Consider the following 41582-nt stretch of genomic DNA (forward strand, 5'->3'; position numbering starts at 1 on the left):
AGATTCATCACCGTGCTGTCGGCCAGGGTGGTGACGTCGCCGATGCTGCGGTTCTCCGCCACGTCGCGCAGCAGCCGCCGCATGATCTTGCCGGAGCGGGTCTTGGGCAGCTCGGGCACCACCAGGATCTGGCGGGGCTTCGCGATCGGGCCCAGTGTCCTGGACACGTGGGCACGGAGTTCGGCGGCGATGTCCGCCCCCTCCTCGGCGTTGCCGCGCAGGATCACGAACGAAACGATGGCCTGCCCGGTCACCGGGTCGGTAGCCCCGACCACGGCCGCCTCCGCGACCTTCGGGTGGGAGACCAGCGCCGACTCGACCTCGGTGGTGGAGATGTTGTGCCCGGAGACGAGCATGACGTCGTCCACCCTGCCGAGCAGCCAGATGTCGCCGTCCTGGTCCCTCTTGGCGCCGTCGCCCGCGAAGTACATGCCCTCGAAGCGGGACCAGTAGGTGTCGATGTAGCGCTGGTCGTCGCCCCAGATCGTGCGGAGCATCGACGGCCACGGGTCACGGATCGCGAGGTAGCCGCCACCGCCGTTGCCGACGCTTCGGCCCTGGTCGTCGACCACGTCGGCGGTGATGCCCGGCAGCGGGCGCATGGCCGCGCCGGGCTTGCCCTCGGTGACGCCGGGCAGCGGGCTGATCATGATGGCGCCGGTCTCGGTCTGCCACCAGGTGTCGACGACCGGGGTGCGGTTGCCGCCGATGTGCTCGCGGTACCAGACGTACGCCTCGGGGTTGATCGGCTCGCCGACGCTGCCCAGGATCCGCAGAGAAGACATGTCGTACTTGGCGGGGATGTCGTCGCCCCACTTCATGAACGTGCGGATGGCCGTCGGGGCGGTGTAGAGCAGGGTGACCCCGTACTTCTGCACGATCTCCCAGAACCGGCCGCGGTGCGGGGTGTCCGGGGTGCCCTCGTAGATGACGCTGGTCGCGCCGTTGGCCAGCGGGCCGTACACGATGTAGGAGTGACCGGTCACCCAGCCGATGTCGGCGGTGCACCAGTAGACGTCGGTGTCGGGCTTGAGGTCGAAGACCGCGTCGTGGGTGTACGCGGCCTGGGTGAGGTAGCCGCCGGTGGTGTGCAGGATGCCCTTGGGCCTACCGGTCGTGCCGCTGGTGTAGAGGATGTAGAGCGGGTCCTCGGCGTCGTTCGGCAGCGCCTCGTGGACGTCGGACTGCCGGTCCACCACATCGTGCCACCAGACGTCCTTGTCGGTCTGGTCGACCTCCTGGCCGGTCCGCCGCACGACCAGGACGTGCTCGATGCCGGGGCACTCCGCGACCGCCTCGTCCACGGTCGGCTTGAGCGCGCTGGGCGCGCCGCGGCGGTAGCCGCCGTCGGCGGTGACCACGATCCTGGCGTCCGCGTCCTTGATCCGGCCGCTGAGCGCGCTGGCGGAGAACCCGCCGAACACGACCGAGTGGATCGCTCCGATCCGGGCACAGGCCAGCATCGTGATCGGCAGTTCGGGAATCATCGGCATGTAGATCGCGACCCGGTCCCCCTTGCCGACACCCAGCTCGGCGAGCGCGTTGGCGGCCTTGGAGACCTCGCGCCGCAGGTCGGCGTAGGTGAGCGTGCGGCTGTCGCCCTCGGGCTCGCCCTCCCAGTGATAGGCGACCTTGTCACCGCGACCGGCCTCCACATGGCGGTCGACGCAGTTGTAGGCGATGTTGAGCTCGCCGCCGACGAACCACTTGGCGAAGGGCGGGTTCCACTCAAGGGTGCTGTCCCAGCGCTTTGACCAGGTCAGGCGGTCGGCCTGCTTCTCCCAGAAGGCGAGGCGGTCCTGCTCGGCCTCCGCGTAGGCGTCGGCGGTCACGTTCGCGGCCGCGGCCAGGCCTGCGGGAGGTGCGAACCGCCGGGTCTCGTTCAGCAGGTTCGACAGCGTCTCCTGGGTCTCACGAGACTCGGAACCAGGGGTCTCCGGGGCCACTGCGCACTCCTCACGTACTGCTATCGACTGGTCGTGTCCCACTTCACCAGGCCACCGGTGCTCGCCACAAGAGGTCTAGACAGGTCTGTACCAATCGGTGATAAGGCCTCATAGGCCTTCAAAACGCCTTGATTTTGCGGGAACGACCACTCTGGAAATGTTGTGTTTTCGACACCGTAGGAATGTAGACGGCGTTATTCAACGCGTATTGACACGGCGCTGCGCCGGACGGTGGCATGCGCTCGGCGAACGGTCCCGCGGCTGTTTTCCCGAGCCGCCGGAGGTCACCCCGCAGCCTGGTCGAGGCCTCGCCGGGCGGCCCCGATAGGGTCGGGCAGCGTGAGCGACCCATTGGCTGTCATCGCAGGAATGCCCGGAGTGTCGGAGGCGGTCACCGACGCGCGCAAGGCCGTCGACCGGCTTTACGGGCACCGCGTACTGCGGCGTAAGAGCCCGGAGGTGTCGGCCAGGTCCGCCCTGCGCGGCGCTCGTGCGTCAGCCGCACTGGAGGGCGTGGACATCCCGCTCGATGTCATCCCCGAGGCCACCGACCCGGTGGTACAGGGCGCGCTGCGCGTCTCGGCCGAGCTGGGGCGGCTCGGCTCGACCTGGCGTACGGCGCCCCGCCAGGTGCTGGCCAGGCTGCACACGCTCGCCGCCTCCGGGCTCACCAAGGACCTCGGCCGCCCCAGGGCCACGGCCGAGGCGTCCGATCCGCTCGGTCTTGGCGCCGCGCCCGAACCGCAGGAGGCGGTGGCGCGGGTGGACGGTCTCGTCCAACTGGTGACGGCCTCCTCGAAGGCGCCGGCGCTGGTGCTCGCCGCCGTCGTGCACGCGGAGCTGGCGGTGCTGCGCCCGTTCGGGTCGGCGGACGGCCTGGTCGCGCGGGCGGCGGAGCGGCTGACGCTGGTGGAGTTCGGCCTGGACCCGAAATCGCTGGTGGCCGTCGAGGTGGGTCACCTCGAACTCGGCCCGGCCTACGGGGAGGGACTGCGGTCGTACCTGAGCGGCACCCCCGAGGGTGTCGCGGCGTGGGTGCGACACTGCGCGACGGCGGTCACCCTGGGCGTGCGCGAGGCCACGGCGATCTGCGAGGCCATGCAGCGGGGCTGATCCCGATCGGATGCCGCCCGCGCGCGTACGATCACTCGTGGTGATCGATTACGGACATCCCCGGCACCTGCCCACACGAGCCGACGGCGCCCCTGGTAGGAGGCGCCGTCGTCGGCACGTTCCTACCGGGTTACCAAGCGTGCACCTGATAATCGTTGAAACGGGACAAGCCCGCTTCAACGCGCCTCCCGCGGCTGACGGCGCGTGGGTACCCAGCGGTCGTGCCCGGACACATGGTCCGTGCAACCTTTGTACGTCCGATCCGCGCTGATGGGAACCCCTAGGGGCAAAACCTTTGCGGATCGAGGGACATTAATCAGCAAACCCACTCGTATGCCATCTTGCGTCGCGTGAGGCCGGCCGATGCCGTTCGCGCGGGCGGGGCCGGGCTCCGGTGATGATCACTTAACGTAGTCGCGGTTCGCCCGTGCGAGGAGTGCGCCCGGATCGGGCGGTATCCGGAGACTGGATCGTTACATTAAAAAAACTAGTGGAAATTGAGGATTACTCCTCGACGAAACTTGAGTTGATCGGGCAGCATGAGTTGGTATCTCCCCAAACCGGAGTAACTGCGCACAGGTTGCACCGCAATCCTTTGCCATGCTCTGGTTGGCCGTTGAAGCTTTCTTCTGAAACGGGACCGGCTCTACCCCCCCAGAGCCGGACCGGTCGGCGACCCCCGTCCTCCCCCCGGCGGGGGTCGCCTCTTTTCCCAGCGGTCACTCCCGCCCCGGTTTCTCGGGGTGACGTGCCCACGCACCCGAACGTGCGAGGCCGGCCCGCTGAGGTGTTCGGTGTCTTCCGCGCTCGTACGGCTTCTTCTGGGCGCTGGTTTTCCACAGGCCGGGTCACCTCGGAGCCGGTCGTCCACAGTATGGCGTTCGGTACCTCGCGGACGGGGAGCCGTCGCGGAGGGTGGGGTCCCCGCATCCCAGGAGGCATCAGTGGACCGCCCGCTGGTCATCACCGAAGACCATGATCTGCTCGATGATCTGCTCCGCATCGCCGCCGCGGCCGGAGCCGAGCTTGACGTCGCCCACGCGCCCGCACACGCCCGGCCCTACTGGAACCGTGCTCCGCTGGTCGTCGTCGGTGACGACATGGCAGACGCGCTGGCCTCGACCGGACCGCCACCTCGCCCCCGTGTCCTCCTGGTCACCCGAACCTGCGACGACCCCGACACATGGCGCAGGTGCGTCGCGGTCGGCGCCCAGGCCGTGCTGGAGCTGCCCGCCGCGGAGCGTCGGCTGGTCGACGAGTTCGCAGACGTCGTCGAGCCACCCGCCAAGCCGGGACTCGTGGTCTGCGTCGCGGGCGGGCGCGGCGGAGCCGGGGCCAGCGTGCTGGCGGGCTCGCTGGCGCTGGCCGCGTCCCGCCGACGCATCCGCACCCTTCTGATCGACGCCGACCCGCTCGGCGGAGGACTGGATCTCCTTCTTGGCCAGGAGGAGTCCGACGGAGCGCGCTGGTCGGATCTGGTCGCCCGCGAGGGCAGGGTCAGCTGCACGGCGCTCCAGGCGGCCCTGCCGACCTTCGCGGGACTGACGCTGCTCTCCTTCAGCCGGGGCGAGGTCGAGCCGATCCCGGCCGAGGCGATGCGCTCGGTCCTCGAAGCGGGGCGCAGGGGCTTCGAGCTGGTGGTCGTCGACCTGCCGCGCCACCTCGACCAGGCCGCGGTGGAGGCGCTCGGCCGAGCCGGCACCACCCTCCTGGTCGTCACCGCCGACGTGCGCGGCGTGCTCGCTGCGGCACAGGTGCTGGCCTCCTTGCGCGAGCACACCGGTGAGGTGCGGGCGGTTGTGCGCAGCGGGGTCCTGAACGACGACGTGGTGACGGGCTCGCTCGGCGTTCCGCACGGCGGTAGCCTCCCCGACCAGCCTCGCCTCGCCGCCGCGCTTGATCGGGGGGACGTTCCCCCACTCGGCCGTCGCACCTCTCTCGGACGGTTCTGCGCCGCTTTCCTGCACGAGCGGCTCGGGGCGGACAGGTGAAACGGGCCGAGCGCGCGCCAGCGGTTTCGCCGGAGCTGGTGGAGGCGGTCCGGGTGCGGCTGGCCAGGACGGGAGTCGAGCCCAGTGCCGCGCACGTCGCGGTAGCGCTGCGGGCCGAACGGGCGATGCTCGGCGACGCGGAGATCCTGGCGGTGGCCCGGGTCCTGTGCGCCGATCTCATCGGAGCGGGTCCACTGGAGCCGTTGCTGGCCGAGGCCCAGGTCACCGATGTGCTGGTGAACGGCCCGCGCGAGGTGTGGGTCGACGACGGGAACGGGCTGCGCCTGACCTCGGTCGTCTTCCCCGACGAGGACGCGCTCCGGCGGCTCGCGCAGCGGCTCGCCTCCGCCGCGGGCAGACGTCTCGACGACGCCTGTCCCTATGTCGACGCCCGCCTGGCGGGAGGTGTCCGGCTGCACGCCGTCCTGCCGCCCGTGGCGCCCAACGGCACCTGCCTGTCCTTGCGACTCCCGCCTCGGCGCACCCTCACCCTGCACGATCTGGTCGAGGCGGGCGCGATCGGGGCGGAAAGCGTCGCCGTTCTCACCGCGGTGATCGAGTCGAGGATCGCCTTCCTGGTCACCGGGGGTACGGGGACCGGCAAGACGACCATGCTGTCGGCCCTGCTCTCCCTGGCGGATCCCGGGGAGAGGCTGCTGCTGGTCGAGGACTCCGCCGAGCTGAGACCGCTACATCCCCATGTCGTCCGCCTGGAGGCACGCCCGGCCAACCTTGAGGGCGCCGGTGGTGTCGGCCTGCGTGACCTCGTCCGTCAGGCCCTGCGGATGCGCCCCGACCGTCTCGTCGTCGGCGAGGTGAGGGGGGCGGAAGTGGTTGATCTTCTAAATGCTTTGAACACCGGTCACGAGGGAGGCTGCGGCACCCTGCACGCCAACACCGCGACCGACGTGCCACCCCGCCTGGAAGCGCTGGCATGCGCGGCGGGTCTCAGCAGGGAGGCGGTCCACAGCCAGATCGCCGCGGCCCTGGACGTCGTCATCCACCTCGTTCGCGACCACGCCGACGGGCGCCGCCGGGTCGCCGAGATCTGCATGATGATCCGCCGCCCCTCGGGACTGGTGGAGGCCGAACCGGCCCTCACCTTCGCTCCGGACGGCCGGTTGAGCCCCGGCCCCGGCCTACCGGCCCTCGCAGCCCGAGCGCCCGGTATCCCCGCCTCGCCGGCTCCCCGCCGCAGGCCCTACCTGTCCCCCCGCCCGCCAGGGTCGTACGGGCCGTCCGAGGCCCCACCGGTCGCCTCCCACCGGGACACCGTGGCCTTCGAGGCTCTCGGCGGCCCGTGTCCGGACGCCCGGGGTCCCGCGCGTCCACGAGAGGTCTCTTCCGACGCCTCGGGGTCCGGTGTCCCCTCACCCCCGTCTCGCCGGAAGACACGCCCGGACGTTCCCGGCTGCCCGAGTCCCGGCGAGCCGACGTCATGACGGCGGCCGCCCTGGTTCTCGTCACCCTGGCGGCCTGGTTGTGGACGGGTGCGGATTCCGGCACCGCCCGCCTGGGCCGCCTGCGCCGTCGCGGCCCGGTCGCCTCGCCCTCTTTGCGGGAGAGGTTCGCCGCTCACTCGCGGCCCTCCCGGCGCGTGGCGGCCTGGCGGGTCGCGTCGATCGAGCTCTGTCAGGGCCTCGCCGCCGAACTGGCGGCGGGACGGACGGCCGGTGACGCGCTGGCGCGGGCCGTGCGGGCAGCGGGGTTTCCCGATCCCGAGGCTCTGCGCCCACTGGTCGCGGCCGCGAGGGACGGGGGTGACGTACCCGCCGCTTTACTGGCCGTGGCGCCGGAGCAGGGCGGCGAGGCCTTCCGGGCACTGGCCGCCTGCTGGAAGGTGAGCGTGACAGCGGGGGCGGGCCTGGCTGTCCTTGTCGATCGTGTCGCCGCCTCCCTGAGAGAGGCTCAGAGCCATCGCCAGGACGTCGCCGCCCAACTCGCCGGCCCTCGCGCCACAGCCCGCCTGCTGGCAGGTCTGCCCGTCCTCGGTCTGCTGATGGCGGCCGGCCTCGGCATGCGCCCGCTGCACTTCCTGTTCGGCGGTCCGGCGGGCGTCGGCTGTCTGGTCGTCGGTCTCGCACTCGACGCCGGTGGCCTGTGGTGGACCCATCGCCTGGTCGCCCGGGCCCAGCGGGGCTGACACCCCCTGGCCCGGATCGCGAAAGGAGAAAGAATGATCATTCTGCTTGCCGTGGTGCTCGCCGGAATCGCCGTCCGGCTGTGGATCGCCCGGTGCGAACCCGCCGACCGGCTCCGCCGCGTATGGCGCTCAGCACACCTGGCCGGGTTTCCGAAAGTACGGCCAGAGGCCGAAGCACCCACGTTTTTCTCGGCCACGGGGATGGTCCGAGACCCGTTCGCGAGACCGGTTCGGGACCTGCCTGTGAGGACGGCTCGGAACCCGTTTGCGCGGACAGGCCGAGGTCTGTCCACGGGGACGGCCCGGGATCCGGTCGCGCGAACGGCCCGCGGCCCGTTCGCCGGGATGGTTCGTGATCCGGAGGTAAGGCGGCGGCCGAGCCGGGGTGAGATCGCGGCGGCCCTCGCCGTGGGGCCGGCGGCGTTCCTGGCCGTGGGAGGTCTGCCGGGAGCGGTCGTCGGGGCGGCGGGTTCCGGGATCGCGCTGGCGGTGCTGCGGAGGCGAGAGTCACCCGAAGTGCGCGAGGAACACAGACGGTTGACGGCGGATCTGCCGCTGGCGGCCGATCTCATGGTCGCCTGCCTGCGCGCGGGCCAGCCGATCACCGGAGCCGTCGACGTCACGGCGGAGGCGATCGCGGGACCACTGGGCGAGAGACTGGCCTGGGTGAGTGGCCAACTGAGACTGGGAGCCGCACCGGAGAGCGCCTGGCAGGCCCTGGCCGCCGAGCGCTCGCTCGCCCCGCTGGCCCGTGCCATGAGCCGGGCCGCAGCCAGCGGCGCACCGGTGGCCGACGTCCTCACCAGGCTCTCCGACGACTTCCGCCGTGCCGTCCGCGCCGCGTCGTCGGCGGCCGCCCAACGGGTCGGCGTCCAGGTGGTCGCTCCCCTGGGGCTCTGTTTCCTGCCCGCGTTCGTCTTCCTGGGCATCATCCCCGTCGTGGCCGGCCTCGCCGGCGAGGTGCTCCTTCCCTGACGACCGTCACCGCTGGGAAACCGTTATTTCGATCGGGGGCCGTGTCCGTGGGATGAGAGTGGTGTGCGGCCGTCTCTGGCCCCGCGGACGGTCCCTGGCTCGCGCACCACCGCCTGCGGGGAGTTAGGGATGCGATGGCACGGGAGGTGGGAGCGCCGTGTCGCGGCGTGGTTCAGGGCGAGTCCACCGGTTCGGCGTAGTGCTTCCCGAGTCGTCCGGCGAGGCGGCGCGCGACCTGCGGTAGGTCCTCTGTCGGCGCCTGGTCGGCGGGCTCTTCGAGGAAGCAGGTGCCCCAGCAGAAGACCGTGCCCGCGCGGTCGGCCCACACGCTCAGCTCGGCACTGATCACGAGGCGAGGCTGCCCTCGGTCGTAGGAGATCGTCGGGTAGATCCGGTGGGCGTGAAGCTCGGTACGCAGGTGCTTGAGGGCGGCGATGGCACCGGGATGCCACTTGGTCACGTTCAGTCGGTCGCCTTCCGGGGTGTCGTAGGGCGGGATCACGATCGGCTCCTTTCCTACGACGAGGGACATGGCCCCGGAGTTCGTTCGAGGCGGTCCGGTGGCAGAGCGCGAGGGCGGGGAACGGGCTCGGGGGCCACCGGGAGTGGCAAACCCGGACGGTTGGCCGCACTGGGTGTAGGCGGCTGGTGAGGTCCGCCGGGGGTCGGCTTCTGCCTGCTCCATGAGGCCCCACAGCTCAGCGGCGCTGGTCGCGTGGACGATGTGGCAGCGCGCCGGGTCGGTGCACTGCCAAGCCTCGAAGCGCCTGTGGCGCAGGCTCCACATGACGAACCAGGTGGGGGCATGTTTGTTGTACCTGCTGGGCGGCTCGGGCCGCGTCGCTGTCAGCGCGGGTCGACATGCTCGGCCAGGATCACGTCGGCCAGTAGCGGCAGCCCACCGCGCAGCAGGTCTGCAGCGTCCTTGTCACGCAAGACGGCGTGGTGCTCGGCGAGCTGTCTGGCAGCCGCGAGTAGTGTCAACTCGGAGCTGAGCAGCGGGCTGCCTGCGTGGTTGAGTTCGGGGCCGGTCCACCAGAACCGCTCACCGTCGGTGTAGGCCAGCAGCCCGTAATGGACGGAGACGATGGCGTTGCCGGAGGCGAGTTCGTGGACGTCCGCGCGGATGTGGTGAATCTCGGCCAGTATGGCGGCCAGGTCCTGGGCGTACTCCAGGGCGGTTGGTGGTGGGGCGGTGATCGGAGAGGCGGGTCCGCATCCGCTCAGGAGTCCCTTCCTGATCAAGGGGCCCGTACGGCGTGTCAGCGCCTGCGGGCTTCGCCCTTTGCGCGGGCAAGACGTATTGTCACCGTCCGCCCATGCTTCGATTCGAACGGTCACCATGGTGCTTCGTTGGCTCTTGGGGAAGTGACACAGCCTGTGTCACCCCGAAGTCAGACCAAGCCGACCCATTCGGCGAAACCCACCAGGCTTTCGCTACTGGCCCGGTGCAGGCGCGGCATCCTCGCGGACCCATGGGTGTTCACGCGTGTGCTGTGGCGCGATCCGGCGTGCGGTCAGCAGCGATTCGAAGGCCGCGTCTTTCTGACCGGCCCACAACTGTGCTCTGGCCAGATCAATGAAGAAGCCGCTGCGGCGCCCGGCGGGCATATCCAGCGGCGGCGACCAGTCGTCGGCCAGGCTGAGGGCGAGCCGAAGGCCTCCCAGGCCGATGGCCACCGACGCCTCGTGGGCGCGCACTGAGCAGGGGCCGAACGCGGTCCCGTAGTAGATGTCCTCGGGGACCTGGTCACCGAGTTGCCGCGCCTGCCTCAGATGAGCCATGGCGGTGTCGGTGTGGGCTGCTCGCGCGGCGATGACGGCCACCCGCATGTGCAGTGATCCCAAGACGCCGAGGCACAGCGGCCCGGGTTTTCGCGGCAGCTGGTCTATCGCGGATTCGAGTGCGCGTAAGCCCGCCTGGTAGGTGTGTGTGGCGAAGAAGACCTCGGTCCGCACATACGCCGTGGACGCACTGAGCAGAGGATCCTCGGCGACGGTCGAGGTCTGGCGCATCAGCTCGATCAGCCGGGCCGACAAATCCAGGTACCCGTATTTGTAGGCAACCGCATCGGCCGCACGGTAGGTGGCCACCAGCAATGCCGAGATGCCTGCGGGATCACCCGGCTCGTGCACTCCACGGATGAGTTCGCCGAGCAGTTCGGGCAGGATCTGCGACAGCCGCACATACTGCGCGCCCAGGCGTTTTTGGACCGCGCCGGTGACGGATGCTCGAAGCGCGGGCATGGAGCGCACCGGACCTTCGTCAGGGATGTCGTAGGTGGTGACCTCGCGAAGTGCGGGCATCGCGTCATGCACGCGGCCGTCGAGGCGGCCAGAGTTGCCCAGGAGCCGGGAGGGGGCAATGCTCAACGCCGCGGCGATGGCGTCTAGGACGGGGTCGCTGGCGACGCATGTACCCTGCTCGATCTTCCGGAGCAGGCTGAGGGAGATATGGGCGGCCAGGGCGAGGTCTTCCTGGGTCATGCGGCGTGCGCTGCGGATCGCGGCTATGCGACCTCCTGGGCCTTCGCCAGTGGCTTTGCGGGGCATCTCGGCTCCATTCATCCAGACAGGGCAGATGGCAGTTCCGTGATGCTGTCGATCTGCCAATCCGCTGCACTCAGTACAGCCGCGTCGGTGCTCCACAGGTGTCCCCAGGGGCCACGCCGGATCATGCACGTGCGCAGACCGAGAGCTTTCGCGGGGATGATGTCGTTCGCGGGGTGGTCACCCACGTAGACCGTTTCGTGGACAGGAGCCCTGGCGAGCCGAACGACCTGGTCGAAGAATCCAGGATCGGGTTTCGCGACGCCCCATTCCTCTGATGTGGCGATCACGTCGGCGGGGATCAACAGCCCTCGCAATAGGTCACCGGCCCTGGTCGTCTGATTTCCGGCGACGCAGACGCGAAATCCCGCATCGCGCAGGGCCTGCAACCCGGGCCGTACATCGGGGTACAGGTCGCTCTCGTCGAGGAACTCGCCCCGGCCGGCCTCCTCGCGAGCCCGGCGCACCGCATGCAAGTCGATGCCCGGACGCAGGAGGCGGACCGCTTCGGCGTTGTCCATGCCCAGTGCTGTCACCGCACCGACCAGGGCGGACAGGGTGTGGTGGGGAGCGTTCAACCAATCCGCTAAAGATCCCCAATACCGGTCATCGCGAACCAGCGTCTCGCCTATGTCGAATACCACAGTCATGACCACACTTCGGAGGGTAGGCCAGCTCGCTGTCGGCGCATTGCATAGCGCGGCGATCACCTGGGAGACGCGACTGCTGCCGCGCTTGTTCGCACTGTACGCAAGGGGTACTGCCCCTGGCCGCAACCGGGCGGGGGCTGGCCGTATGGCCGCTGTGGGTGCTGCTGGGGATAGCCGATGGGCGGGTGCTGTGGCTGCCATAGGGCTGCGTGTGCTGTTGGCGTGGGTACGGATTCGTCGTCGTGGCTCCTGGGGCTGGGGATGTGTAAGAGACGTCCCGAGCGTTCGCCTGGATGACATGGCCTGCGAGGCTTCGCCTGTCTGCGAATGCCGCCAGGTCGAGGGGTCATGTCGGCTGCCGTTTTCTTGAGTTGTCCACAGGTTTTTCGTCAAATCCCCGGGTTATCCACAGAATCGTGTTCGGGTCGACGGGGGCGTGGGCGTATGGAGAACCCTGGCGTGACCGACGCCGGGTGGTGGGCCCGGCAGGGATCTCCAGGAGGAGCAGATGGTTCGAACGAGCACGGTTCGTGAGCGACATGATCGGCTGCGGTGGTCGCGTGCCCGGTGGGCGCTGCTGACCACCGGTGCGTGCCGTGACCGTGGCATGTCCACCGCCGAGTACGCGGTCGGAACGATCGCGGCCTGCGCCTTCGCCGCCCTCCTTTTCAAAGTGGTGACGAGTCCCGACGTCCAACAGATGATCACAACTCTGATCAACCGAGCGTTGACCGTGGCGGGATGACTCTCCCCGTGGCGGCGCGTCGGACCAGGGGGTCGGTGACCGCGGAGACGGCCGCGGTGTTGCCCGCCCTCCTGGTCGTGCTGGGAGCCGGACTGTGGGCGGTGTCGGCGGTCGAGGCGCAGCTGGAGTGCGTGGACGCGGCCCGGGCCGGGGCTCGGGCCGCCTCGCGCGGCGAGTCGCTGGAGCGGGTCCGCGGCAGCGCCCTGTCCGTGGCTCCCGCGGGTGCGACCGTCGTGGTGACCCGAAGCGCGGAAGTGGCACGGGTGGAGGTGTCGGTGAACGTCAGGCCGCGCTGGGGCGCCTCGCTTCCGGGCGTCACCGTTCACGCGAGTGCCGCCTCCGTCGCCGAGCCCGGAGTGGAGTGGTAGATCCGTGACCCCTCCACTTCCTGGGGAGAGCGGCTTGCCGTCAAGCCGCTCCCGCAGCCCCGCGATGGGCCGGTCCTGCCCGCAGGATGTGGATGACGGCGGGGCTGAGCGAGGGTCGGCCACCATCTGGACGGTCGGGCTCATGGCCTTGCTCTTCGCGGTCGCGGCGGTGGTCATGGTCGCGGGCACGGCTCGGGTCGCGCGCCACCGAGCGCAGAGTGCCGCCGACCTGAGCGCGCTCACCGCCGCTCGGCTGGCCTTCGCGGACCCGGACCGGAGTTGTGCGCGGGCCTCCCTGCTCGCTGCGGACAACGGGGTCAGGGTCACTCGCTGTTCGGTGGGAAATGACGGCATCGCGGAGATCGAGGTGACCATGGATGTCTCACTCCCCTTGAAGGGGGAGGTGTCGATCGGCGCCAGGGCACGTGCCGGCCCTGTCCACATCGCTGATTCAGGCCGGTGACGGGGGGATGAAAGCACATCAACAATCCGATGGGAACCGACCGGAAAGCGATCAAGTACGGCTTCGAAGGGGTGAGAACAGGCGGCCGTGCCGGGCGCGCACCGATGAAATGGGATTCCCGCCAAGAAGAACGCCGCGACGGCAACGCGGCAGATCACTGCTCCGCACGGACGAACACTGAGAATCGGCGGACGGAGGTCTTCGGGAAACCGGATGCGCGAAGCTCCGGGAAACAAGGTCGCAATCAAATCACGACTTCTTGGACGGCGTGTCCAAGAGTCCGAAAGCTCACGTAAGGTGCCGCTTACCGGTGATCCGTGTTGTTTCCCGATCGGCCTGGGGAGGGCGAAATGCGAATCACCAGGTCACACGACATCATCGGGCAGCCTCGCGATCGCGGGGGCGGAGGGCGGGACCGGTGCGAGCCGGTCGGGAGGAGGGAACGGGCCGGCCGCCGGGTGACCGTACGGACGGCGAATGGCCGGATGACGCGCGGTTCTCGACGAGGGGAAACGTCGTGACAACAGTTCGCAGACTTGTCGCCATGGCGATGATCGCGTCGATCGTGTCCGTCTCCTTTGTGCTCACCGCCGCGAATCCGGCGCAGGCCGTGGCGCGGCTGAACGTCCCGTCCCGGGTGACCTCCAACAGCACAGTGGTCATTTCCGGCAGAGTCGATCTTCTGTTCGACGCGGTCCTTTTCGTCAATGGCAGGCAGGTGGCGAAAGGAGATCAAAAGGTCTCCTACGCCTGGAATCCCCGCCATCACCGGAACGGCAGGTACCGGATCAGGCTTGAACAGCGGGGCAAGGTGCTCGGAGCCGAGTGGCACCAGACCGGCAAGACCCTGGTCCAGGCCGTTCCTCCGGCGACGCCGAGCGGGGTGAGCGCCCGGCTGTACGGCAAGCGGGTGGTCGTCAGATGGAGCAGGGGCGCCGAGCCCGACCTGCAGGGTTATGTGATCTCCACGAGCCGGACCGGCAGGGTCGGGTCCGTGCGGGTGGGCAGTGCGTGTTCCGGCGGTTCGTGTAGGGCGACCCTGGCCGTTCCGGCGAAGGCGGCCGGACAGCGGATCGGGTTCACGGTGCGGGCCCTGCGCGGCAACGGCGGTGGCGGCACGCTCTCCTCAGGCAACTCGGCGGGTGCCTCGGTGAAGGTGCCGGCGGCCACGGTGGCGAAGAGCGGCAGGAAAACCGGTGGCCAGGAGAGTTCCGGCACCCGGAGCGGATCGAACCAGAGCGACACGGGCAGCCGGCGGAACACCGAGAAAAGCGGAAAGAAGAGCGAGAACAAGCAGGCCGGAGTCCACGACCTTCCGCAGTTGCCCGCGAAGAAGCCCACGGGGGCCTCGAATCGGCCGTCGGGAACAGCGGTCGCGCCAACGGAGAAGCCCGGGGTTTCGGAAAAGGCGGAGAACGGCGGCGACGCCACCTCCTCGATCGCCGAGCCGGCCGAGAAGACGAATGAGGGGGCCGGCGGTGATCGGGAGAAGAAGGAAGGCGCGGGCAGTGCCCCCGACCCCGGAGCGACCGGCGCGGACTCCGCCCCGAATACGAACAGCACGGCGGGGTCATCTGACGTACCGGCCGGCGGTATGAGTCAGTACGGCTTTTTCATCGCGGGTGCTCTCGTCCTGCTGCTTCTCGGCGCGCACGGTGGTGCCTGGATCCGTCGCAGGCTGCTGGCCGCGGCGGACGGTTCCGCCGGCGGGGACAGGCACCGTGCTGGAGGAGGCGACGGGCAGACCGTGCCCCTCGCCTCCGAGCCGCTCGGTGGGCGGGACGCGAAGGGGGACGCCAAGACGACAGGCCGTGGCGGCACGGCGGACAGGAACGGCACGACCGGCACCGGTGGCAGGGGCGGTGTGGCGGGCAAGGGCGGCACCGCTGTCACCGTCGACCCACGGCGTCCCGCGGTCATCCTCGCCGTGGTCAAGACCGGCCTGGCCCCGGGGAGTCCATCGCCCGATTCCCGTGCTTCGGGCCGCCCGCACCCTCCCCGGCAGTCCCCGGATCGGCCCGCCTCGGATCGGCCCGCCTCGGATCGGCCCGTGCCGGATCGGCCCGCCTCGGATCGGCCCGTGCCGGATCGGCACGTCTCGGCCGAGCCGGCTCCGGCCCGGCGCGTTCCAGCTCAGCGCATCTCGATCAGGGATGCCCCGGTTCAGCCGATCTCCGTTCTGCCGGCTTCGGTTCGGCTGGCCTCTGTTCGGAAAGTCACTGACCGTGAGACGGAGGCGCAGCAGGCGAGGCCCCGTCAGGCAGAGGCCGAGCACGCAGAGACCGAGCACGCAGAGACCGAGCATGCGGGGTTTGAGCGCGCGGAGGCCGAGCACACAGAGACCGGGTACGCGGAGACCAGGTACGCGGAGACCGGGCAGGCAGGTCACGCTGGACGGCCGGGCGCGGATCCCGCTCCCGGCGCGACTCCGCTCTCCGAGGCCGGTGATGCCGAACAGGCCGCGGCCCGGACGGCTGACCGGTGGGACGACTACCTTCCGCCCGCGCCTCGTTCCCTGGAGGACAGCGGGTTCTGGGCACGCCCGCAGCCCGGCGCGACCGATTTCTGGGCCGAGGACCGCAACGACGAGGACCGTAGCGACGAGGACCGGGACGGGCGACGAGAGCGCGATGGCCTCTCGTCCTCGGGGCATCGCTTCATCCCCGGTATGAGCTGATCAGTCTCCGACGGGCCGTCGTCCCGGCCCGCCGCCGGGACGACGGCCCTCACATCCGCGACTCGTCACAGGAGAGCAGGACGGCCAGCAGGCGGAGGGCTCCGGCCTTGTCGAGGGGTTCGTTGCCGTTGCCGCACTTGGGGGACTGGATGCACGAGGGGCAGCCGCGTTCGCACTCGCACGAGGCGATGGCCTCACGGGTGGCCGTGAGCCAGTCGCGCGCGCGGGCGTAACCGCGTTCGGCGAAACCGGCGCCGCCCTCGTGCCCGTCGTAGACGAAGACGGTGAGCAGTCCCGTGTCGGCGTGGAGTTCGGTGGAGACGCCTCCGATGTCCCAGCGGTCACAGGTCGCGAAGAGCGGCAGCAGGCCGATGGAGGCGTGTTCGGCCGCGTGCGCGGCGCCGCCGAGGTCCAGGCCGTCCTCGACCAGGGGGATGATCGCCGAGGTGGGCAGCGTCCACCAGACGGCGCGGGTCCGCAGCGTGCGCGGGGGCAGGTCGAGGGGTTCGTCGCCCATGAGCTCGCCGCTCTGGGCCCGGCGCTTGAGGTAGGCCACGACCTGGCTGGTCACCTCCACCGAGCCGAAGTGGAGCTCTCCAGGACCGAGGGGGTGCGAGTCGAGGGACTCGATGACCGAGATATCGGTGACATCCCTGGCGAAGGTCGTGTAGTCGGGCGCCCCGGCCTCGACCAGCGCGACCCCCGCCTCCAGGTCGAGTTCGGCCACCAGGAACGTCTCTCCCTGGTGCACGTAGACGGCTCCGGCGTGCACGGTGGAGTGAGCCGAGGGCTCGTCCACGGTGCCGAGCAGCCGTCCGGTGGACATCTCGACGACCTGGACCGGCGCGGCGCCCGACCCGCGGATGTCGGCGAGGTCGGTGGCGCGTCCCCTGCTGGTCCAGAACCAGCCCGCGGCGCGTTCCCTGAGCAGGCCGTCACCGACCAGGTCCGCGAGCACCTCCTTGCTGGTGGGGCCGAAGACGTCCAGGTCGTCGTGGGTCAGCGGGATCTCGGCGGCCGCCGCGCACAGGTGGGGGCCCAGTACGTACGGGTTGCCGGGATCGAGCACGATCGTCTCCACCGGCCTGCCGAACAGGGCTTCGGGATGGTGGACGAGATAGGTGTCCAGAGGGTCGTCCCTGGCGATCAGCACCGCCAGCGCGTCCTGCCCGTCCCTTCCGGCCCGTCCGGCCTGCTGCCAGAGCGAGGCGCGGGTTCCCGGCCACCCCGCGATGAGCACGGCGTCCAGCCCGGAGACGTCGACGCCGAGTTCCAGGGCGTTGGTCGTCGCCAGGCCGAGCAGCTCCCCCGAACGCAGTGCCTTCTCCAGTCCCCTGCGGTCCTCGGCCAGGTAGCCCGCCCGGTAGGCCGCCACCTTGTCGGGCAGGTCCGCGGGCGCGCTCCCGTCGGCGACGAGGTCGCCGAGCCTGGCCCGCGTGGTGAGGGCCACGGACTCGGCGGCCCGCCGGGAGCGGACGAAGGCCAGGGTCCGCACGTCGGAGGCGACGAGGTCGGCCAGCAGGTCCGCGCTCTCGGCGGTCGCGGGGCGACGGACGGGTGCCCCGCCCTCGCCCCGCAGATCGGTCAGGGGTGGCTCCCACAGTGCGAAGGTGGTCGAGCCTCGGGGCGAGGCGTCCGTGGTCACCTCGGCCATCTGGAGGCCCGTCAGACGGTTCGCGAAGGCCCCGGGCTCGCTGGCCGTCGCCGAGGAGAGCAGGAAGGTCGGGCGTGAGCCGTAGCGCACGCAGATCCGGCGCAGGCGGCGCAGGATCTGGGCGACGTGGGAGCCGAACACGCCTCGGTAGCCGTGGCATTCGTCCACGACGACCATCCGGAGCCGCCGCCAGAAGGCCGACCACTGGGTGTGACGGGGCAGCAGGCCGCGATGGAGCATGTCCGGGTTGGTGAGGACGTAGTTGGCGTGCCTGCGTACCCAGGTCCGCTCCTCGAAGGAGGTGTCGCCGTCGTAGGTGGCGGCACGGAGCTCGGGCGGGTCGAGCTCGCGCAGCGCGCGGAGCTGGTCGGCGGCCAGCGCCTTGCTGGGTGACAGGTAGAGGATCGTGCCGCCGTCGAGCGTCGCGGAAAGCGCCGGGACCAGGTAGGAGAGGGACTTGCCCGAGGCGGTCCCGGTGGAGATGATCACGTTTTGGCCACGGTGGGCCAGCTCGGCGGCCTCGGCCTGATGCGGCCACAGGCCGGAAACACCGTGGTTCGCCCAGCGCGTAACCAATCGCTGGTCAACCCAGTCCGGCCACCGGGTCTTACCGGCCTGACGTGCGGGAACGTGCTCCACATGGGTGACACGCTCGCGACGTGCGGGAACATCGAGCAGGCGATTGAGGGCGTTACCCGCTCGGAGGGGCGAGGATGAGGGCGGGGTCACTGGTTTCAGTCTCACATCTGTGGGCAGAGTCGCCGGGAATCGTGATTTCGTATAGACACTGAGCGTACGCATGGTTGAATGCCGCGCGTCGGGGCTTGTCGTCCGGGGGTCATCCGGTCCCGGGAGGGCAAGCTCGAATCGGTACTTTCGCAGGCAAGGCGCTGAAGGATCTGTGGATCTGAAGTTGGACCACCATTCCGAGGACCGTCTCACCATCGTTGAGGTCGAGGGTGAGATTGATGTCTACACCGCGCCCAGATTGCGTGAGCTCCTGATCGACCTGGTCAACAAGGGGAATTTCCACCTGCTCGTCAACATGGAGAAGGTCGACTTCCTTGACTCCACGGGCCTTGGTGTCCTGGTCGGCGGGCTCAAGCGAGTTAGGGCGCACGATGGCTCACTGGAGCTTGTCTGCACTCAGGAGCGCATCCTGAAGATTTTCCGGATCACCGGGCTGACGAAGGTCTTCGGTATCTACGCCTCGGTCGACGAGGCCAAGGAAGCTCACGGTCGAGACAAGTAGTCGTGGCTACCGTCGAACTGACGTTCAGCGCTCTCCCCGCGCATGTGCGTACGGCACGTCTGGTCGCCACGGCGATCGCCAGACGCACCGGCGTGCAGGAGTCACTGCTGGACGAGGTACGGCTCGCTGTCGGTGAGGCGTGCTCGCGGGCCGTGGAGGCACACCGCCTCCACTGTCCGGGAGAGCCGATCCGCATCGAGCTACGTGATGACTCAGGGCGCTTCGAGGTGACCGTCACCGACTCCGCCCCCAGTGACGAACTGGAGCACGATCGCGGCCTCCTGGGGTTCGACGATCCGTTCGGGCAACTTCCCGACGACCTGATGGCCGGTTTCGGCATCGCGGTCATCGCGGGACTGGCCGACGACGTTCAGGTCTACCCGAGCCAGAAGGGCATGTGCATCCGCATGAGCTGGCCCGCGGCGACGAACGGCCTGTCTCCGGCCTGACAGAGGACTTCGGCAGCCGGGCGTGTCCAGATGGACACGCCCGGCTGTTCGTCGTGCGGCACCTAATTTTGGACAAAACATAACCATGATATTTCACACCCGAAATTGAGTGGAAACAGAGGCTGGCGGGGTAGGTGTGACAGGCGAAATGCCGTTATAAGCAGGCCGGTAGGTAAAAGGTGCTGGACTCGGCGTCAATTGTCCGTGGGCAGAGGCTTCATATCCGCGTCCTCGCTGCGTAGACTCCCGGGACCGGCCAAGGTTTATCCTTCGGAGCGGCCCGCACGCGAGCCGTCCTCCGTGGGGGTCTGCAACTGGAAGCGGCACTGCCAACCATCCCGGATGTGCGCCGCTCCGCTCGTCTAACCACTTCGGCAGCGCACTCCGGGCAGGACGTGTTCCCGTCTTGCCAAGGAGAGTCGGATGTCTGTGCTCCATCTCGCCGCTGTCGAAGAGCCAGCGGTATCCCTGAGTGGTTACCACTTCAACATCGTGATCGTGGTCGCCGTCGTGGCCCTGCTCGCACTCGCCGTCGCCGGCACACTGGTGCGGGAAGTGCTGGCCGCCGGCCAAGGCACCGAGCGTATGCAAAACATCGCGCGAGCCGTCCAGGAAGGGGCTTCCGCGTATCTTACCCGGCAGTTCCGGACGCTCGCGCTGTTCGTCATCCTGATCCCGTTCCTGCTGTATCTCCTCCCGGCGGAGACGACCGGCGTGCGGATCGGCAGATCGGCTTTCTTCGTCGTCGGCGCGCTGTTCTCCGCGCTGACCGGATTCATCGGCATGTGGCTGGCGGTCCGCGGCAACGTCCGCGTCGCCGCCGCCGCCCGCGAGTCGGGTGAGAAGCTCGCGATGCGGATCGCCTTCCGCACCGGCGGCGTGGCCGGAATGATCACCGTCGGCCTCGGCCTTCTCGGCGCGGCCGTGGTGGTGATCACCTACGGGGGCAACGCCCCGGCCGTGCTGGAGGGCTTCGGCTTCGGCGCCGCGCTGCTCGCGATGTTCATGCGAGTCGGTGGCGGCATCTTCACCAAGGCCGCCGACGTCGGCGCCGACCTGGTCGGCAAGGTCGAGCAGGGCATTCCCGAGGACGATCCGCGCAACGCCGCCACCATCGCCGACAACGTGGGCGACAACGTGGGCGACTGCGCGGGCATGGCCGCCGACCTGTTCGAGTCCTACGCGGTCATGCTCGTCGCCAGCCTGATCCTGGGCAAGGTGGCCTTCGGCGTCGAGGGACTGGTCTTCCCGATGATCGTGCCGATGATCGGTGTGATCACGGCGATCATCGGCATCTTCGTCACCGCCCCGCGCGCGGGCGACCGCAACGCGATGGCCGCGATCAACCGGGGCTTCTTCATCTCGGCGGCCATCTCGGCCATCCTCGTCGCGGTCGCGGCCTACCTCTACCTGCCGGCCAGCTTCTCCGGGCTGACCGGGGTGAGCCCGGAGATCGCCGCGATCACCTCCGACCCGCGCCTGATCGCGATCGGGGCGGTGCTCATCGGCCTGGTGCTGGCAAGTGCCATCCAGATCCTCACCGGCTACTTCACCGAGACGAACCGCCGTCCGGTGCGGGACATCGGCGAGAGCTCCCGCACCGGTCCCGCCACGGTCATCCTGTCCGGCATCAGCGTCGGCCTGGAGTCGGCCGTCTACTCCGCGCTGGTCATCGGAGCCGCCGTCTACGGCGCGTTCCTGCTGGGCTTCGGCAACGTCACGGTCGCGCTGTTCGCCGTGGCGCTGGCGGGAACGGGCCTGCTGACCACGGTCGGCGTGATCGTGTCGATGGACACCTTCGGTCCCGTCTCCGACAACGCCCAGGGCATCGCCGAGATGTCCGGCGACGTCGAGGGCGAGGGTGCCCAGGTCCTCACCTCGCTGGACGCCGTCGGAAACACCACCAAGGCGATCACCAAGGGCATCGCGATCGCCACGGCCGTGCTCGCCGCGACCGCGCTGTTCGGCGCGTTCCGTACGGCGGTCGAGAACGAGCTGGTCAGGGCGGGCGCCTCCGTCAAGGAGGCGCTGGGCTCCTTCAGCACGTTCAGCCTGAGCATCGACTCACCGAACGTGCTGGTCGGCCTGATCATCGGCGCCGCGGTGGTGTTCATGTTCTCCGGCCTCGCGATCATGGCGGTCGGCCGCGCGGCCGGCCGGGTGGTCTTCGAGGTACGCGAGCAGTTCCGTACCAAGCCGGGGATCATGGCCGGCACGGAGTTGCCCGACTACGGCAGGGTCGTGGACATCTGCACCCGCGACTCGCTGCGGGAGCTGGCCACGCCCGGTCTGCTGGCCGTGCTGACCCCGATCGCCGTCGGTTTCGCCCTCGGCTACGCGCCGCTCGGCGCGTTCCTGGCCGGTGCCATCGCGTGCGGCACGCTGATGGCGGTGTTCCTGGCCAACTCCGGCGGAGCCTGGGACAACGCCAAGAAGCTCGTCGAGGACGGTCACCACGGCGGCAAGGGTTCGCCGGCCCACGAGGCCACCATCATCGGTGACACCGTCGGTGACCCGTTCAAGGACACCGCCGGACCGGCGATCAACCCGCTCCTCAAGGTGATGAACCTGGTGGCGCTACTGATCGCCCCGGCCGTGGTGGCCTACGCGGACAGCCCGGCGCTGCGCATCGGCATCACGGTGCTCGCGGTGGGCATCGTCATCGCCGCGGTGGTCATCTCCAAGCGTCGTTCGGCGGGCATCGCCCCGACGGAGGAGAACAACAGCGACCGCCAGCCGGAGCAGGTCTCCAGCTGAGCAATGTTTGACGAAGGGGTGCACGGGCCGCGTGCACCCCTTCCGCATGTGCGGACCGTCTCGATGGGAAACTGGCCGATATGGAACAGCAGCCCTCCGGAGGCAGAACACTCATCCTCATCCTGCTGGCGATGGCCGCGGTGTTCGCGGTGATCGTGGGCCTTGCCATGTGGGCCTCGAGATGACGGCGCGCACGCTCGTCGTGCTGCGTCACGCCAAGGCGGCCAACCCCTCCGGCCTCGCCGATCGCGAACGTCCCCTGAGCGCCGACGGCGAGCACGACGCCCGCAGGGTCGGTGAGGCCCTCGCCGCGCAGGGCCTCCGCCCCGACCTGGTGCTCTGCTCGCCGTCGGTGCGCACCCGGCAGACCGCGAACCTGGCCCTTCCCGGGGCGGACGTCCTCTTCGAGCCGGCCATCTACGAGGCCTACCCCGACGAGCTGCTGACGCTGATCCGGCGGACTGATCCGCGGGTGCGCACGCTGGTCCTGGTCGGTCACAACCCCGGCGTCCACGAGCTGGTCAGGCAGCTCACCGAGGACGAGGACGACGGCGACGCCGGGTTCCCGCCGGGGGCGTTCGCCGTCATCGAGGTGGACGGCGAGTGGACGGAGCTCGACGTCGGCCGCGGGATCGCCAGCTGGAGCCCCAAGAAGCCCTGAGGGTCGGGGCAAGGCGTAACGAGGGGAGCCGCGCCCACCGCTCCCTCGGATCGGGGGTGGCATGCGCGGGCTCGTCGACATGCTGCGTGTCGACTTCCGGCTCTCCGGGCCTCCCGCCTGGACGTACGGCCTGCTGTGCATGCTGGTCGTCTGCTTCCCGCTGCTGCTCGGCGTTCTCCTCGGCCGTCTGGAGGAGGGCGCCTCGGTGGCCCTGGGCGGCTATCTGACGCTCTTCGGCGACGCCCCCGGACAGCTGTACGGCGACCGGGTCAGAAGGTTGCTCACCACCACGGCCACCGTCACGCTCGGCTCCGGACTCGGCGCGCTCATCCACCCCCACCCGTGGCCGATCGCCGCCGTGGTGGTCGGCCTGGTCGCGGCGGCGGGCATCTACTGGCGGGCGCTGGGCATACCCGCGGTCCTCTCCGTGACCTTGACCTACTTCGCCCCTTCCGGCATGGGCGTTCTGCTCCACATGGGGACCTCGGCCTGCGGTGGCCTGCTGGCCGTGCTGGCGGTCATGGCGATCTGGCCGTTACGCCGCCGCCGGCCGCTTCGCAGGACCGTGGAGGAGGCGGGTACGGCGCTCGCCGACCTTCTGGCCGGCGGGGGGCGGGCACCGCTCGCGGACGAGAGCTGGGAGTCGCTGCGCCACCGGGCCGCCACCGCGCTCAAGGACCTGGAGGCGGCGCTCTCCCTCTACCGGGTCGCCGGGGAGGAGGACGGGTCGCCGGAGCGGCTCCCGGCCACGCTGACCCGCATCTTCCAGCAGACGATCGCGTTGCGCGTGTTGCGCGCGGCGGCGGTGGAGACGGTGGAGGCGAGGGCCGGGACGGAGTGGACCCGGGAGCTGGACGAGGCGATCGGGGCGCTGGCCCGCGCGCTGCGAGAGGCGGCACTGCTCGGCGGCTCGGCCGAGATGCCCGGGGCGCTTGCCGCCGTCGGGCGGTTCGCCGACAGCGTGGAGGAGATCCGCAGAACCGCTCGTGCGGGGGACACGCCGCTGCCCGCGGCCGCGCTGCTGGGGCAGGTGACCCTGTGTGTGGACCGGATCGCGATGGCCGTGCGCTCGGTTGAGCAGCAGGCGGCGGAGAGTGTCGAGATGGGGCCGCGCCTGCCGAAGTTCGTACGGTCGAGAAAACCGGTGATCACGACCGGCTACCACCCGATCAGAGTGGGCCTGGGTGCAGCTACGGATACTGGATGATGCTCGCCACCCCGCTCTCGCTGATGCTGGCCGACTTCGCCCTGTCGCTCGACTGGGGCGCGGCCGCGGCCAGGGTGGTGCTCACGATCACGGGTGGCGTGCTGGCGTTGCTCTTCGCCCGGCTGCTGTGGTCCAGGGGGTACCGGGCCACGTTGACCGCCGCCATCGCGGAGGTGCTCGATCGGCACGCCGCGCTGGTGCGGTCACTGATCGACCAGGACCCCAGGGAGGTGAACGCCCGGATCTCCTCGGCGACCGACGCCGCCGGGCGGCTCGCCGACTCGCTCGACGGGCTGGACAAGGAGCCGGGCGGTGGTGCGCCGCGGCGCCTGCGGGATGCGGTGACGGTGGCCGGGCGGCTGCGGGACAACGCGCTCGCGCTGTTCGCGATACCGCCACCCGGGAACGAGTCCGACCCCACGGGGGCGGTCCTCGACCTCGTCGCCGACCGGTTGGAGAAGGCCGCCGAGGGGGTCAGGACGGACCGGCCGGGAACGCCGCCCGACGATCTGGACCGGGCCCTCGACGAACTCGGCGCTTACGTGGACGAGTTGGCCGCCCGCCGCCTGGACGAGCTGGCCGAGGGGGCGGGTGACAGGATGACGGGTCTGCGGCGCAGCATCAGGCACGCCGCCGCCGCGCGGCCCGCCCTGCGGGGTCTCAGCGCCGAAGCCGTACGGTTGGCCTCCCTGACCGCCCCGAGGAGCTGTTAGCCGCGGTCGTCCGCGGGGCGGGGGTGTTCAGCGGTTGTCGGCGATGACGCCGTCCTCGGCGTCGGCGTCCTCCACCTCGGCACGGGGGATGCCGAGCAGATAGAGGATCGAGTCGAGGTAGGGCACGTTGACCGCGGTGTCCGCGGCGCGGCGGACCACCGGCTTGGCGTTGAACGCGATGCCGAGGCCGGCCGCCGCGATCATGTCCAGGTCGTTGGCGCCGTCGCCGATGGCGACGGTCTGGCTGATCGGGATGCCCGCCTCGCGGGCGAAGCGTTCCAGCGCCCGCGCCTTGCCGGGCCGGTCGACGATCTCCCCGACGACCCGCCCGGTGAGCACGCCGTCGACGACCTCCAGGGTGTTGGCCGCGGAGTAGTCGATCCCGAGGTCCTCCACGAGGGCGTCGGTGAGCTGTGTGAACCCGCCGCTGACGATCGCGAACCGGTAGTCGAGCCGCTTGAGCGTCCGTACCAGCGTGCGAGCGCCGGGGGTCAGCACGAGTTCCTCGCGCACCTTCTCGAAGACCTCCGTGGAGAGGCCTTCCAGCAGTGCGACCCGGCGGCGCAGCGACTCGGCGAAGTCGAGCTCGCCGCGCATCGCCTCCTCGGTGACCCTGGCGACCTCCTCCAGGCAGCCGGCGTGCGCCGCCAGCAGTTCGATCACCTCGGCCTGGATGAGCGTCGAGTCGACGTCCATCACGATCAGCCGCTTGGCCCTGCGGTGCAGGCCGGTCCGCTGCACGGCGACGTCCACCTGCTGGGCGTGCGCCTCGACGGCCAGCTCGGCCCGCAGGGTGTCGGGGTCGGCGCCGGACAGGGAGAGCTCGATGCAGGTCACCGGGTAGCTGGACAGGCGCTCGATCCGGTCGATATTGGCGCCGGCCGCGGCGATCCGCCCGGAGATGCCCGCCATGGCGGCGGGCTGCAGCGGCGCGCCGAGCACGGTGACGTTGAGCCGTCCCCTGCGCCGCTTCTCCTTCGGGTCGGAGCCGGTGGACATCTCCACGTGCAGACCGAGATCCTCGGCGGTCCGCTCGACGGTGGTCCAGAGGGCACCGAGGGTGCCGCCGGTGCCGGTCGGTGTGTCGCCCGCGTAGGAGACGAGGACGCCGAGAGTGAGCCGGCCGCGGATGACGACCTGCTCCACGTCGGCGACGACGACGGGGAATCCGGCCAGGACAGAGAAGAGGCGTGAGGTCACGCCTGGGCGGTCCGGACCGGTCAACGTGATCAGAAGCGTGCGCTGGTTCATCGGGTCCTACGCTACTTGGCTCCGGTTTCGACCGTGAATGCGGTTCGTCATCCGGACACCTGGAGTTCACGGAACGTCAGTGACCAGGGGAGTTCTGTTCCCTGCCCAGCTCGGCCGTCACCTCGGCCGCGGTCTGCCGCAGGGCCTCGGCGAGCGGGGAGTGGGTGCCCGCGGGAACCGAGGAGGTCGTGCCGACGATGGCCATCGCGGCCAGCAGGACCGGGCCGCGGAACACCGGGGAGGCGATACTGCGCACGCCGTTGACGGAGGGGGTGTTGGCCGAGATGTTGTCCTCGCGGATCTTCACGAGCTCCTGGCGCAGCTCGGGGGAGGCGGCCAGCTGTGCTTTGAGGCCGGGAACGTCCTCCGAGGGAAGGAAGGCGCAGAAGACCCGGCCCTGGGCGGATTCGGTCCGCGAGAGGCGGGAGCCCATCCGGACGCTGACCCTTATGGTGCGATCGGTGTTGTCGTCGACGCGGACGACGACGGCGGTGTCGCCGTCCCAGACGCTCAGCACGACGGTCTCGTCGATCTCCCTGACGAGCCGCTGCATGTACGGCCCGGCGATGCCGATCACGGGCATGCCGACGCGGGCGGCGGCGGAGAGGGTGAGGATCTGCGGTCCCAGGGAGTACAGCGCCTCGCGCTCGTCGTAGCGGAGCAGGTTGCTCTCGCGCAGGGCCTTGGTGTACCGGTGCGCGGTAGCCTTGCTGGTGCCCAGGCTGGCGGTGAGCTGGTTGAGCGTCAGGTGCGGGCGGCTTACCGTGAACGCGCTGAGGATCATCGCGGCCCGCTGGACGGTCTGGATCGCCGGGGTTCTGTTCTCGCCGGCGACTCCCTTCAGGCTAGGCACTGGGTCGTCACCCATATTGGTTCCCTCGCGTTATGTGTGGAAGCTTGGCGCCGAGCGTATGTTCTGCATTGCGAGACAGCATCCTGCCATCCAGAACATTCAATGTCGATGGCCCTGTCCCTCGACATCGCCGAGCGCGTGCCTGACGGCGATCCCGGCGTACAGGCGCGCGAAGCGCACCAGCGTCCGCGGATCGAAGACGTCCCGCCGGGGGTCGGCCGGGTCGGATCCGGGCGCGGGGCCGACCCTGGCGGTCGGGACCCCGTGGCCGCGCAGCACCACTCCGTCCGTCGAGCCCTTCCAGCCGGAGATGGCGGGCGGGGGTTCGCCGTGCTCGTCGTGCCAGGCGGCGATCGCGTGGCGGATCACCGGGGCGTCGGGTGAGGTCACCCCGGCGGGATGGACCAGCCGCGCGTCCACATCCACCCGGCAGCCGTCCAGCGGCCCGCCGGGGATTCCGGCCCGCATCCTGGCGAGTACGGTCCGGGCGATCTCGTCGGGGTCGTCGCCGGGGACGGTGACCAGGTAGAGGTGGAACTCCACGACGCCCGGCAGCAGGTCGGGCTTCTCCAGGAGCCCTCCCCGTACCGCGCCGATGCCGGCCTCGGCGGCGAGCTGGCGGCCGGCGCCCGCCCTGGCCGCCACGTGCTCGATGCGCCACGACTCCAGGATCGCGGTGGCGGTGCCGAGGTTGGCGAGGAGCCCGCCGCCCGCGTCCCTGGCCAGCACCGGCCGGTAGGGGCCGCCCAGCCGTACGCGCAGGAAGATCGCTCCGGGCTCCTCGTGGAGGACGCCGCGCGGGCCGCACTTGGCGACCACCGCGGCCGAGGGCAGCGGGTGCGACCGAAGATGCTCGTCGATGCCCGAGGGCCCGGCGGGGGCGAACGGCGACGAGTGTGTGCCGCCCGAGGCCAGGAGCAGGGAGAGGCGGTGCGGCAGGCCGTCGCGTCGCAGGGCCGTGGCCGCGGCCGCGTATCCCGCCAGCGCCGCGGCGGCGGGTGCGCGGGCGACGCCGAGGCCGAAACCCGCCAGCAGGCCGGACGCCGGATCCACGGAGAGCGGCGCGGGCTCCTCGTCGATCCCGGTGGCCCAACGGTCGTGTTCGACGTCACCGGACAGGGAGGTGTCCAGGTGGGAGTAGAGGAGCAGTTCGGGCCCCGAGCCGCCGGCGGTGGACGTCAGGTTCGCCCCCTCGTCGCCGACTGCTTCGAGGTTCCAGGGCAGCTCGGGCCAGCGGCTCCGGGCCCACGCCGCCAGCCGGGTCGCGGTCGCGCGCTCCCGGCCCCGGGGGCTGGGGCCGGCGGCCATCACCCGGATCGCCTCGATGATCGGCTCGCTGGAGATCGCCGCGTCCGTGGCGTGTCGCAGCTGTCGCAGGGCATCGCTCTTCATGCTCACATATTAACTCTATGCAAGATGGCATCTCGCATATTGACAACGCTTGCGGTCGAATCCTACTGTTCCCCCACGTTGCCGACGAGGGAGGACTGATGGTCTACGTCGTGACCGACGCGTGTGTGGACGTGCAGGACAGATCGTGCGTGGAGGAGTGCCCGGTCGACTGCATCTATGAGGGCGACCGGATGATGTACATCCATCCGGATGAGTGCGTCGACTGTGGCCGGTGCGAACCCGCCTGCCCGGTGATGTCGATCTTCCATGAGGAGGACCTCCCGGCGGAGGCGACCAGGTTCGCCGAGATCAACGCCGAGTTCTTCGCCGATCTGGGCTCTCCCGGCGGGGCCAGGAAGGTCGGCCGCACCGGCAGCGACCATCCCGCCGCGGTGCCTCCCGGCGGTGGGTCGTGACGGTGCACGACGTCGATCTGGTGATCGTCGGCGCGGGCCCCTCGGGGCTGTACGGCGCCTACTACGCGGGCTTTCGCGGCATGTCCGTCGCCGTGATCGACTCGCTGCCCGAGCCCGGTGGCCAGATCTCGGCGCTCTACCCGGAGAAGGACATCTTCGACGTCGCGGGGTTTCCCGCGGTGAAGGGGCAGCGGCTGGTCGACGAGCTGGTGGCGCAGGCGGCGCAGGCCGATCCGCTCTTCCTGCTCGGGGAGAGCGCCTGCGAACTGCTGCACGACGAGGAGGGGGTGGAGGTCGTCACCGACGCGGGCACCCGGGTGCGTGCCAAGGCCATGCTCCTCACCGGCGGCATCGGCACCTTCACCCCTCGGGAGCTGCCCGTGGGCGAGGAGTACCTGGGACGGGGACTGCGCTACTTCGTCCGCAGGCTGGACGAGGTGGCCGGCCACGACGTCGTGGTGGTCGGCGGCGGAGACTCCGCGGTGGACTGGGCACTCGCCCTGGAGCCGCTGGCGCGCTCGGTGACGCTCGTGCACCGCAGGCCCCTCTTCCGTGCGCACGAGCGCAGCGTGGCGACGCTGCACGCGTCGTCGGTACGGGTGCTGACGCCGTACGAGGTCGCCGAGATCGGTGGCGACCCCCTTGTCGGTGAGGTCGTCGTCGAGAAGGTCAAGGAGGGCGACCGCGTCACGCTGCCGGCCCAGACCGTGGTGGCGGCGCTCGGTTTCATAGCCGACCTCGGGCCTGTCCAGAAGTGGGGCCTTGAACTGCGTAAACGGCACGTCCTCGTCGACCGGTCGATGAGGACGAACCTGCCCAGGGTGTTCGCGGCCGGGGACATCAGCGACTACGACGGCAAGGTCAGGCTGATCTCCGTCGGGTTCGGCGAGGCCGCCGCGGCGGTCAACAACCTGGCGCCGCTGGTGAATCCCGCCCTCGGTACCACGCCCGGCCATTCTTCCGATGCGGCCTGAGTTCGACAGTCGGTAGAGTCCGGTCCAACGGATGGTCTGTGCGGAGGAGTCGGCATGGCGGATCAGGCGCACCCCGGCGACGTCGATGTGGCCGACGAGGTGCCCGCCATCCAGACGGTGCGGCGCGCCGCGCTGATCCTGAGTGGTTTCACCATCGAGCGTCCCTGGCTGAGCCTCAATGAGATCACCGCGCGCCTGGGGGTCAGCAAGCCCACCGCCCACCGGTACGCCAGGGCGTTGCGGGCGGCCAACCTGCTCCGCTACGACCCGCGTAGCGCGCTGTACTCGCTCGGCCCCCAGTTGCTCGGGCTGGAGGCCGCCGCGCGGGCCGGGCTGCCCATCGCCGCGGCCGCCGCTCCCCACCTCGAACTGCTCATGCGCGAGATCAACCAGACGGTCGTGCTCAGCGTCTGGAACGGCGAGTGCCCGGTGGTGGTCAGCTGCGTGGACAACACCCTCGGCGACGTCCGGCTGAGCGTCCGTACCGGCTCGCAGCTCGATGTCACCCGCTCGGCCCAGGGCCGGATCTTCTGCGCCTACCTGCCCGCCGGAGAGGTGCCCGGGCTCGCGCGGCGGCTGCGGGCCTCCGCGGAGCTGCGCGAACTTCTCAAGGAGGTCCGGCGGACCGGGCTCGCGATCAACTCTCCGGTGGACCACGGGGTACGCGTGCTCGCGGCACCGATCTTCGAGGGTGATCAGGTGGTCGCCTCGATGGCGATCCTCGGCACGGTGGCCTCCCTCGCGGGCGACCTGGAGACGCAGGCCGCCGCCGTGCTGCTCGGGGTGGCGCGCGAACTGTCGCGTGAGCTGGGCGGCACCACGCCCGTCTGAGCACGGGCCGGCGGGCTCGGAAGCGGAGATCACGGCGCGGCGGCGTGTCCCACCGGCGTGCGTTCCCGCTGATCAGACATTCTTTCCACAAACCACAGGTGGTCCCCCATGGCGCTCAGGCATGCCTATGGTGTGACGCAATGCGAGATGTAATTCCGCATCTTGACACGCGCCAAGCGTTCCTCGTACGTTCATGAAGCCCGGTTGACCTGGCACGGCGATGGGGAATCCCGCCCCTGGCGCGACCGCCCGCCGATGCCCCAAGAAAAACCACCCCCCTGAACCCTCGCCGTCCCCCCCAGAGCGGCGGCGAGAGGAGTAGGAGCAAGCATGGGTATGCGACGCGCAGGGGCCGTCATGGCTTTCGCGACAGTCCTCCTCGCCACCGCCTGCGGCGGCGAGGATTCGTCCGCTACCGGAACAGCTTCGACCGACGGTCCCGCCAAGGTCTCCGTGACCACCTTCGGCTGCGAGATATGGAACACCTGGGCCGAGGCCAAGGGCATCTACGCCAAGCACGGCCTGCAGGTCGAGTACGTCAAGTCCTTCGGCGGGTCCGCCGCGGTGGCCGCGGTGCTGTCGGGCGCGGCCGACTTCGGCTACGTCAACGGATTCACCGCGATCAACGCCTACAACACCGGCTTCCCGATCCAGATGGTCTCGGGGGCCAACGTCAACGCCCTGCCCCCCGCGGACCCGGCACAGGGGGTCTTCGTCAAGAAGGGTTCCTCCTACAAGTCGGCCAAGGACCTGGTCGGCAAGAAGATCGCGGTCAACGAGATCGGCGGGATCAACCAGATCGCCACCTCGGTCTGGCTGGAGGCCAACGGCGTCTCCACCGACCAGGTGAGCTTCGTGGCACTGCCGTACGCGGAGCAGGTCAACGCGGTGAACGGCGACCGGGTGGCCGCCGCGCAGATGGGATACGCGCTGCTCGGCTCGGGCGGCGCCGACCTGCGCAGCCTCGACGACCCCTTCGTCGCGCTCGGCAAGGTCTACATCGCGACGTACGTGGCGTCGAAGACGTTCGTGGCGCAGGGGGACACCGCCAAGCGCTTCAACGACGCCATGGTGGAGACCATGAAACAGCTTGAGGACCCGGCGAACAAGGACGAGTCGTTCAAGCTGCTCTCCGAGTGCTCCAAGGTGCCCGCCGAGACCCTCGCGGCCCAGCCGCAGAACGGGCTCGCCCCGAAGGTCGACTTCGCGGCGCTGAACGACATGGCCAAGAAGCTGGTGGATCTGAAGCTGATCTCCAAGCAGCCTGATCTCGAACCCTTCGTGCCGGCCTTCGCCCGGTCCTGACCTCCCGGACGGCGAGAGGGAAGGAGATCTCCGTGACGACGGTCGCACAGCCGGCAGGACCGGCCGCCCAGGCGAGAAGACCCACACCCACCTGGGTCCTCGGCACGGCCGGTGTCGTGACGATGTTCGTGGTGTGGGACCTGCTGGTCCGTTCCGGAGCGGTGTCGCGGGACTCGCTCCCCTATCCGGGGGACACCCTGGCGCGCCTCGCCGAGTTGCTGACCGATCCGCTCTTCCTCGGTCAGGTGGTGCAGACCCTGTGGGCATGGGTCATCTCGATGCTCGTCGCCTCGGTGGTGGCCGTCCCGCTCGGCCTGGCGCTGGGATACTTCGCCACGCTGTACCGCCCCGCCTCGGCGGTGGTGCACGCGGCCAGGTCCGTCCCCTCGTCGGCGTTCCTGCCCGTCGCCATCCTGCTCTTCGGGCTGGGGACGCAGATGAAGGTCTCGTTGAGCGTCTACGCCGTCTTCTGGCCGATCCTGCTCAACGCGATGTACGGCGTGCGTGACGCGGAGCCGCTGATGCTCACCGCGGGACGGAGCATGGGCTGGGGGCAGCGAAGGCTGCTGACCAGGATCGTGCTGCCCTCGGCGGCTCCCGCCATCGCCACCGGCCTGCGCGTGGCGAGCTCGACCGCGCTCATCGTGGTGCTCTCCGCCGAGCTCCTCGGAGCCACCAGCGGGGTCGGCACGGTGATCACGACCTACCAGGAGGCGCAGCGCCCCGACTACGTCTACGCCGGGATCCTGATCGTCGGGATCCTCGGAATGCTGATCTACTACGGTTTCCATTTCGCCGAGCGGCTGCTCGTGCCCTGGGGCCACGCCCAGCGGGGGGAGGGACGATGAGCCGCGTTCGAGGTCTGCTGCGCGGTCTGGTCCGCGCGGCGCAGTGGCTCTGGCTGCTCGCGGTTCTGCTGGTGGTCTGGGAGGTGGTCGCCCGCCAGGCGGAGTCGCTGTTCATCCCGCCGTTCTCCCGGATCGTGGTCGCCTTCGTCGACAACTGGCTCTCCGGCGACCCGGCCTCGCTGTTCCTCAGTGACCAGTTCTGGGCCGACGTGCTGCCCAGCCTCGCCCGCCTGGCGGCCGGCTACGGCCTGGCATGCGCGATCGGCGTCGTCGTGGGCATCGTGTTGGGCGTGTGGCGCCAGGCGGGGGCGTTCCTCAACCCGCTGATCAGGCTCGGCATGTCGGTGCCGGTGACGATGCTGCTCCCCATCGCGATCGTCTTCTTCGGCATCACCAGCGGGATGAACGTCTCCCTGATCGCGCTGGGCTGCCTGTGGCCGATCCTCGTCAACACCTACGACGGCGTCCGGGGTCTGGACACCGTCGTGACCACCACCGCGCGGAGCATGCGGCTGTCCAGGCGGCGCTACTTCCTCAGTGTGCTGCTGCCCGGCGCCAGCCCCTCGATCATCGCGGGCATGCGCATCAGCATCGGCATCGCGCTGGTGCTCATGGTGATCTCGGAGCTGTACGCGGCCACCTCCGGCCTCGGCTTCTACATCGTCGAACAGCAGAAGCTGTTCCGCTTCCCCGAGCTGTGGTCGGCGATCCTGCTTGTCGCACTCCTCGGCGTCCTCTTCAACGCCGCCTTCGCGCTGCTGGAGAGGTCGGCACTGCGCTGGCACCGCGGTGCCAAAGCGGGCTCGGAGCGCGCCTCGTGACGACATCTGACACCGAAGGGACGTCTCCCGTGGGAGCCACCAAGACCAGCGGGGGACCCGGCCACGCCGCCGGGCTCGCCGAGCCGATCCTCGAAGCACACGGCGTGACCAAGTCGTACCGGTCGAGACAGGGTGACGTGCTCGCCGTCCGGAGCATCGACTTCTCCGTCTCGCGGGGGGAGTTCGTCTCCGTGGTGGGACCGTCCGGGTGCGGCAAGACGACGCTGATGATGTGCATCGCCGGACTGCTCCCGGTCACCGGCGGATCGCTGACCTTCCGTGGGCAGGCGATGACCGGCCCGCAGGAGGGCGTCGCGGTCGTCTTCCAGGACTACAGCCGCTCGCTGTTCCCCTGGCTGACCGTGGAGAAGAACGTCGCCCTGCCGCTCCGGGACCGCGGCATCCCGCGCGCCGACATCGAGCGGAGGGTCGAGCGCGCGCTGGAGATGGTCAACCTCGGCCACGCGGCAGGGCTGTATCCCTGGCAGCTGTCCGGTGGGATGCAGCAGAGGGTGGCGATCGCGCGTGGGCTGGCCGTGGAGCCGGAGATGCTCATCATGGACGAGCCGTTCGCCTCGGTGGACGCCCAGACCCGGGCGAACCTCGAGGACCTGCTCCTGGAGATCTGGGCGGAGACGGGGACGACCATCCTGTTCGTGACGCACGACATCGACGAGGCGGTGTACCTGTCGGACCGGGTCGTGGTGCTCTCCCAGGGGCCGTCCGTCGTGGTGGAGGACATCACCGTCAGGCTCGACCGCCCCCGCCACCAGATCGACACCAAGCAGGTCCCGCTCTTCGGCGAGCTGCGCGCCGAGGTCTTCGGGCTGGTCATGGCCTCCGACCGCCGTACCTCACTCTCCGGGGAGGAATCGTGAACCTGATCGCGACGCCGCAGGGCCTGGCACGTCTCGACGCCGACCTCGGCGGTGACGGCGCCGTCCTGCTGGACCTGCCCTTCGCCGACGTGGCGGAACTGCTCGCGGCAGGTGAGGGCTTCGCCCCCGCGCACGCCGCGCGGGAGCGGGGCCGGATCGAGCCGGGGGAACTCCTGGCCCCGCTGGGCAGCACCGGGGCCATCTGGGGGGTGGGGCTGAACTACCTGTCGAAGGCACACCTGACCGGGCGGGCGGCACCCTCAGAACCCATCCTCTTCCTCCGGTCGCCCTCGGCGGTGTCCGCACCGGGAGCGGAGGTGACGCTGCCGCGGGACCGCTCCAGCCAGGTGGACTACGAGGGCGAGGTCGCCTTCGTGATCGGGCGGCCGATGTACCGCACCCCGCCGGGTGAGGTGTGGAACCACATCGCCGGCATCACGGCGGCCAACGACATGACCGCGCGTGACGTCATGGTCGCCACCGCGACCCCCACCCTGGCCAAGAGCTTCCCGGGCTTCGGCGCGCTCGGTGCCTCGGTGCTCGAACTCTCGGCGGTCGACGACCCCGAGAGGATCACTGTCAGGACCGGCGTGAACGGCACGGTCCGGCAGGACTCCAGCACGGCGGAACTGATCTTCGCCGTGCCCGAGCTGATCTCCAGGATCTCCCACTTCGCCGCGCTGCGACCCGGCGACGTCGTGCTGACCGGTACCCCGGCGGGCACGGGCCAGGACCGGGGAGTCTTCCTGTGTCCCGGTGACGAGGTGGAGGTGTCCGTCGCCGGCGTGTTGCCGCTGCGCACCCGGTACCGCTGAGTTTCCCCCCTCCCAGAGCCTTCGCAGTTCCCTGAGATGAGAGATATGAGATGACCGAGATTTCGTTCGACCTTGTTCTGTCCGGCGGTACCGTTTTCGACCCCGTGGCGGGCACTCACGCGGTCACCGACGTGGCCGTGACCGACGGCCGCGTCGCACGCATCGCGCCCTCGCTCGCCGCGCAGGCCAGGGAGGTCGTCGACTGCGCGGGCAAGTGGGTCATGCCGGGCCTGGTCGAGGGGCACACCCATGTCTTCGAGAACGTCTCGAAGGTGGGGGCGCCGCCGGACGAGGCCCATCTGCGCCGGGGAGTGGTCGCCGCCGCCGACGCCGGTACGGTCGGTGCCTCGACCTTCGCCGCCTTCCGCGAGTTCGTGGTCCGGCCCGCCGAGATGCGCCTGGTCAACTTCCTCAACGTCTCGGTGCTCGGTCTGATCGACTTCCGTTTCGGCGAGCTGCTCAACCCGGACACGCTGGTCGCCGAGGACGCGCTGGCCGTGGCGCGGGACAACCCGGACGTGGTCCGTGGCTTCAAGATCCGTCTCTCCGAGGACGTGGTCGGCTCGGCCTGGCGCTCGCTGCTCAAGAGCTCCCTCGCGTTGGCCACCGACGCGGGCCTGCCCCTCATGGTCCACATCGGGGAGACCGAGGAGCCGCTGCCCGAGGTTCTGGGGATGCTCCGCCCGGGGGACATCGTCGCGCACTGCTACACCGGCAAGCCGCACGGCATCCTCGACGACGACAAGGTCATTCCCGCGGTGCTCGACGCGCGGGCTCGCGGGGTCCTCTTCGACAGCGCCCACGGCAAGAGCAACCTCAGCTTCGAGGTCGCCAGGAAGGCGATCGCCGAGGGCTTCCTGCCCGACCTGCTCACCTCCGACACCAGCGCCAGGAACTGGCGCGGGCCGGTCTTCGACCTGGTCACCAGCGCCGCCAAGCTGCGGGCGCTCGGCATGACCATGGACGAGATCGTGCCGCGGATGACCATCGCCCCCGCCCGGCGGCTCGGCCTGGACACCGAGGGGTACGGCACCCTCGTCGAGGGCGGTCCCGCCCACGTCACGGTGCTGGAGGACACCGAGGAGACGACCCTGCCCGACGCGGCGGGCAACTCGATCGTGGCACCCAGGCTGGAGCCGGCCCTTGTCCTGCACGGCGGGCAGCGCGTGGAGACGTCGCCCTGGCGCGGCCTGGACACCGCCCGGTGACGCCGGTCGGCGAGGCGAGACGGAGACTGCGGACCGCGCTGACCGGTGGAGGGCGGGTCGTCGGCACGTTCGTCAAGCTGCCCACCGTCGACTCCGTGGATCTCGCCCGGCAGGCCGGATTCGACTTCGTCGTCGTCGACCTGGAGCACTCCTCGCTGTCGGCGGAGACGGTGATCTCCCTGGTGCGGCATGCCGCCGCGACGGGCATCCCGGCCCTGGTCCGGGTGCCGGTCGTGGATCCGCCGCTGATCAACAGGGTGCTGGAGGCGGGCGCGGCGGGAGTGCAGCTCTCCACGCTGACCGCCGCCGCCGAGCGCGACGCCCTGGTCGCCGCGGCCCGCTACGCCCCCCACGGGCGGCGGAGCATCAGCCTCTCCCACCCGGCCGCCGGCTTCGGCGCGGTGGACCTGGCGGCCTACCTGGCGGCCGAGGCGGCGGACCCGCCGCTGCTCGTCGGGCAGGTCGAGACCGCCACCACCCGTGACCCGCTGCCGGAGCTGCTGGACGGCCTGGACGTGGCCTTCGTCGGTACCACCGACCTGGCCGTCAGCCTGGGCCTTCCCGGTGCGGAGGCGCTGCTCGCGCGGGTGGAGGAGATCGTCGACGCGGCCCGTGCCGCCGGGGTGGCATCGGGCGGCTGGCTCGCCCGCGCGGACGCCGAGTCGGCCGCCGGGAGCGGCCTCGGCGCCGCGCGTTACCTCATCGTCGGCTCGGACCTGCAACTCCTCGGTTCGGCCCTGCGCGAGGTGATGGACAAGTGGGATCGATGAAAGGAATGCCCGTGTTCAACCAGCGGCTGTACGCCACCGCCGTCAACTGGGACGACATCCCCGCGACCGAGATCCGGCCGGGTGTCCGGCGCAAGGTGTACTCCACTGACGAGACCATGCTCGCCTGGCACGAACTGGCCGTCGGCATGACGCTCAACCCGCACAAGCACGACGACTTCGATCAGCTCGTACTGATCCTGCAGGGCAGGTGCAACTACTACGTCGACGGCGTGCCGCACGAGATGTCCGCCGGTTCGATGATGCTGGTTCCCCGGGGAGCGGAGCACTACGTCGAGCCCACCGAGGGGCCGTGCGTCAACGTCGACGTGTTCAGTCCGCCGCGGGCGGACTTCGGCGACTCCGTCTGGCTGCCCGGGAGCTAGCATCCCGGGCGGCCCGGCGGCTACAGCCCGAAGTCGGCCTTCCTGATCAGGCAGTGCACCCCCTTGACCTGGTCGACGACCTGGCTGACCTCGAAGTCGGCCGCCGCGCTGAGGTAGGCGAGCGCCCTTGAGCGTTCCATGCCCTGGGTGAGTTCGAGGAACGTCACGGCTGCCCGTACGGCACGCCGCATGGCCTCGTTGAGGTCTGTGTGCAGGCCGACGGGGAGCCAGTGGGTCGAGGTCTCGGCGAACGGCTCACCGAGTGTGCCAAGGAGCGTTCCGGCCTCCCTGGCGGGGATCACCGACAGGCGCAGGGTGGCGCGCAGCGGTGCCTCGAGCGCGGTCAGGGCGACCTCGCCGTCGCCCTGGGCGTAGTGCGGGTCGCCCGCGTAGAACCCGGCTCCCGGAACCTGTACCGGCAGGTAGAGGCTGGACCCGACCCGCAGCTCGTTGATGTCGAGGTTTCCGCCGAAGGAGCCGGGCGGCACCGAGTGGACCTGGTCGCCGGTGTCGACCGTCACCCCCATCAGGCCCAGGAACGGCGCGAGCGGGAAGCGCGCCGCCCGCCCCCGGCCGAACGGGATGACGCCGTGCAGGCGCCCGGCCTCCTCGACCACCTCGGTGAAGACGCAGACGCTGTTGTACTCCCGCGCGCCGTCCGCGAGCGGGCCGGTGTCGGCGGCGGTCTCGGGGAACTCCCCGGGAAGCGCGCCGTAGCCGTGCCGGCTGCTGACGAACCCGTACGGCGCCCGGATCAGCAGGCTGAGCACGTCCACCCTGAGCACGTCGCCGGGTTGGGCCCCGGCGACGGAGATCGGCCCCGTCACCACGTGCGGGCCGTGGTTGTCGTAGTCGTGGGCGACGTCGGAGGCGGCCAGGTCGCGTGCGTCGGTGAGCACCTGGTCGGCGCCGACGCCGAACCCGGCGAGGTAGGAGACCGGATCACGACCCTGGTCCTCCAGGATTCCCTCGTGACTGAGAGTATCGATGGTGACGGTGTCGCCGGACTCGACGTGGAGCACGTGCCGGTGGTCGCGGTTGGGCAACAGGCCCCAGAGGCTGGTGTCCGGGCTGGTGGGGAGGTAGTGGGAACCATCGATGCGGCCGGTCTTCGGCTGGAGCATTGTCCCTCCACGGGGGATACGTCGCTGTCACCGGCTGAGAAAACTCGACAAGTGTTGCGTCGCCGTTAACAGGGAGTAACCGAAGATTTCGGCGTGAAGACTGGCACTTGACACCGCGATGGCGTGGTAGCAGCATCACATAGCGAGATGGCATCTCGAATTCTCGTTCAAAGTCCGTAGGAAGGCCAGGCGCCGCGATGACGCAGCTGACACAGGGATATCCGATCTCCTCCCTCGTGAAGGAGGATGGGGAGGCGTTGTCGTTCAAGGTGCACAGGTCCGCCTACCGGTCGGAAGAGGTCTTCCAGGCGGAGATCTCCAAGATCTGGGGGCACACCTGGCTCTACCTCGGTCACGAGACGGAGATCCCCAAGCCGGGCGACTTCAAGACGAGGACTCTCGGCGGGCGCCCGCTGATCTTCTGCCGCGACTCCTCCGGCGAGGTCCAGGTCTTCCTCAACGCCTGCACCCACCGAGGCACCGTGCTCTGCCGGCACAGCGAGGGCAACACGAAGTTCTTCCAGTGCTTCTACCACGCGTGGGTGTTCAGCAACTCGGGTGATCTCTCGGCGCTGCCCGGCGACGACGCGTACGTCGACGTGCCGGAGTTCCGCGAGGCGATGAAGCTGCGCTCGGTGCCCAGGATCCAGAGCCACGAGGGCTTCGTGTTCGTCGCCTTCGACCCGGACGTGCCCGACCTGATGACCCACCTCGGCAAGGCCGCCCACTACATGTCGCTGACCGCGAAGATCGGTCCCGCGGGCATGGAGACCGTGCCCGGGGTGCAGCTGTACTCGGTCAAGGGCAACTGGAAGCTCGCGGTCGAGAACGCGATGGACGGCTACCACTTCGCGCCCACCCACAACACCTTCGTGGGCTACCTGCGCGAGACCGGCTTCGCCGTCACCGACGACGACCAGTACGCCTACGACCTCGGCGGCGGCCACGGACTGCTCATCCTGACCGGCCACAACGGGCGGATCGGCATGGTCTGGGAGCCGAGGTTCGGCGAGGCGGAGAAGGAGCGGACGGCTCTCAAGCGCCAGGAGATGGAGGACCGGCTCGGCCCCGAGCTGGCCAGGGAGGTCGCCGACGCCAGTCGTATCCTCTTCGTCTTCCCCAACCTGCTCCTGTTCGACCTGGAGGCGCTGACCATCCGCCAGCTCGATCCGGTCTCCGCCGGCCAGACCAACGTGCGGGCCTGGCAGTTCGTCGAGGCGGACGAGCCCGCCGAGGTGCGGGCACTGCGGATCAAGACGATGGTCAGCTTCGTCGGCCCCGGCGGCCTCGCGACGCCGGACGACATCGAGGCGTACGAGGCGGTGCAGCGCGGGATCGAGGCGACCGCGAACGCGGCGGACCCCGCCTTCGACTGGAGTGACATGTCGCGCGGCATGGCCAACGAGCAAAAGGGCAACCAGGGCCGTTCCATCGACGAGGGCGCGATGCGCAGCTTCTGGCGTCACTGGGCCACCGTCGTGGGCCAGGACTGAGCGGGCCGGGACCGAGTCGATGGACGGTAAGAAGAGTAAGGAGAGCGCCGTGGGCGGCAGGACCATCACCCGGCACGAGGTGGAGGACTTCCTCTATCGCGAGGCGTCGCTGCTCGACGAGTGGCGCCTCGACGAGTGGTTCACCCTCTTCGAGGAGGGTGGGCGCATGGAGGTCGCCACCACCGACTGGAAGGGCTGGGACAGCTCCTCGGCCGGCTCCTTCATGTGCGACGACTACGACCTCATCAAGGCCAGGGTGAAGCGGCTCAAGAGCCGCAAGGCGCACGCGGAGAACCCGCACTCCAGGACCCATCGGATGATCTCCAATGTGCTCATCCTGGAGCAGGGCGACAAAACGGTCTGGGTGAGTGCCAACTTCATCATTCACCGCTACCGTGACGGCGGGACCTACAGCTACGTGGGCCGCTACGAGCATGTCCTGCTGATCGAGGACGAGGGGCTCCGCTTCAGGTTCCGCAGGTCGATTCCCGCCATGGAGGCCATGGACCCGGGCGCACGGCTGAGCTTCATCCTCTGATGATCAAGCACATGCTGGTCTTCCGCTTCAAGGAGGACGTGCCGGCCGAGACGGTGGCGGCGGTCCTGGCGGAGCTGGAGACGTTCCCGAGCAGGTATCCGGCCATGCGCGACTGGGCCTGCGGGCCCAACGTCAGCACGCGCGACACGAGCATGACGCACGGCTTCGTCGTCGGGTTCGACTCCGAGCAGGAACTGCTGGACTACCTGCACAGCTCCTCGCACGAGGAGTTCGTACGGCTGCGCTGGCGGCCGGTGATCGAGCGGCAGGCCATCGTCAGCCTCCACTGCTGACCGGCACCTCACGACGAGCACGTCACGAAGAACCAAGAAGGAATGAGGAAGGCACCATGACAGCTGACGCCCGTCCCCGGGCACCGTACGGGATGGAGTACGCCCGGATCGCGGTGCCGGACATGGCGGAGACCATTGAGTTCCTCCGGTATCACGTGGGTCTCCAGCTCGAACAGCACGACGACGAGTACGCCTACCTGCGCGCCGACATCGAGCACCACTGCGTGGAACTGCTCCACGAGCCCGGCAGGGAGACGTCGCACACGGTCGCGATCGGCTTCAGCGTGGAGTCCGACGAGGTCCTCGACGACCTGAGGGAGAGGGTGCTCGCGGCGGGGCTGGAGGTGCTGCCCCTGCAGGACAGGATGAAGGGCCTGTGCCAGCGCGGCTTCGGCGTGAGCGACCCGAACGGGCTGGTCGTGGAGCTGTTCACCGAGTTCCAGGAGTACGCCGAGGCGCCTGTCATCGAGCTGCGCCCGCTCGACCTCGTGCATCCCTTCATCGCCACCGACAAGTACGACGAGACGCTGGCCTTCTACACCGGGGTGCTCGGCTTCCTGCCCTCCGACTACGTCGGGGACGGCACCGTGTTCCTGCGGGCGGAGGACCGCTACCACCACAGCCTGGCCCTGCAGCGCAACAACGAGTACTACGTCGCTCACCTGTGCTTCATGATGAAGAGCCTCGACCACGTCATGCGTGGCAGGGCGCGCGCCCTGTACAAGGGGGTGCCGATCGCGTCCGACATGGTCAACCACTCCGCGTCGACCTCGATCGCCTTCTACATGTTCGAACCCAAGCACGGGCCCAGGTACGAGCTGTGCGACGGCCACCGGGTCTTCACCCCCGAGGAGCACGAGACGCACCGGCCCCGCAGGATGGCCGTCGACCCGCGCAACATCGACGTCTGGCGCGCCGCCGCCGACGACTGGGGCCGTTTCTGAGCGGCGTCCCCGAACGGAGAAGGCGAGGAGCCCCGGCCGGCGGTGAGGTGCCCCTTGACGCTGCCTGCGGCGTGCACGACCGCCCGCAGCCGTGGAGCCGCGGCCAGCACGTCCGCGTCGATCCTCGGACA

39 protein-coding genes and 1 pseudogene (1 of these 40 running past the window's edge) are annotated in these 41582 nt (G+C 69.8%); 30 read left to right on the forward strand and 10 right to left on the reverse strand.

All coding sequences use genetic code 11. From position 1 onward, the window contains the following. A protein-coding gene (gene acs / locus AB0K21_RS26010; RefSeq protein ID WP_343961764.1) for an acetate--CoA ligase crosses the window boundary here: on the reverse strand, positions 1–1946 show its 5' portion. It extends 40 nt beyond the left edge of the window; the window shows 1946 of its 1986 coding nt (coding positions 1–1946); it begins with the start codon at positions 1944–1946; its stop codon lies off the left edge, out of view. 339 nt (positions 1947–2285) lie between these two features. Here acs and AB0K21_RS26015 point away from each other — a divergent pair, with 339 nt between their 5' ends. The 5 genes and pseudogenes from AB0K21_RS26015 (at position 2286) to AB0K21_RS26035 (ending at position 8168) form a co-directional block, all read left to right on the forward strand. Further along, the gene (locus tag AB0K21_RS26015; protein WP_343961766.1) at positions 2286–3059 is read left to right on the forward strand and encodes an oxidoreductase; all 774 of its coding nucleotides are present in this window, start codon (positions 2286–2288) and stop codon (positions 3057–3059) included. Positions 3060–4003: 944 nt separating this feature from the next. Further along, positions 4004–5050: a septum site-determining protein Ssd gene (ssd, locus tag AB0K21_RS26020; protein ID WP_343961768.1), complete on the forward strand. Its 1047-nt coding sequence runs from the start codon at positions 4004–4006 to the stop codon at positions 5048–5050. A 35-nt stretch (positions 5051–5085) separates the two neighbouring features. After that, positions 5086–6174: pseudogene (locus AB0K21_RS26025) on the forward strand (TadA family conjugal transfer-associated ATPase); the annotation flags it as partial. 314 nt (positions 6175–6488) lie between these two features. Then, positions 6489–7193, forward strand: coding sequence for a type II secretion system F family protein (locus AB0K21_RS26030; RefSeq protein ID WP_343961770.1), 705 nt, complete (start codon positions 6489–6491; stop codon positions 7191–7193). Between the two features lie 345 nt (positions 7194–7538). Beyond that, a complete protein-coding gene (locus tag AB0K21_RS26035) occupies positions 7539–8168 on the forward strand; it encodes a type II secretion system F family protein (protein WP_343961772.1) in 630 nt (209 codons plus the stop codon). Positions 8169–8340: 172 nt separating this feature from the next. Here the strand turns inward: AB0K21_RS26035 and AB0K21_RS26040 are convergent, their stop codons facing one another. From AB0K21_RS26040 to AB0K21_RS26055, 4 genes are all read right to left on the reverse strand, one after another. Then, a complete protein-coding gene (locus AB0K21_RS26040) occupies positions 8341–8670 on the reverse strand; it encodes a hypothetical protein (RefSeq protein WP_343961774.1) in 330 nt (109 codons plus the stop codon). Between the two features lie 344 nt (positions 8671–9014). Beyond that, complete coding sequence (locus AB0K21_RS26045; protein WP_343961776.1) at positions 9015–9413, reverse strand: hypothetical protein; 399 nt, start codon at positions 9411–9413, stop codon at positions 9015–9017. Between the two features lie 192 nt (positions 9414–9605). Then, positions 9606–10655 carry a helix-turn-helix transcriptional regulator gene (locus tag AB0K21_RS26050; RefSeq protein ID WP_364153938.1) on the reverse strand — a complete coding sequence of 350 codons (1050 nt, stop codon included), beginning with the start codon at positions 10653–10655 and terminating at the stop codon, positions 9606–9608. Between the two features lie 77 nt (positions 10656–10732). Next, positions 10733–11368: an HAD family hydrolase gene (locus AB0K21_RS26055; protein ID WP_364153985.1), complete on the reverse strand. Its 636-nt coding sequence runs from the start codon at positions 11366–11368 to the stop codon at positions 10733–10735. 508 nt (positions 11369–11876) lie between these two features. Between AB0K21_RS26055 and AB0K21_RS26060 the strand changes: the two genes are divergently transcribed. The 4 genes from AB0K21_RS26060 (at position 11877) to AB0K21_RS26075 (ending at position 15621) form a co-directional block, all read left to right on the forward strand. Further along, a complete protein-coding gene (locus AB0K21_RS26060) occupies positions 11877–12113 on the forward strand; it encodes a DUF4244 domain-containing protein (RefSeq protein WP_343961780.1) in 237 nt (78 codons plus the stop codon). Continuing rightward, positions 12110–12481 (forward strand): TadE family type IV pilus minor pilin, encoded by a 372-nt coding sequence (locus AB0K21_RS26065; protein WP_343961782.1) that lies wholly within the window; start codon positions 12110–12112, stop codon positions 12479–12481. Before AB0K21_RS26060 ends, AB0K21_RS26065 begins: the two co-directional genes overlap by 4 nt. Before the next feature lie 64 nt (positions 12482–12545). Continuing rightward, positions 12546–12944 carry an Rv3654c family TadE-like protein gene (locus AB0K21_RS26070; protein ID WP_343961871.1) on the forward strand — a complete coding sequence of 133 codons (399 nt, stop codon included), beginning with the start codon at positions 12546–12548 and terminating at the stop codon, positions 12942–12944. A gap of 544 nt (positions 12945–13488) precedes the next feature. After that, positions 13489–15621 (forward strand): hypothetical protein, encoded by a 2133-nt coding sequence (locus AB0K21_RS26075; protein WP_364153943.1) that lies wholly within the window; start codon positions 13489–13491, stop codon positions 15619–15621. Between the two features lie 49 nt (positions 15622–15670). Here the strand turns inward: AB0K21_RS26075 and AB0K21_RS26080 are convergent, their stop codons facing one another. Next, the gene (locus tag AB0K21_RS26080) at positions 15671–17914 is read right to left on the reverse strand and encodes a DEAD/DEAH box helicase (RefSeq protein ID WP_364153988.1); all 2244 of its coding nucleotides are present in this window, start codon (positions 17912–17914) and stop codon (positions 15671–15673) included. 262 nt (positions 17915–18176) lie between these two features. On the opposite strand from AB0K21_RS26080, the gene AB0K21_RS26085 reads away from it, so the two are divergent. The 6 genes from AB0K21_RS26085 to AB0K21_RS26110 all read left to right on the forward strand — a co-directional run bounded on the left by AB0K21_RS26085 (position 18177) and on the right by AB0K21_RS26110 (position 24314). Further along, entirely contained in the window at positions 18177–18527 is a 351-nt protein-coding gene (locus AB0K21_RS26085) for an STAS domain-containing protein (protein ID WP_030916965.1), read from the forward strand. A gap of 2 nt (positions 18528–18529) precedes the next feature. Further along, positions 18530–18976, forward strand: a complete 447-nt coding sequence (locus AB0K21_RS26090; protein WP_343961791.1) for an ATP-binding protein — start codon at positions 18530–18532, stop codon at positions 18974–18976. A gap of 423 nt (positions 18977–19399) precedes the next feature. Continuing rightward, the gene (locus AB0K21_RS26095) at positions 19400–21733 is read left to right on the forward strand and encodes a sodium-translocating pyrophosphatase (RefSeq protein WP_343961793.1); all 2334 of its coding nucleotides are present in this window, start codon (positions 19400–19402) and stop codon (positions 21731–21733) included. A gap of 181 nt (positions 21734–21914) precedes the next feature. After that, a complete protein-coding gene (locus AB0K21_RS26100) occupies positions 21915–22394 on the forward strand; it encodes a histidine phosphatase family protein (RefSeq protein ID WP_343961796.1) in 480 nt (159 codons plus the stop codon). 61 nt (positions 22395–22455) lie between these two features. Next, positions 22456–23601, forward strand: a complete 1146-nt coding sequence (locus AB0K21_RS26105) for a hypothetical protein (protein WP_364153949.1) — start codon at positions 22456–22458, stop codon at positions 23599–23601. Beyond that, a complete protein-coding gene (locus tag AB0K21_RS26110; RefSeq protein ID WP_364153952.1) occupies positions 23598–24314 on the forward strand; it encodes a hypothetical protein in 717 nt (238 codons plus the stop codon). Before AB0K21_RS26105 ends, AB0K21_RS26110 begins: the two co-directional genes overlap by 4 nt. Before the next feature lie 27 nt (positions 24315–24341). Here the strand turns inward: AB0K21_RS26110 and serB are convergent, their stop codons facing one another. From serB to AB0K21_RS26125, 3 genes are all read right to left on the reverse strand, one after another. Next, positions 24342–25565 carry a phosphoserine phosphatase SerB gene (gene serB / locus AB0K21_RS26115; protein WP_343961800.1) on the reverse strand — a complete coding sequence of 408 codons (1224 nt, stop codon included), beginning with the start codon at positions 25563–25565 and terminating at the stop codon, positions 24342–24344. 76 nt (positions 25566–25641) lie between these two features. Continuing rightward, a complete protein-coding gene (locus AB0K21_RS26120) occupies positions 25642–26418 on the reverse strand; it encodes an IclR family transcriptional regulator (protein WP_343961802.1) in 777 nt (258 codons plus the stop codon). 99 nt (positions 26419–26517) lie between these two features. After that, entirely contained in the window at positions 26518–27810 is a 1293-nt protein-coding gene (locus tag AB0K21_RS26125; protein WP_364153957.1) for a hypothetical protein, read from the reverse strand. Between the two features lie 98 nt (positions 27811–27908). Between AB0K21_RS26125 and fdxA the strand changes: the two genes are divergently transcribed. The 11 genes from fdxA (at position 27909) to AB0K21_RS26180 (ending at position 37059) form a co-directional block, all read left to right on the forward strand. After that, positions 27909–28226 carry a ferredoxin gene (fdxA, locus tag AB0K21_RS26130; RefSeq protein ID WP_343961806.1) on the forward strand — a complete coding sequence of 106 codons (318 nt, stop codon included), beginning with the start codon at positions 27909–27911 and terminating at the stop codon, positions 28224–28226. After that, on the forward strand, positions 28223–29200 hold the full coding sequence (locus AB0K21_RS26135) for an NAD(P)/FAD-dependent oxidoreductase (protein ID WP_343961808.1): 978 nt from the start codon (positions 28223–28225) through the stop codon (positions 29198–29200). Before fdxA ends, AB0K21_RS26135 begins: the two co-directional genes overlap by 4 nt. A 54-nt stretch (positions 29201–29254) precedes the next feature. After that, positions 29255–30031, forward strand: coding sequence for an IclR family transcriptional regulator (locus AB0K21_RS26140; RefSeq protein ID WP_343961811.1), 777 nt, complete (start codon positions 29255–29257; stop codon positions 30029–30031). A 357-nt stretch (positions 30032–30388) separates the two neighbouring features. Then, complete coding sequence (locus AB0K21_RS26145; protein ID WP_343961813.1) at positions 30389–31336, forward strand: ABC transporter substrate-binding protein; 948 nt, start codon at positions 30389–30391, stop codon at positions 31334–31336. Between the two features lie 32 nt (positions 31337–31368). Then, complete coding sequence (locus tag AB0K21_RS26150; RefSeq protein ID WP_343961815.1) at positions 31369–32184, forward strand: ABC transporter permease; 816 nt, start codon at positions 31369–31371, stop codon at positions 32182–32184. Next, positions 32181–33005 carry an ABC transporter permease gene (locus AB0K21_RS26155; RefSeq protein ID WP_364153964.1) on the forward strand — a complete coding sequence of 275 codons (825 nt, stop codon included), beginning with the start codon at positions 32181–32183 and terminating at the stop codon, positions 33003–33005. Before AB0K21_RS26150 ends, AB0K21_RS26155 begins: the two co-directional genes overlap by 4 nt. A 29-nt stretch (positions 33006–33034) precedes the next feature. Continuing rightward, positions 33035–33883: an ABC transporter ATP-binding protein gene (locus AB0K21_RS26160; protein ID WP_343961820.1), complete on the forward strand. Its 849-nt coding sequence runs from the start codon at positions 33035–33037 to the stop codon at positions 33881–33883. Then, positions 33880–34698 (forward strand): fumarylacetoacetate hydrolase family protein, encoded by an 819-nt coding sequence (locus tag AB0K21_RS26165; protein ID WP_343961822.1) that lies wholly within the window; start codon positions 33880–33882, stop codon positions 34696–34698. The genes AB0K21_RS26160 and AB0K21_RS26165 overlap by 4 nt, the downstream gene beginning before the upstream one ends. A gap of 50 nt (positions 34699–34748) precedes the next feature. Beyond that, positions 34749–35906, forward strand: coding sequence for a hypothetical protein (locus tag AB0K21_RS26170; protein ID WP_343961824.1), 1158 nt, complete (start codon positions 34749–34751; stop codon positions 35904–35906). After that, the gene (locus AB0K21_RS26175) at positions 35903–36676 is read left to right on the forward strand and encodes an aldolase/citrate lyase family protein (protein WP_364153969.1); all 774 of its coding nucleotides are present in this window, start codon (positions 35903–35905) and stop codon (positions 36674–36676) included. Before AB0K21_RS26170 ends, AB0K21_RS26175 begins: the two co-directional genes overlap by 4 nt. 11 nt (positions 36677–36687) lie before the next feature. After that, a complete protein-coding gene (locus tag AB0K21_RS26180; RefSeq protein ID WP_343961829.1) occupies positions 36688–37059 on the forward strand; it encodes a cupin domain-containing protein in 372 nt (123 codons plus the stop codon). Between the two features lie 20 nt (positions 37060–37079). Here the strand turns inward: AB0K21_RS26180 and AB0K21_RS26185 are convergent, their stop codons facing one another. After that, complete coding sequence (locus AB0K21_RS26185) at positions 37080–38183, reverse strand: acetamidase/formamidase family protein (protein WP_343961832.1); 1104 nt, start codon at positions 38181–38183, stop codon at positions 37080–37082. Between the two features lie 197 nt (positions 38184–38380). On the opposite strand from AB0K21_RS26185, the gene AB0K21_RS26190 reads away from it, so the two are divergent. The 4 genes from AB0K21_RS26190 to AB0K21_RS26205 are packed head-to-tail and all read left to right on the forward strand — an operon-like array spanning position 38381 to position 41451. Then, positions 38381–39676 (forward strand): aromatic ring-hydroxylating dioxygenase subunit alpha, encoded by a 1296-nt coding sequence (locus tag AB0K21_RS26190; protein WP_343961835.1) that lies wholly within the window; start codon positions 38381–38383, stop codon positions 39674–39676. A gap of 19 nt (positions 39677–39695) precedes the next feature. Beyond that, positions 39696–40214, forward strand: a complete 519-nt coding sequence (locus AB0K21_RS26195; RefSeq protein WP_364153974.1) for an aromatic-ring-hydroxylating dioxygenase subunit beta — start codon at positions 39696–39698, stop codon at positions 40212–40214. Then, entirely contained in the window at positions 40214–40507 is a 294-nt protein-coding gene (locus tag AB0K21_RS26200; protein ID WP_030916912.1) for a Dabb family protein, read from the forward strand. Before AB0K21_RS26195 ends, AB0K21_RS26200 begins: the two co-directional genes overlap by 1 nt. 56 nt (positions 40508–40563) lie before the next feature. Further along, entirely contained in the window at positions 40564–41451 is an 888-nt protein-coding gene (locus AB0K21_RS26205; protein ID WP_343961841.1) for a VOC family protein, read from the forward strand. The last annotated feature ends 131 nt before the right edge of the window (positions 41452–41582 follow it).

The sequence above is a fragment of the Streptosporangium sp. NPDC049248 genome (assembly GCF_040678965.1).
Lineage (GTDB): Bacteria > Actinomycetota > Actinomycetes > Streptosporangiales > Streptosporangiaceae > Streptosporangium > Streptosporangium fukuiense.

What these genes read in the sequence shown, in the direction of transcription:
- serB (WP_343961800.1), bottom strand. Translation starts at nt 25,565, where the DNA reads ATGAACCAGCGCACGCTTCTGATCACGTTGACCGGTCCGGACCGCCCA.
- AB0K21_RS26125 (WP_364153957.1), bottom strand. Translation starts at nt 27,810, where the DNA reads ATGAAGAGCGATGCCCTGCGACAGCTGCGACACGCCACGGACGCGGCG.
- AB0K21_RS26170 (WP_343961824.1), top strand. Translation starts at nt 34,749, where the DNA reads ATGACCGAGATTTCGTTCGACCTTGTTCTGTCCGGCGGTACCGTTTTC.
- AB0K21_RS26110 (WP_364153952.1), top strand. Translation starts at nt 23,598, where the DNA reads ATGATGCTCGCCACCCCGCTCTCGCTGATGCTGGCCGACTTCGCCCTG.
- AB0K21_RS26095 (WP_343961793.1), top strand. Translation starts at nt 19,400, where the DNA reads ATGTCTGTGCTCCATCTCGCCGCTGTCGAAGAGCCAGCGGTATCCCTG.
- AB0K21_RS26030 (WP_343961770.1), top strand. Translation starts at nt 6,489, where the DNA reads ATGACGGCGGCCGCCCTGGTTCTCGTCACCCTGGCGGCCTGGTTGTGG.
- AB0K21_RS26195 (WP_364153974.1), top strand. Translation starts at nt 39,696, where the DNA reads ATGGACGGTAAGAAGAGTAAGGAGAGCGCCGTGGGCGGCAGGACCATC.
- AB0K21_RS26075 (WP_364153943.1), top strand. Translation starts at nt 13,489, where the DNA reads ATGGCGATGATCGCGTCGATCGTGTCCGTCTCCTTTGTGCTCACCGCC.
- AB0K21_RS26055 (WP_364153985.1), bottom strand. Translation starts at nt 11,368, where the DNA reads ATGACTGTGGTATTCGACATAGGCGAGACGCTGGTTCGCGATGACCGG.
- AB0K21_RS26060 (WP_343961780.1), top strand. Translation starts at nt 11,877, where the DNA reads ATGGTTCGAACGAGCACGGTTCGTGAGCGACATGATCGGCTGCGGTGG.
- fdxA (WP_343961806.1), top strand. Translation starts at nt 27,909, where the DNA reads ATGGTCTACGTCGTGACCGACGCGTGTGTGGACGTGCAGGACAGATCG.
- AB0K21_RS26190 (WP_343961835.1), top strand. Translation starts at nt 38,381, where the DNA reads ATGACGCAGCTGACACAGGGATATCCGATCTCCTCCCTCGTGAAGGAG.
- AB0K21_RS26140 (WP_343961811.1), top strand. Translation starts at nt 29,255, where the DNA reads ATGGCGGATCAGGCGCACCCCGGCGACGTCGATGTGGCCGACGAGGTG.
- AB0K21_RS26035 (WP_343961772.1), top strand. Translation starts at nt 7,539, where the DNA reads ATGGTTCGTGATCCGGAGGTAAGGCGGCGGCCGAGCCGGGGTGAGATC.
- AB0K21_RS26145 (WP_343961813.1), top strand. Translation starts at nt 30,389, where the DNA reads ATGGCTTTCGCGACAGTCCTCCTCGCCACCGCCTGCGGCGGCGAGGAT.
- AB0K21_RS26105 (WP_364153949.1), top strand. Translation starts at nt 22,456, where the DNA reads ATGCGCGGGCTCGTCGACATGCTGCGTGTCGACTTCCGGCTCTCCGGG.
- AB0K21_RS26070 (WP_343961871.1), top strand. Translation starts at nt 12,546, where the DNA reads ATGGGCCGGTCCTGCCCGCAGGATGTGGATGACGGCGGGGCTGAGCGA.
- AB0K21_RS26155 (WP_364153964.1), top strand. Translation starts at nt 32,181, where the DNA reads ATGAGCCGCGTTCGAGGTCTGCTGCGCGGTCTGGTCCGCGCGGCGCAG.
- AB0K21_RS26065 (WP_343961782.1), top strand. Translation starts at nt 12,110, where the DNA reads ATGACTCTCCCCGTGGCGGCGCGTCGGACCAGGGGGTCGGTGACCGCG.
- AB0K21_RS26100 (WP_343961796.1), top strand. Translation starts at nt 21,915, where the DNA reads ATGACGGCGCGCACGCTCGTCGTGCTGCGTCACGCCAAGGCGGCCAAC.
- AB0K21_RS26205 (WP_343961841.1), top strand. Translation starts at nt 40,564, where the DNA reads ATGACAGCTGACGCCCGTCCCCGGGCACCGTACGGGATGGAGTACGCC.
- AB0K21_RS26185 (WP_343961832.1), bottom strand. Translation starts at nt 38,183, where the DNA reads ATGCTCCAGCCGAAGACCGGCCGCATCGATGGTTCCCACTACCTCCCC.
- AB0K21_RS26050 (WP_364153938.1), bottom strand. Translation starts at nt 10,655, where the DNA reads ATGACCCAGGAAGACCTCGCCCTGGCCGCCCATATCTCCCTCAGCCTG.
- AB0K21_RS26200 (WP_030916912.1), top strand. Translation starts at nt 40,214, where the DNA reads ATGATCAAGCACATGCTGGTCTTCCGCTTCAAGGAGGACGTGCCGGCC.